The sequence below is a fragment of the Neptuniibacter sp. 2_MG-2023 genome (assembly GCF_030547495.1).
Classification (GTDB): Bacteria; Pseudomonadota; Gammaproteobacteria; order Pseudomonadales; family Balneatricaceae; genus Neptuniibacter.
In genome coordinates this window covers 230,686-275,352 of the sequence record NZ_JAUOQC010000003.1, presented here as the reverse complement: position 1 = coordinate 275,352, position 44,667 = coordinate 230,686, and the positions used below count along the sequence as shown (strand labels likewise).

The 44,667-nt window shown below is 42.4% G+C and carries 36 protein-coding genes (1 of these 36 only partly in view); 31 read left to right on the top strand and 5 right to left on the bottom strand.

Features of this window, described 5'->3' with window-relative positions; all coding sequences use genetic code 11:
• Positions 1-247 precede the first annotated feature (247 nt).
• The 12 genes from Q4486_RS05100 (at position 248) to Q4486_RS05045 (ending at position 11,975) form a co-directional block, all read left to right on the top strand.
• Entirely contained in the window at positions 248-1,165 is a 918-nt protein-coding gene (locus tag Q4486_RS05100; RefSeq protein ID WP_303518582.1) for a sensor domain-containing diguanylate cyclase, read from the top strand.
• Positions 1,166-1,382: 217 nt separating this feature from the next.
• The gene (locus Q4486_RS05095) at positions 1,383-2,279 is read left to right on the top strand and encodes a 1-aminocyclopropane-1-carboxylate deaminase/D-cysteine desulfhydrase (RefSeq protein WP_303518580.1); all 897 of its coding nucleotides are present in this window, start codon (positions 1,383-1,385) and stop codon (positions 2,277-2,279) included.
• A gap of 111 nt (positions 2,280-2,390) precedes the next feature.
• Positions 2,391-3,272, top strand: coding sequence for an NAD(+) kinase (locus Q4486_RS05090; protein ID WP_067866962.1), 882 nt, complete (start codon positions 2,391-2,393; stop codon positions 3,270-3,272).
• Complete coding sequence (locus tag Q4486_RS05085) at positions 3,268-4,254, top strand: metallophosphoesterase (protein ID WP_303417244.1); 987 nt, start codon at positions 3,268-3,270, stop codon at positions 4,252-4,254. Before Q4486_RS05090 ends, Q4486_RS05085 begins: the two co-directional genes overlap by 5 nt.
• Complete coding sequence (locus Q4486_RS05080; protein WP_303518579.1) at positions 4,254-5,123, top strand: rhomboid family intramembrane serine protease; 870 nt, start codon at positions 4,254-4,256, stop codon at positions 5,121-5,123. Before Q4486_RS05085 ends, Q4486_RS05080 begins: the two co-directional genes overlap by 1 nt.
• A gap of 10 nt (positions 5,124-5,133) precedes the next feature.
• Positions 5,134-6,006, top strand: coding sequence for an alpha/beta fold hydrolase (locus Q4486_RS05075; protein WP_303417217.1), 873 nt, complete (start codon positions 5,134-5,136; stop codon positions 6,004-6,006).
• Positions 6,007-6,070: 64 nt separating this feature from the next.
• Positions 6,071-6,343: a YeaC family protein gene (locus Q4486_RS05070; protein ID WP_067867084.1), complete on the top strand. Its 273-nt coding sequence runs from the start codon at positions 6,071-6,073 to the stop codon at positions 6,341-6,343.
• Positions 6,343-7,170, top strand: coding sequence for a DUF2797 domain-containing protein (locus tag Q4486_RS05065; protein ID WP_303518578.1), 828 nt, complete (start codon positions 6,343-6,345; stop codon positions 7,168-7,170). The genes Q4486_RS05070 and Q4486_RS05065 overlap by 1 nt, the downstream gene beginning before the upstream one ends.
• Before the next feature lie 16 nt (positions 7,171-7,186).
• Complete coding sequence (gene pepN / locus Q4486_RS05060) at positions 7,187-9,817, top strand: aminopeptidase N (protein WP_303417212.1); 2,631 nt, start codon at positions 7,187-7,189, stop codon at positions 9,815-9,817.
• Between the two features lie 140 nt (positions 9,818-9,957).
• The gene (locus Q4486_RS05055) at positions 9,958-10,356 is read left to right on the top strand and encodes a hypothetical protein (RefSeq protein WP_303417210.1); all 399 of its coding nucleotides are present in this window, start codon (positions 9,958-9,960) and stop codon (positions 10,354-10,356) included.
• A gap of 77 nt (positions 10,357-10,433) precedes the next feature.
• Entirely contained in the window at positions 10,434-11,030 is a 597-nt protein-coding gene (locus tag Q4486_RS05050) for an HAD family hydrolase (protein ID WP_303417208.1), read from the top strand.
• 393 nt (positions 11,031-11,423) lie between these two features.
• Entirely contained in the window at positions 11,424-11,975 is a 552-nt protein-coding gene (locus Q4486_RS05045) for a hemerythrin domain-containing protein (RefSeq protein WP_303518576.1), read from the top strand.
• Between the two features lie 6 nt (positions 11,976-11,981).
• Here the strand turns inward: Q4486_RS05045 and Q4486_RS05040 are convergent, their stop codons facing one another.
• Both Q4486_RS05040 and Q4486_RS05035 read right to left on the bottom strand, forming a co-directional pair.
• A complete protein-coding gene (locus tag Q4486_RS05040; protein ID WP_303417204.1) occupies positions 11,982-13,118 on the bottom strand; it encodes a sensor domain-containing diguanylate cyclase in 1,137 nt (378 codons plus the stop codon).
• Positions 13,119-13,223: 105 nt separating this feature from the next.
• A complete protein-coding gene (locus Q4486_RS05035) occupies positions 13,224-13,829 on the bottom strand; it encodes a riboflavin synthase subunit alpha (RefSeq protein ID WP_303417202.1) in 606 nt (201 codons plus the stop codon).
• A 115-nt stretch (positions 13,830-13,944) separates the two neighbouring features.
• Between Q4486_RS05035 and Q4486_RS05030 the strand changes: the two genes are divergently transcribed.
• On the top strand, positions 13,945-14,838 hold the full coding sequence (locus Q4486_RS05030; protein WP_303518575.1) for a TIGR01777 family oxidoreductase: 894 nt from the start codon (positions 13,945-13,947) through the stop codon (positions 14,836-14,838).
• A 1-nt stretch (position 14,839) separates the two neighbouring features.
• Here the strand turns inward: Q4486_RS05030 and Q4486_RS05025 are convergent, their stop codons facing one another.
• Positions 14,840-16,513, bottom strand: a complete 1,674-nt coding sequence (locus Q4486_RS05025; RefSeq protein WP_303518573.1) for a BatD family protein — start codon at positions 16,511-16,513, stop codon at positions 14,840-14,842.
• 258 nt (positions 16,514-16,771) lie between these two features.
• Here Q4486_RS05025 and Q4486_RS05020 point away from each other — a divergent pair, with 258 nt between their 5' ends.
• The 3 genes from Q4486_RS05020 (at position 16,772) to Q4486_RS05010 (ending at position 23,092) form a co-directional block, all read left to right on the top strand.
• Positions 16,772-21,610 (top strand): NAD-glutamate dehydrogenase, encoded by a 4,839-nt coding sequence (locus Q4486_RS05020; RefSeq protein WP_303518572.1) that lies wholly within the window; start codon positions 16,772-16,774, stop codon positions 21,608-21,610.
• Between the two features lie 81 nt (positions 21,611-21,691).
• On the top strand, positions 21,692-21,913 hold the full coding sequence (locus tag Q4486_RS05015; protein WP_303417195.1) for a DUF2835 domain-containing protein: 222 nt from the start codon (positions 21,692-21,694) through the stop codon (positions 21,911-21,913).
• Positions 21,914-22,066: 153 nt separating this feature from the next.
• A complete protein-coding gene (locus Q4486_RS05010) occupies positions 22,067-23,092 on the top strand; it encodes a quinone-dependent dihydroorotate dehydrogenase (RefSeq protein WP_303518571.1) in 1,026 nt (341 codons plus the stop codon).
• Between the two features lie 59 nt (positions 23,093-23,151).
• On the opposite strand, the gene rmf is transcribed toward Q4486_RS05010, so the two are convergent.
• A complete protein-coding gene (gene rmf, locus Q4486_RS05005; RefSeq protein ID WP_075109595.1) occupies positions 23,152-23,358 on the bottom strand; it encodes a ribosome modulation factor in 207 nt (68 codons plus the stop codon).
• Between the two features lie 309 nt (positions 23,359-23,667).
• Here rmf and rlmKL point away from each other — a divergent pair, with 309 nt between their 5' ends.
• The 3 genes from rlmKL (at position 23,668) to Q4486_RS04990 (ending at position 28,760) form a co-directional block, all read left to right on the top strand.
• Entirely contained in the window at positions 23,668-25,812 is a 2,145-nt protein-coding gene (gene rlmKL, locus Q4486_RS05000) for a bifunctional 23S rRNA (guanine(2069)-N(7))-methyltransferase RlmK/23S rRNA (guanine(2445)-N(2))-methyltransferase RlmL (protein ID WP_303417189.1), read from the top strand.
• 247 nt (positions 25,813-26,059) lie between these two features.
• Positions 26,060-27,268: an ammonium transporter gene (locus Q4486_RS04995; protein WP_303518569.1), complete on the top strand. Its 1,209-nt coding sequence runs from the start codon at positions 26,060-26,062 to the stop codon at positions 27,266-27,268.
• A gap of 631 nt (positions 27,269-27,899) precedes the next feature.
• Entirely contained in the window at positions 27,900-28,760 is an 861-nt protein-coding gene (locus Q4486_RS04990; RefSeq protein WP_303518568.1) for a LysR substrate-binding domain-containing protein, read from the top strand.
• Between the two features lie 138 nt (positions 28,761-28,898).
• On the opposite strand, the gene gltA is transcribed toward Q4486_RS04990, so the two are convergent.
• A complete protein-coding gene (gltA, locus tag Q4486_RS04985) occupies positions 28,899-30,176 on the bottom strand; it encodes a citrate synthase (protein WP_303417183.1) in 1,278 nt (425 codons plus the stop codon).
• Between the two features lie 431 nt (positions 30,177-30,607).
• On the opposite strand from gltA, the gene sdhC reads away from it, so the two are divergent.
• The 12 genes from sdhC to Q4486_RS04925 all read left to right on the top strand — a co-directional run.
• Entirely contained in the window at positions 30,608-30,985 is a 378-nt protein-coding gene (sdhC, locus tag Q4486_RS04980; RefSeq protein WP_303417181.1) for a succinate dehydrogenase, cytochrome b556 subunit, read from the top strand.
• A complete protein-coding gene (gene sdhD, locus Q4486_RS04975) occupies positions 30,979-31,326 on the top strand; it encodes a succinate dehydrogenase, hydrophobic membrane anchor protein (protein WP_303417179.1) in 348 nt (115 codons plus the stop codon). Before sdhC ends, sdhD begins: the two co-directional genes overlap by 7 nt.
• 3 nt (positions 31,327-31,329) lie before the next feature.
• Complete coding sequence (gene sdhA / locus Q4486_RS04970) at positions 31,330-33,102, top strand: succinate dehydrogenase flavoprotein subunit (protein WP_303417177.1); 1,773 nt, start codon at positions 31,330-31,332, stop codon at positions 33,100-33,102.
• A 12-nt stretch (positions 33,103-33,114) separates the two neighbouring features.
• The gene (locus Q4486_RS04965) at positions 33,115-33,819 is read left to right on the top strand and encodes a succinate dehydrogenase iron-sulfur subunit (protein WP_067867002.1); all 705 of its coding nucleotides are present in this window, start codon (positions 33,115-33,117) and stop codon (positions 33,817-33,819) included.
• 247 nt (positions 33,820-34,066) lie between these two features.
• A complete protein-coding gene (locus tag Q4486_RS04960; RefSeq protein WP_303518567.1) occupies positions 34,067-36,898 on the top strand; it encodes a 2-oxoglutarate dehydrogenase E1 component in 2,832 nt (943 codons plus the stop codon).
• A gap of 58 nt (positions 36,899-36,956) precedes the next feature.
• Positions 36,957-38,168, top strand: a complete 1,212-nt coding sequence (gene odhB, locus Q4486_RS04955; protein ID WP_303518566.1) for a 2-oxoglutarate dehydrogenase complex dihydrolipoyllysine-residue succinyltransferase — start codon at positions 36,957-36,959, stop codon at positions 38,166-38,168.
• A 41-nt stretch (positions 38,169-38,209) separates the two neighbouring features.
• Positions 38,210-39,646, top strand: a complete 1,437-nt coding sequence (gene lpdA, locus Q4486_RS04950; protein WP_303417169.1) for a dihydrolipoyl dehydrogenase — start codon at positions 38,210-38,212, stop codon at positions 39,644-39,646.
• A 147-nt stretch (positions 39,647-39,793) separates the two neighbouring features.
• Positions 39,794-40,960: an ADP-forming succinate--CoA ligase subunit beta gene (gene sucC / locus Q4486_RS04945; RefSeq protein ID WP_303417167.1), complete on the top strand. Its 1,167-nt coding sequence runs from the start codon at positions 39,794-39,796 to the stop codon at positions 40,958-40,960.
• Positions 40,960-41,832 (top strand): succinate--CoA ligase subunit alpha, encoded by an 873-nt coding sequence (gene sucD, locus Q4486_RS04940; RefSeq protein WP_067867012.1) that lies wholly within the window; start codon positions 40,960-40,962, stop codon positions 41,830-41,832. The genes sucC and sucD overlap by 1 nt, the downstream gene beginning before the upstream one ends.
• 135 nt (positions 41,833-41,967) lie before the next feature.
• Positions 41,968-42,600: a hypothetical protein gene (locus Q4486_RS04935; RefSeq protein WP_303417163.1), complete on the top strand. Its 633-nt coding sequence runs from the start codon at positions 41,968-41,970 to the stop codon at positions 42,598-42,600.
• A 140-nt stretch (positions 42,601-42,740) separates the two neighbouring features.
• Positions 42,741-44,204: a diguanylate cyclase gene (locus tag Q4486_RS04930; protein WP_303518565.1), complete on the top strand. Its 1,464-nt coding sequence runs from the start codon at positions 42,741-42,743 to the stop codon at positions 44,202-44,204.
• A 70-nt stretch (positions 44,205-44,274) separates the two neighbouring features.
• On the top strand, positions 44,275-44,667 hold the start of the coding sequence (locus Q4486_RS04925; RefSeq protein WP_303417159.1) for an EAL domain-containing protein. 825 nt of this gene lie beyond the right edge of the window; only the first 393 of its 1,218 coding nucleotides appear in the window; its start codon is at positions 44,275-44,277; the stop codon falls past the right edge of the window.

The window sequence follows — 44,667 nt, the reverse complement described above, 5'->3', positions numbered from 1 at the left end:
GGCGTGTAGCTCAGTTGGGAGAGCGTCGCCCTTACAAGGCGAATGTCGGGAGTTCGAGCCTCTCCACGCCCACCACTTTCTTTTGTTCATGTCATCTCATGTTTTTGTATTTTAAGCATTTAACGTGTATCTTCCTCTTTTTTTTGTAGATTGAATTTTAATCAGGTTTTTACTTGTCGTGAGTAAAAGCAGGAGTGCTTTTTGTGTCTACAGTATTATAAGAATAAAAAAACAAGGATGGGTATCGGTGAAAAATGTGGTTGAAACGGTAGTAGTTTCTTTATGTCCAGACCCTATTATTGGCGTTGATGGCTTGGGGATAGTCCGGATTTTTAATCCGGCTGCGGAGAAACTTTTGGGTTATAGTGCCGAAGATGTTATTGGCTCTTTAAGTATCTCAAGAATTTATCCAAGTTTGAATGATGCCCGAAAAATCAAAAAGCTTATATATTCAGACTCTTATGGTGCGCCAGGCTCCATAGAGGGTTTTGAGGCGGCCTTGGTTTGTAGCGATGGCAGTATAGTACCTATTCGGTTGTCAGCGGTTATCATGGATGAAGTTGAAGGAAGCAGTATTGGCTTTTTCCATGATCTGACAGAACGGTATGACTTTGAGCGGCAACTACAGATTCTTTCTGTTACTGATGAGTTGACTGGTTTATTCAATCAGCGTCATTTTTATGCTGTTATGGCTAAAGAGCTTGATCGTACTAAACGTTATCAGCACCCACTGAGTATTATCTGTTTTGATTTGGATGACTTTAAGGGAATTAATGACTCATTAGGGCATTTGGAGGGCGATCGAGTCCTTCGGACTATAGGTGAACTTCTTAAAGAAACGTTGAGGGAGAATGATATACCGGTTCGATATGGTGGGGATGAGTTTATGGTTCTCTTACCCGGAACAGGTATTCAAGATGCCTCCCAAACGGCAGAGCGAATTAGATCCATTTTTAATACCAAATGCCCTTATAGTATAGAAAAAGGAACGGTTGGTATTGCTAAAGTCTCTATGAGTCTTGGGGTGACAGAAACCAATGGGATGGAGAAACCTGACCAAGTTGTACAGCGGGCTGATTTAGCTATGTATGAGGCAAAAAGTTCAGGTGGGGATCGTACGGTTTTGCTTAAGCAACATATTGGTAATGTTGTTCAAGCGGGGTAGGGTAAGCGTTAGAGTCGTTAATTTATCAGATGATGCTATTGCTCTTCAGCATCATCTGATTGGTTATCATCTTCGTATTCATCGATATTTTGATAAAGTAGTTCTTCTGTATAATCTTCCATTATTATCTCCTCTTTTTTAGTTACTTTACGATTGTTTTATGTCTAATTGATGACAAAAATACTTCAGTTTTATGACTTTGCGTGGTTGTTGTCCTATGTTTGATCAACTCAATGAATTACCTGTTGTTTCATTAAATATGAAGCAAGCTGAGATGCGCGATGTAGGTGTTCATCTATTAAGGTTGGATCAGATAGATCAGCGAGTAAGTGGGAATAAATGGTTTAAGCTGAAATATAATCTTGAGAAAGCTAAAGCTCAGGGAGTCAAAGCCGTACTGAGTTTTGGTGGTGCATATTCAAATCATATTCATGCCTTGGCTTGGGCGGGGCAAGCGTTAGGGATAAAAACCATTGGTATTATTCGAGGGGAGTCGGATTATGCAAGTAATCCTACTTTAACTGATGCTGCGCGTTGGGGAATGGAGCTCCATTTTGTGACACGTGCTGAGTACAAACAACGAAAAGACGCGGATTTTTTACAAGGGTTAAGAGATAGGTTTGGTGATCCCTTTATTGTGCCTGAAGGGGGAAGCAATGCTTTAGCAGTCAAAGGGACGGCAGAGATTGTTAATCAATCCCTAATCCAGAAATATGGCATAGATAATATCGTACTTGCATGCGGGACGGGAGGTACCTTAGCGGGCGTCGCCGCATCCCAGCCTAGTGTTAATGTAGTCGGTATACCGGTATTGAAAGGTGCTAAATTTTTAAAAGATGATATTTCAATGCTTTTAGAATCAGCCGGTTATTCAGATGTTAATAATTGGGTTTTAGATTACAACGGCCATTTTGGCGGTTATGCTAAAACCTCTCCTGAGCTTCTAGCTTTTATTTCTATGATGGACGATGATTATGATCTTCCCTTAGATCAGATTTACACCGGTAAAATGATGCTGCGATTGATAGAGTTAATTGAAGAGGGTTTTTTTACTGAAGGGAGCCAGATTTTAGCATTGCATACAGGGGGGCTTCAGGGGTTAAGATCACTTTAATGTTGTAGAGATGCATAGGCTTTACTATAAAAGCGTATTGAAAAAATCAAGAAAAATGAGTTAGATGAAAATATCTATATTTTGGATGTAACCAGCTGATCCGGAGCAAAAATGGATTACTTTCGTAATATCGGCCTTATTGGTCGTTTAGGTAGCAAATCTGTGATTGATACCTTGAAACATATGATCCGTTTTTTAGGGGATCGTGGTCTTAATTGCATATTAGATGAAAAAATTGCTGAAGTGATGCCAGGGCATGGGCAGCAAACCAGTACTCCTAAAATGATGGGAGAGATTTGTGATTTAGTGATTGTCGTCGGCGGCGATGGAAGTTTGCTGGGAGCCGCACGTTCCTTAGCTCAGTACCATGTTCCAGTTTTAGGTGTAAACCGAGGGAATTTAGGGTTTCTTACTGATATAGCGCCTCATGAGATTGAAGAAAAGGTTGCTGAGGTTTTAGAAGGTAAATATACCGTAGATAGCCGCTTTCTACTTGATGTGATTGTAAAAAGAGATGGCGTGCCTATTGGTGAAGCAACAGCATTAAATGACTGTGTGTTACATCCGGGTAAAGCCGCAAGAATGATTGAGTTTGAACTCTATATTGAAGGTCAATTTGTATATACACAAAAATCGGATGGCCTGATAATTTCTACACCTACAGGGTCAACTGCTTATTCTTTGTCTGGTGGTGGACCCATTATGCATCCTAAGCTTGATGCGCTGGTCCTTGTGCCTATGTTTCCTCATACTTTATCTAGTCGACCTATTGTGGTTAATGGTAATAGTGAGCTAAAGCTGGTTATTAGCCCAAATAATAGTGCTTACCCGACAGTGTCTTGTGATGGTCAAAAAGATATTAGTTGTGCGCCTGGCGATACAGTTACAGTGCATAAAAAACCACATAAGTTGAAGTTACTTCATCCTCTTAACTATGACTTTTATAGTACCTGCCGAGAGAAACTTGGTTGGGGTACTAAGCTCGGAGATTAAAGTGACGAGCGAAGTAAAAGGGTATGATCTCATTGGTGATGTGCATGGCTGCTTTTTAAGTTTAGAGCTGCTGCTGAGTAAACTCGGCTATTCGAAACGTAATGGTGTTTATTCTAATCCTGGGCGCCAAGTTATTTTTTTAGGCGATATTCTTGATCGTGGGCCCCATATTAGGGAATCACTGCACTTAGTTTATGACATGGTTAAAGCGGGTCATGCTCATATAGTTATGGGTAACCATGAATTTAACTACTTAAGTTATGTCACTCGAGGGCGAGAAGGAAGTGGTTTAAGTTATCTACGTGAACATAATCCTCGCCATCACCGCATTGTAGCTGAAACTTTAGAGCAGTTAGCAAACTACCCTGATGAAGAAGAGATGTTTCTACAGTGGATTAGAGAGATGCCGGTCTACTTAGAGTTTGATCGTTTTCGGGTAGTCCATGCGTGCTGGCATCAGAAGCTTATCGACCGTTTTGAAGCCGAATGCCCTAATCATGTTATTGATGATCGTTTTCTCCATCGTTCTTCTAAGCGTGGAACCTTTGAATGGGCGTTAATGGATAGGCTTTTGCGGGGAACTCATTTGCGCCTACCTAATGGTGAGGCGATGGTGAGTAAGGATGGTTTTGAACGCCGATTTTTCAGGACCAAATTTTGGACAGAGGAGCCAGAGTTTTATGGTGATGTTGTTTTTCAACCTGATCCGTTGCCTGAGCATATAGCCAGAATGCCCCTGACAGAGCAAGATTATAATGACCTGTTGTATTATGGCCCTGAAGAGAAGATGCTTTTTATTGGTCATTATTGGCGAGAAGGGACTCCCGCACCAATAACATCAAATATCGCTTGTCTAGATTACAGTGCGGTTAAATATGGGAAATTAGTTGCTTACCGTTTAGATAATGAAAAGGTTATTCAGCCCGATAAGTTTATTTTTGTTGATGTTAGAAAAGAGATTGCGGATGAGCCTAATTTCTAATGATTAAAGTATTTACTGTTCCACTCAATGAAGACCTGACCGAATTCACTCAGTTCCTTTGGCAGTATGAGGTTCCCCATCGGGTTCTTGAGAAAGGTGATTTTCAAGAGTTCTGGGTTGAGCCAAATGTTAACCCTGAGGATATCTTGGCCCTTTATGAGATGTGGAAAAACGGGGGAGAGCTTTCTCAAATGGAGTTTAGGGCTCAACCAACTCCTGCGTTTGAGCTCTCGGCGGCTGTGCAGCCCAGTTTTTTTGTTTTAGCGCAACGGGCTTGGTTTTCAACCTCATTAATTGTGATCAGTATTGTCCTTAGCTTTTTAATTGGTTTTGGGGAAAATTTTGATCTATTAAGACATTTCACTATCACCGAGTTGTTACAAAAGAGTGATGGAATTTATACCAGTGGTCTTATGGGCACTGTTGAGTCAATGGAGTATTGGCGCTTTATTACACCGATTTTTCTGCATTTTAGTGCAGCTCATATCGTCTTCAATGTTCTTTGGATCTGGATTGCAGGCACGCGAATTGAATCTGCACAAGGTCGTTTATCTTTAGTAATGCTTGTGCTTATTTCAGGTGTTGCATCTAACTTGGCTCAATACTGGGTCAGTGGCCCGATGTTTGGCGGCCTGTCTGGTGTTGTTTTCGCCTTTCTTGGTTATTGCTGGTTGTGGGATAGGTTATATTCTCCCAAGCTTCGTTTGCCCCCAGCTTTGATGGGATTTATGGTTTTTTGGTTAGCTTTAGGGTACAGCGGTATTCTGAGTAGCGTTGGTTTTGGTTCTATAGCAAATACAGCTCATCTTGCCGGCCTTGTTACAGGCTTAATTTTTGTGCCTCTTGGTAAACGATTGGCGAAAGCCTGAGGAAAGATAGATGGATGCAACTATGTTATCGCTGGATCTTAAGCAGCGTTATGAGCAGCAGGCTGAAAAGGTTGGTACTCTTGTTCCAAATTTAACCGGAGAGTATGTACAAACACCGTTTGGCCCAGTTTGGGTGATGAAGGCGGGAGCTGATGATGCACCGCCTTTATTGTTGCTTCATGGCTTGCATACGAGCGCACCTTTTTGTATCGAGTTTTTTGCTAAGCTGGCTGAAAAATATCATGTTATTTGTCCTGATATTCCTGGGCAGGCTGGCAAAACGCCAGGTATGGCTCCGATTTCAAGTAATCAGGCTTACGCTATTTGGTTTGAAGGCTTACTTGATAGTTTAAATATAGAGAGCTGTCCTGCGGTTGGGTTATCCTTCGGTGGCGCTGTTTTACTTGATCTTGCCACTCGATCACCCAATAGAATAACGATGGCTTCGCTGGTTGTCCCTGCCGGTTTTTTCCGTCCTATTTGGCGCCCACTAAAAAAACTATTTATGCCGTTTTTGAGTTTTAAATTGAATACGGACCAACTACATTTTGATCAGTTGATGAAACCTTTAATGGGTGATAATTGGCCAGAGCTGGAGTCATATTACTTTGCCGTTTTTCAGGCGGGTATCCCCATGACGCTCTTGCCACCGGGACCGTTTGAAAAACAAGATTTACAAGCATTTCAGGCACCGGTACAGCTTATTGTTGCTACTGATGATCTCTACTTTGCGCCGAGTAAAGTAGAAAAATGTGCTCGCACTGTTGTGCCGAATCTATCTCAAGTTATTGAGATTGAAGATCTACATATGCCGAGTATTAAGAATAGAGAGAGAATTCAAGATCAAGTACTTGAGTTCATGCTGAAAGAAAGCAGGGTGTGATAAACTTTCCCGCTTTCTGATAAACGAGGTTAGTCCTCGTTTTATGTTATCTATGGATGAATTTATGAATTATGAAGAGCTGATTCAGGCGATGACTCCTGATATGCACCAGTCATTAAAACGTGCAGTAGAGTTAGGTAAGTGGCCTGATGGACGTAAATTGACTGCCGAGCAACGAGATATTTGTATGCGCGCAGTGATCGCTTATGATTATGAAAATAAGCCAGTCGATGAGCGAGTCGGATTTATTGATCGCACGAAAAAGGATGGTTCTCAGCATGGGAAAGATCCTTTGCAGCCGGACACTATCAAAATTCTTATAGATGATAAAAACTGATGCAGGAACTTGCGTGCGGCGCATTGCAGAAAATGCGTACAGAACTCTCTGACAAGGTTAGTTACTTTTTGCCTGTAGGTGAGCAAGAAGTTGCGATGAACGAACTTATAGGAAAGCCTATACGTCTTCATTACCAAGGTGCTATCAATTGCACTCATTGTGGGCGGAAAACGAATAAGAGCTTTAGCCAGGGTTATTGTTATCCCTGTTTTAAAAGCTTGCCTCAATGTGATCAATGTATTGTTAAACCGGAACTGTGTCATTTTCATGAAGGCAGCTGCCGTGACGAGAGTTGGGGCGAGCAGTTTTGTTTCCAAGATCACTATGTTTATCTAGCTAACTCCTCGGGCGTTAAAGTAGGGATAACTCGTGGCACACAGATTCCTACACGTTGGATGGATCAAGGGGCGGTGCAGGCCTTACCTATTTTCAAAGTCGCTACTCGCCTTCAGTCTGGTAAGGTTGAACGATTATTAGGTGAGCATGTTGCAGATAAAACTAATTGGCGCAAAATGTTGAAAAACGAAGTAGAAAGCTTAGATTTAACAGAAACAAGAGATCTGTTATTTGAAAAGTGCCAAGCGGGTTTGATCGCATTAGAAAATGAATTTGGTTTACAAGCAATACAACGATTGCCTGAGGCTGAACAGATAGAGATTAATTATCCTGTTTTGAACTATCCGCAAAAGGTTACATCGTTTAATTTTGATAAAACGCCTGACGTTAGCGGAGTGCTACAAGGGATCAAAGGCCAGTATCTAATTTTAGATACCGGTGTTATTAATATGCGTAAATTTACTGCTTATCAGGTAATGATATCTGCCTGATAACTAAGGTGTTGGAATGTCACAGGAACCTAAAGCGATCTATTTAAAGGACTACAAAGTCCCTGCTTATCTTTTCGAATCCACTGATCTGCGTTTTGAACTATTTGAAGATGAAACCTTAGTTCATGCCGTGTTAACTATTAGTAGAAACCCAGCCTGTACCGAGAGCGCTCCCGCTCTAGAGCTTTATGGTCATGAAACAGTGGAGTTAGTGAGCTTATCTATTGATGACGATCTGCTCAGTGATAAGGATTACGTTCGTGAGGGCGAAATGCTTAAGATAGCATCCGTTCCCGATCGCTTCTGTTTAAAGTCGACGACACGTATACACCCTGAATTAAATACCGCATTAGAGGGGTTATATAAGTCTGGTGGTATGTTCTGTACCCAATGTGAGGCGGAAGGCTTTCGCCGTATAACCTTCTTTCCGGATCGTCCAGATGTGATGTCGGTTTTTAGAACGACAGTTGAAGCTGATAAAGCACTCTATCCAGAACTTCTTTCCAATGGTAACCCTGTAGCGCAAGGGTTAGCAGAGAATAATCGTCACTGGGTGACATGGGAAGATCCGTTCCCTAAACCGGCTTACCTTTTTGCTTTAGTTGCAGGGGATCTACAGCATATTGAGGATTGCTTTACGACTATGTCTGGTCGTGAAGTGAAGCTGCGAATCTTTGCTGAAGAGAAGGACCTAGATAAACTCGACTATGCCATGCTTTCGCTAAAAAATGCGATGAAATGGGATGAAGAGGTTTACGGCCGTGAATATGATCTCGATATCTATATGATTGTTGCGGTCGATTTCTTCAATATGGGCGCAATGGAGAACAAAGGCCTCAACATTTTCAATACCTCATGTGTGTTGGCTAATGCGGCCACCACTACAGACGGTGGTTTTCAGCGTGTCGAAGCGGTGGTTGCCCATGAGTACTTCCATAACTGGTCGGGTAACCGTGTTACTTGTCGTGATTGGTTTCAGCTTAGTTTAAAAGAGGGTTTCACTGTATTTCGCGATGCAGAGTTTTCTGCGGATATGAACTCGCGTACCGTTAAACGTGTTGAAGATGTCAGTCTGCTCAGAACTGCTCAGTTTGCTGAAGATGCGGGCCCTATGGCTCACCCAATTCGACCAGAATCTTTTATTGAGATATCTAACTTCTATACCCTAACGATTTATGAAAAAGGGGCTGAAGTGGTGCGTATGGTGCGTACATTATTAGGTGAAGCCCTTTTCCGAAAAGGGTCTGATCTCTATTTTGAACGCCATGATGGGCAAGCGGTTACCACTGAAGACTTTATTCAAGCTATGGAAGATGCGTCAGGAAAAGATCTCTCCCAGTTTAGAGCTTGGTATCATCAAGCGGGTACGCCAGAGCTGCATATTACTGATCAGTATAATTCTGCGACAGGAGAGTATGTACTGAATGTTAAACAGAGCTGCCCACCAAGCCCTGGTCAAGAGAAGAAATCAGCTTTCCATATTCCACTGGCAATGGGGTTATTAGATGAGAGTGGTCAAGAGATTGAGTTACCTAATGGTGAGATGACGCAAATTCTTAATGTAACTGAGTTTGAGCAGTCATTTACCTTTGGTGGTCTAGCCGCTAAACCTGTTCCTTCTCTCTTACGTGGGTTCTCGGCACCGGTGAAACTCTTCTATCCATATCAGCGTGATGAGCTAATGTTTTTAATGGCTCATGACACTGATGGTTTCTGCCGTTGGGATGCGGCGCAAAAGCTTGCTGTTGATATTATGCAGGCGCTTATCGCTGACTATCATCCAGATAAAACTATGCAGCTGGATGATCGTTTAGTCTCCGCATTCCGCAGTGTTCTCGATGCTGAAGGGTTAGATAAAGCGATGGTTAGTAAAGTGTTGACCTTACCATCTGAAGCTTACCTTTCTGAGCTGGCTGATTGTGTTGATGTGGATGCGATTTATGCTGTTCGTAAGTTTGTTCGCTATTCCATAGCTGAGCAGCTAGAAGATAAGCTACGCTCGGTATACCGAGAGAATGATCTTGATATTGCCTACAGTCCTGATGCGGATTCTGTCGCGCGTCGAAGTCTTAAAAACCTATGTCTCTCTTATTTAATGAGCCTAGAAACTGAAGAAAGCCTTCAGTTGGCAAAAGCTCAGTATGAAAAAGCAGATAATATGACAGATATGCAAGTGGCCTTAGTTTTGGTTGCCCATTCATCTTTTAGGGATGCAGGGCATGCATTGCTGGTTGATTTCTATGAGCGCTGGAAGTCGGAAAGCTTAGTGGTTAACTTATGGTTATCGATTCAAGCATCGGACCCTCATCAAGGTGCTTTAGCTCGTGTGCTTGAACTAATGGAGCATCCGGCTTTTGATCGTAAGAATCCGAATAAACTTCGTTCTGTTATTTCTGTTTTTTGTGCTCAGAATAGCCTTCATTTTCATGCGTTGGATGGTAGCGGTTATCGCTTTTTGGCTGAACGTATCATTGAGCTTAATAGCCAAAACCCTCAAATAGCGGCTAGGATGCTAACCCCACTAACACGTTGGAAAAAATTCTCTGTTGCTAGACAAGAGCTAATGAAGGCTGAGTTGGAGCGAATTAGAGATAGTGGCGACCTATCAAAAGATGTTTTTGAAGTTGTTAGTAAAAGTTTAGTGTAAAAATTTGTATATTCTCCGTCAGCTGGGGGGACGTATGGTTTTCCCTCGGCTATACTCGCTGAGGAGTGTATGCCAAATTTTATATTTAGATTTGGTTTTAAATGAAAATAATAAAATATACGTATGACTAAGGATGCAATATGTCACAGTTATTGTCTGCGGAAGATAAGTTCGATATTCAACAAAACTTCAGACGCTATATGCGATTAAAAGATAGTCACGAATTGGCTAATGATGCTTATAAAACGGCTAAAGCCAATCGGATATGGATAGCAGGTATTATCTTACTATTATTTGCTTTGTCATCGGAGTTCTTTTTGGGAGCTGCGGCAGGGCTCTTTGGCGTTTATTTCTATAATTTAGTCATCAGTTGGCTTGATGTTAATTCGAGTGATGAGAGTATAGAAGAGCTGGATCGTTGGTTCGCAACAAAGCGCTTAAAGTTTGAAGGGCGGATCTTATATTTTAATAATGATGAGTTATTGGAAAACCCGCTTGATCCTTTTAATGAAGCTAGCTTTTCAACTGCTGAAGAATAGTCTTCTATAAAATATTTTATGATTAAGTGCCGAAATGTTTATGCCTTTCGGCATTTTTATGTGAGCATGAATTTAAAATGGTTAGTCTAACGCATAAGCGTTATTGGATTTTTGATCTTGATGGCACGTTAACTAAGCCTGTGCATGACTTTGCACATATTCGCAATGAATTAGGCTTGGCACCGAATACCGATATTCTTTCTGCTATAGCCCTCCAACCTGAAGAGAAAAGGCGCACAATGTTGGCGCATTTAGATGAGCTTGAGCGTTATTATGCTGCACAAGCACAACCAGCGGAGGGCGCAGTTGAATTATTAACTAAGCTTGATAAAAAAGATTGTTGTTTAGGTATTTTGACCCGTAATGCTCATGAGTTTGCTCTTCTCTCTTTGCAGGCCATTGGTGCCGCAGATTTTTTTGCTACCCAAGATATTTTAGGGCGAGATGAAGCGAAACCTAAACCTTCGCCGGAAGGTATAAATATTCTTTTAAATCAGTGGGTTGGAGATAATAAGAAGGCGGTAATGGTAGGGGATTTTCATTTTGATCTTCTTTCTGGACGTGCGGCTTCTGTAACAACGGTTCATGTTGATATGGCCAATCGCCATTGGCCTGAAGAGACGGATATTCGAGTAAATAGTTTATTTGAGCTACTCTCTCAATTTGATGAATAAATTGGCCCGCCGTTTGCTTTAAGCTAAGTGAGGAAAGCGTTTGCTTTTACTCTTGGCCTAAGCATTAGTGATCTTTATCAGATTATTTTTAATGCAACTTTTGAGACCAAAGTGTTTTTCACTTTGGTCTTTTTTTTATCTGGCCGAATCGAGACTAGCGTTTTATCTCCCATATCACCGATTTTATTTTGGTCGTCTGTAGCTAAATAGATGTTGCGCTGCAATATTTTTATATCTAACGCTTTCTAAATTGATCTTTATCAAGCGCACTTGCTTATTTTCTCTATATTTTATTTAAGGGATCGGCTTTTGTGTATTCGTAGATGATCAAGTTGTATGTCCATTTCAGTTCCCTGAGTTGCTTACTACCACGTTCTGTGAGGAGAGGTACTTATGACAATACTTACTGAATTACATCAAGACCATGTGAATCTTAATAAGTTGCTCGTTATATTAGGGCTTAAGATAGACAAGCTTCGAGGGGGGGACTCCCCCAATTTTAATTTGATGGCAGATGTTATCAATTATATCGCTTCTTATGCTGATGGTTATCATCACCCGAGAGAAGATAAGCTCTATGACTACTTCTCCGGGCGCTCTGAAGCACTAGACAGGCATTTGATACATTGTGCTGTAGAGCATCAGAAACTCAAAGCGTCCAGTATTCAGCTTATAGAGGCTATTGATGGGGTTCTCCATGATGCTGTTATGCCTATGACTGAGTTTGTTAATCTCTTAGATGAATTTGTGGTTTTACAGACGGCCCATCTGGATTCGGAAGAGGGGCATTTGTTCCCACTTATTGAGGATGTAGCTTCTGAGGAGGATTGGGCAGTTATTGATGGGTTATTACCACAAGAAAGTGACCCACTATTTGGAGAGAATAAAGCAACAGAGTATATAGATATTTATCGTGAACTTATTGTGGATATGAATAAGGCTTAGCCGTATCTAGCCTTTATCTGTGTTCACCTGAGGTGGTTCAAGGTTTGGGAAGGGCATAAATGAAACTTGGTTTCGGCCACCGTCTTTTGAACTATAAACAGCTTTGTCTGCGGCTTGGATCAGTTGATAGGCAATATCGTCTAGTTTTACCGATGGGTTTTTCTCAGGATGACATAAAGATACGCCTATAGATGTTGTCATCCTGAAAGGCCTAGATAGTTCGTCACGAAAAATTAGATTGGCTAATTTCTTTCTAAGCGTTTCAGCTATGCTTAAAGCGCGGTCTTTGTCGCAGTTCGGCAATAATATGGCAAATTCTTCACCACCATATCGAGCAACAGTATCCGTTTTACGTAGCTGCTTATTGAGAAATAGGCCTACTGTGCGCAGTACTCTATCGCCTGTTTGGTGTCCGTAAGTATCATTCACCGTTTTAAAGTGGTCTAGATCAATAAATAAACAAGCTAAAGAGTGTGCCGACCGGCTAGCTCGAGATAATTCACGAACAATCTCTTCTTCAAATGAACGGCGATTATGAACTTTCGTCAGCATATCAATACTGCTGAGTCGGTGGAGGTTCTCTTGGTTAATGCAGTTTTCTATACATACGGATACCACAGAGGCTAAGTGCTGAATATAATCATATCTCACATGCTCCGTGTATCGGCTAGCGTCGCAGCTCCCTAAGTGAAGGCTACCTATTAAGCAGTTGTGTCTAACTAAAGGTAATAAAGCGCAAGATTCTACTGGGCTATCTGCGACAGGGAAGGCTTCAGCTTTTAGAGAGGGGCTTGGTGCCCCTACAATCATCCCTTGATTAGGGTAAATCGATTTTAACAGCCGTTGGCTTTGGACAAACCTTAGGGTGTTGCCTGTAGCAGGAGGTACATATTCATTCAGTAAACTACGTGCCGCATGTTCAGGGTCAAATAAGATCAGATTGACACTGCTTAGTCGGAAGAGCGCTTTAAAATCAACCAAGATAAGATCTAATAATTCAGACAAGCGTCCACAAGAAAGTAAGCGAAGCTCCACTTCAAAAAAACTATTCAGAACCGACTCATTTTGTTCTGCTTTACTGATCATCAGTCGCAGGGTACGTTTGAGTTCCTGATTCTCTTTTTCTAATGGATCCAGCCCCATCTTATTTCCTTTTAAGACATGTGCATAATGTATCGGCCAACTCTAAGATCTATGCAGTTTTTTTTACTAATTTAGTGCGATTAAAATGTTATTAATCAATGTGCGTTAACGGTTGCCTAAATATTGTTCTACAGTGTCCACAACCGCTTGGGTATGGGCATCAATTTCCATATTAACTTTATCCCCTTTTTCAAGATTACCAAAGGTAGTTATTGATAAAGTTTCAGGGATAAGAAATACATTAAACTGATCCTCTAAAACTTCGCCGATGGTCAGGCTGCACCCGTTAAGCGCAACAAAGCCCTTTGGAAATATATACTTTCGCCACTCGGGAGTAATGTTAAACCAAAGAATCCAGTTATTTTCTGGCTTTTCAATACGATTTATTGAAACCTGTTGATGGATATGCCCAGATAATAAGTGTCCACCTATTTCGTCACCAAACTTTGCAGCTCTTTCAAAATTAACCAAATCCCCTAGGTTTATTTCGCTAAGGTTTGTGACGCGTAAGGTTTCCATAATGAGATCAAAACTGACAATATTTTCTTTAAACGAAGTGACCGTAAGGCAGGTGCCATTGAGTGCAATACTTGCGCCTAATTGGATATCTTTGCAATGTTGTGGGGGGAGTTCTACCTTTAGATGTATAAAGTCTGCTTTTTTCTCGAGGGCGCGGATGACCCCTTTGCCTTGCACTATGCCTGTAAACATTTGAGTACTCTTAAAAATTAACTCATAAGACTGCTAATCTAAACAATGCTTAGCATCGTATCAATATTGTAGGCTGAGTGCAGCGCTTATTATTGCAGGATTAAAAGGAGCTCCCATGAAAATATTGATTACCGGAGGTACAGGCTTTATCGGCCAGCACTTCATCCGTAGACGCTTGGCTGTGAATGATGAAATTTACTGTTTAACTCGAGATCAAGAGAGAGCACAGCATCTATTTAAAGGGACGGTTGAGGTAATTAGCGCTTTGTCAGAGTTGGAGGGAATATCCCTTGATGCGGTGATCAATCTAGCGGGAGAGCCTATCTTAGATAAGCGTTGGTCTACAGAGCGTAAAGAGCTGCTTTATAGCAGTCGAGTAGAGCTAACAAATGATCTTGTTAAGTGGTTGGCTCAACTATCAGTTAAGCCCAAGGTGCTAATAAGTGGGTCGGCTATTGGGTATTACGGCAGTCAGTTAGATGAAGAGTTAGGCGAGGCAAGCCCGTGTCGTTCAGGCTTTACTCATCACCTTTGTTTGGCGTGGGAGAACGCAGCATTGCAAGCTGAGCGCTTAGGTATCCGAGTGTGCTTGTTACGTACAGGCATAGTTTTAGGGGAGGGTGGTGCATTAGCTAAAATGGAAATGCCATTTAAATTGGGTTTAGGTGGTGCTATAGGTGATGGAAAGCAATGGATGTCATGGATACATATTGATGATCAGATTGAAATTATTGAGATGTTGTTAACGCATGAGCAATTTTCTGGAGCGTTTAATTTAACAGCCCCTGAGACGGTAACAAATAAAGAGTTTAGCTCTACTTTAGGCCATGTTTTGCACCGCCCTACGGTTCTGCCTATGCCTGTATGTATTCTGAAGCTTATTTTAGGAGAAGGTGCTGAGTTGTTAGCTGAAGGACAGCGTGTAGTGCCGAAAAATCTTTTAGATAGCGGTTATAAATTTAACTATCCTAAATTGGAGCAGGCATTAGCATCTATTTATCGTAATTGAGTTAAGGGTTTTGATAGCTCAGATGGTTGTCTCCAGCTTGCATATCGAGTCTTTTTTGCTGTCGTTTCCGGAGTTTGTCTATAGCGTCAAGTAGTAGGTCCCCTCGCCATAACTCAGGACTTTCACTATATAAATGTTGCTCTAAATCCACTATAAGAAAGTTGAGAGTTTGGTTCTTGGCGTTCTCGCAGACCTGTTCTAGCGAGAGTAGTAGTGGATCGTTCCAAAAGCTTTGTGCCCATTCAATTAACCGTAATTGCGTTATAGCTGGATTGTTCTGATTACAGGCCATAGATAAGGCTTGAAAGGTATTTCTTTCTGCTATTTCAGTCGCAACCTGTTTGCGCATTGTCTGTTCTTGGGCGAGTTGTTCTTCGTTTTCTTTAGAGATGTTTTGTAATAGTCGCAGTTTATTAAAAGAGTAAATCCAGCCTAATACTGACACTATACTGATAGCGGTAAGCAACCAGATAAGTAGCTCAGAAGTATCTTTAGGTCGATCCCCTTTATTATCACTAGAATCACTACTTTGTAGCTTATTTGATACTTTAGGCTTTGCTTGAAGACTTGTAGCAATCACTTTTGATGCTAGGCTTGCTGTTTGGCCTTGATCAGTTTGAGTATTCCACCAAGGAATGTCGATTGCAGGTAGTGTTACCTCACCCGCTTCTAAGGGGGTAATGATGAGCTCTTCTGTACGTTGACTGATTACCCCACGCTCTGTCATCTGTTCTTCTAATACGACATTGAGTAATTTTATATCGGCTAACTCATTTTGGAGTACAGATAATGAAGGTAGAGCCGATGCAGGTAAACCTTCCGCTTCCATGGATATGATCCGAGTGAAGCTATCACCTACCGCAATATGATTAAGGTCGGGCAAGTTGTCTTCAATATGAACACTCTCTGCTGGAAGCCAAAGAGTGTTGCTACTGCTATAAGTGGGAGGTAGTACAGAAATAATTTGAGGAGGGCTGTTCAGTTCTAACAGATTACCGTTTGTTAATGTTGCGCTTAAAAATAAAGGGGAGATTTCAATGTTTCCCTCTTCTCTAGGAAATATAGCGTAATTATTTTCAGTTACGGTGTAGCGTTGGCCACTCACAACAGTGGAGTACTTTTTCTGTTCTTCCAATGGTTTGATTAAAGCATCGATAGATTCAGGTTGGCTCAAGTTCATATTGTCAGGAAGAGGCGATAGGTGAAATATCTGAGCACTGAGAATCACTTGACCATTGATATAAGTTTCATCTTTATCAAGTTTAACGTCCAAATAAATTGGCCGTAATGCACCCTCGCTAGGATGAGGGTTTTGCTCAGCAGGTAACACGAATAGAGAAACTTCAGGGCTAATTTCGGTTCCGACTTTTATGGGTGGGATTATCTTCTCTCCATCCCCAATAGGACGTAGTGAAAGGATCCAACGGTTTTTTGTGATGACGGTATTTGTACTATGGCTAGAAAGGGTGACCTTTTTTGTACTTAAAACCACATAATCTTTTTGTAATGCACGTAGGTCTGGACGGTCTTGATTCGTTTGATCGGTTTCTATTGTTAGCGTTAGTTTTTCACCTTGATAAATGGTGGACTGATCTAGTTTAACGGTAACTGCTGCGTGTATAGAAAATGATACAAAAAATAAGACGCTTAACAGCTTGGTTGGATGAATTAGCAACACAAAGTCCTTTGGTTAATACTTCAAAGGTGCAGATCTAAAACCTTAACACGTTATTAATAAATCCCATGTTTTTTGATTATGAGTAATGTTAGTGGTCATAGCAATGATTCTTGAAGGAGAAATATTCTTTTTTGCGTTTGTTTAACGGTTATTGGCTGCTTAATGAGTATATTAGAAGATGTTTAATAAAAAGCCTGCGCGTATCTTTAGTTCCTATCTATACTATTGATAAACGGGCTTATTTTTGAGTGCATTATGGATAACTATAGAGTAGATGAAAAAGAGAAACTTCTTGCGCTTCTTTGTGAGGAGATAGAACAGAGGTTGATTGCTGAGCAAGCAGGGGATTTGATCGAATTTGCCAAGCTTTATTACTCATCAGCCTCGTTAATCGATCTGAATGAATGGAAGTTAGAAGATCTCTATGGATCAACATTAGCCTGCTGGCAATTTATTCAATGTCGTAAAAGGGAGCAAGCTAAAGTCCGAGTTTTTAATCCAGATTATGAACAACATGGTTGGCAATCAACACATACCATCATTGAGGTATTGCAAGAGGATATGCCGTTTGTTGTTGATTCCTTGCGTATGGAGTTGAATCGAAGAAATTTAACCATACATGCTATTCATAATGCTGTGCTCACCATGAAAAGAGATGATAGCGGTGAGTTGATTGATGCATTTGATAAAGATAGTTGTGCTGGCAACGTGCATTCTAAAAACACCCACCGTGAAACATTAGTATCAATCCAAGTGGACCGTCACACGGGAGCTGAAGAGTTAACCTCCTTAGAAAACGATCTTCTGAATGTGCTTGAAGATGTCACTATGGTGGTGGAAGACTTTACTCCGATGTTGGAACAGTGCGACCGCTTGACTGCTCTTTTCTCACAACCAGTGAATGGATTTGAGGAGAGCATTTCTACTGAAGCACATGACTTTATTGTTTGGCTTAAAAGTCATTTCACTTTCTTAGGTTATGATGAGTATCAGCTGGTTTCAAAAGGGGGCAAACAGATACTTGAAGCGGTACCCGGTAGTCAGTTAGGTTTATTGAAGTTTTGTGATGAGCATTGCCGCTCAGCTTTGGTAAATCAAAATTCACGAGATGCAGATGGCTTTGTTTTAATTCCAGATATCCTTTCATTCACAAAATCAAACCATAAATCGACCGTTCATCGTCCGATCTATCCTGATTACATTAGTATTAAACGTTATGACCGGGATGGGGTTTTAGTGGGTGAGAGCCGTTTTCTTGGTCTGTATACATCTAGCGTCTATATCCAAAGCTCGCGTCAAATTCCAATTGTGCGTCGAAAAGTCGAGGCGATTATGGAGAAATCGGGTCTCCATCACCAAGGGCATGATTGGAAAGAGCTATTACAAATTTTAGAAATACACCCGAGGGATGATCTTTTCCAAGTAAATATTGATGACCTTTATCGTATTGTTATTGGTATCTTACAAATTCATGAACGCCGACAGATCCGTCTATTTCTCCGTCGGGATTATTTCGGTCAATTTTATTCATGTTTGATCTATTCTCCAAGGGATATATACAGCACCGAATTTAGGCGGAAAGTTGAAACACTCTTATGCCGAGAACTTGGCTGCGATCAAGCTGATTTTACCACTTACTTCTCTGAATCTATCTTGACGCGAACGCAATTTATTTTGCGTGGTGACGCGATCGCAGAAGGGGTTGATGAAGCAAAACTTGAGGCATTGGTAAGGCAGGCAGGTAGAAGCTGGTCTGAGGATCTGCGTGATGCTTTGGTTGAAACGCTGGGAGAGGAGGGTGGAACAGCCACTTATAATCTCTATGGTGATTCATTCTCTACAAGTTATAGTTCAGATTTTATGCCACGTACTGCGGTGGTAGACCTTCAGCGTATAGCTAAACTTAATAGTGAGAATCCGATACAGCTCAGTTTTTATAAGGCTTTTGAGCGGGGTGATGCCAATCTTAATTTTAAGCTTTTCTGTTTAGGCGCCTCATTGCCTCTTTCTGATGTTATTCCGGTATTGGAAAACTTCGGCCTAAGAGTGCTTGATGAACATCCTTATCAGGTTGAGGGGAAAAACCAACAGATCTGGATTCACGATTTCAGCCTGCAATATATAGGTAATGGAACCGTTTCACCTGACACATTGAAGCACTTCTTTGAAGAGGCCTTTTTACATGTGTGGACAGGAAAAGCCGCCAGTGATGAATTTAACCGCTTAGTCTTAGGTGGCGAAGTTAATTGGCGTGAAGTCTCTATGCTCAGAGCTTACGCTGCTTATATGAAGCAGATTGGCTTTCCTATTAGTCCTGAAGCAATCAGCAGTACCTTAAACTCATACGTTGATATCGCGGCTAAGTTAGTCAAGCTCTTTACCGCTCGTTTCGATCCTGAAAATCGGGGTGATGAGGAGGTATTAGAGCAACAGGTACTGACGAGCTTAGATCAAGTCGTGAGTTTAAATGATGATAGGGTTATTCGAGAATATTTAGCCTTAATTAAGGCTACGTTACGGACAAATTATTATCAGGAAAAAGAGGGAGAATATAAGTGTTATTTCTCTTTTAAGCTGGCCCCAGAGCAAATTCCTGATGTCCCGCTGCCAAAACCAAAATTTGAAATATTTGTTTTTTCACCTCAAGTTGAAGGGGTTCATTTACGGGGTGGAAAGGTCGCTCGCGGCGGATTGCGTTGGTCAGACCGTTTTGAGGATTATCGGACAGAGGTGTTGGGGTTAGTTAAAGCACAACAGGTTAAAAATGCGGTTATCGTACCGGTGGGCGCAAAAGGTGGCTTTGTTGCTAAGCAATTATCTGATGGAATGAGTCGAGATGCGTGGCTGGCTGAAGGTATTAGCTGCTATAAAACATTTATTAGTGGGTTGCTTGATATCACCGATAACTTAATTGATGGTGAAGTTGTACCACCAGAATCGGTGGTTCGCCATGATGAAGATGATACCTATTTAGTGGTTGCTGCAGATAAGGGAACTGCTGCTTTTTCAGATATAGCGAATGAGATAGCGGAAAATTACGGTTTCTGGTTGGGCGATGCCTTCGCATCTGGTGGTAGTTTAGGTTATGACCATAAAAAGATGGGCATAACCGCGCGAGGTGCTTGGGTGTCAGTAGAGCGCCATTTCCGTGAAATGGGTATCAATACTGATAAGCAAAATTTCACAGTGGTTGGTATTGGAGATATGTCAGGGGATGTGTTTGGCAATGGTATGTTATTGTCGAAACATATTCAGCTGGTGGCAGCTTTTAACCATCAGCATATATTTATAGATCCTCAGCCGGATGCCGCTAAAAGCTGGTCAGAGAGGCAGCGGCTTTTCGAACTTCCTCGCTCCTCCTGGTCTGATTATGATTCATCTCTCATATCAAAAGGGGGAGGGATTTTTAGTCGGAGCAGTAAGTCCATAAAACTTACACCTGAGATGCAAGCATTAACGGGGTTAACTAGCGTAGCGGTTCCACCTAATGAATTAATCAGTGCTTTGTTAAAGGCGCCGGTCGATCTGTTATGGAATGGCGGGATTGGTACTTATGTTAAAGCTACAACAGAGAGTGATGGGGATATAGGTGATAAGGCAAACGATGCACTTAGGGTTAATGGTAATGAGCTACGCTGCAAAGTTGTCGGCGAAGGCGGTAACTTAGGTTTAAGCCAACGGGCACGCATGGAATATGCTCTATCAGGAGGACGGGTTAATACAGACTTTATTGATAATGCGGGTGGTGTTGATTGCTCAGACCATGAGGTGAATATAAAAATCCTACTCAACCAGCTTGTTGATAATGGTGATATGACGCGGAAGCAGCGCAACCTGTTATTGGCACAGATGACTGAAGAGATTTCCGAATTAGTATTGCAGAACAACTATCGCCAAGTACAAGCAATCTCTATGGCCGAATCGCGGTCATTAGAAAATATGTCTGAATATCAGCGCTATATATCGAATATGGAAAGTGCGGGAAAGCTTAATCGAGCGCTTGAATTTTTGCCTGACGATGAAGCTCTTAATGAACGCTTTAATATGAAACTTGGATTTACGCGTCCAGAGCTTTCTATACTGATCTCTTACAGTAAAGCGGAGTTGAAGCAAACATTAAGTGTATCCAGCGTGCCTGATGATCCCTATTTATGCCATGAACTTAATAGCGCTTTTCCTGAGCTGTTAGTGGATAAGTTTCCAGAAGAGTTAACATCACACCGTTTAAGGCGTGAGATTATAGGGACTCAGATTGCGAATCATATGATCAATATGATGGGCATCAATTTTGTTGACCGTTTACGCATATCAACCGGCGCCGATGACGCATCAATCGCTCGAGCTTATATTCTTGCTAGAGATGTGTTTGATATAGAACCGCTTTGGCAGCAGATCGAGACGCTAGACCATAAGGTAAGCAATGAAGCTCAAATCAAAATGATGCATGAGTTACAGCATTTAATGAGGAGAGCAACCCGTTGGTTTGTACGTAATCGCCGTTTGGAATTAGATTGCAGTGTTGAGGTTAAACGCTTTAGAAGTGAACTGGTAAAAATATTAAATAAACAAGAAAAAATTCTCTCTGGAGAGCCCTTAAAGCGTTGGGAGAGTTCAAAAGAGTATTATCAAGCGGAGGGTGTGCCTGTTAAGTTGGCCAAAATGGTATCGGGTGCACGTTTTCTATATTCATCGTTGGGGATTATTGAGGCGGCAGAGTTGGCGGAGCTATCTACCGACAAGGTCGCTCAGATGTACTTTGGGTTGGGAGAACGATTGGAATTGGACTGGCTGTCCCAAAAGCTGAATACACTTCGTGTTGATAATTATTGGCAGGCGTTGGCGCGTGAAGCTTTTAGAGATGATCTTGATTGGCAGCAAAGGGCTATTGTCGCGATTGCTATTAAGGGACAGCACTCTGGCTGTTCAGTGCAACATGCAATTGATAAATGGTGTACTGAAAATGAGTGGTTAGTACAGCGTTGGGAAAATGTACTAGTTGAGTTGAAAAGTGCAAAAAAACAAGAGTATGCAATGTATACAGTGGCTTTGAGGGAGCTTTTTGATTTAGCAAAAATATGTCAATACAGTGCATAAAAAGTTGAGCGCAATGATGACAGGGCTATAAGTTATGTTTTATTGTTGCGCTCTTTATTTTGTAGCCTTTGTTAAATAGTTATGAAATCTATACTTGTTGACTTATATATCTCTGCTGATAAATATATTTTGATGTATCAAGGTGTTGCGCAAACTGTTTTTGCGCACGCACTTGATGGTCGCAGCGTACAATTTCCAGCCAAAATACTAAAACCTTTTCTATTGAAAGATGGTGTGAAGGGGCGCTTTCGTATCACTTTTGATGATCAGGGCAAATATAAAGGGATAGAGAAAATTAAGTAGAGCTAGGTCTTTTTCTTCTAACGAAACTATTGTTTTATAACTTTATGTTTTTATTATGAAAAAGCCTAACTTCTCAATTTGATCCGCTTTGCCCTATGTTATTCTGATTACGCCTCGCCTATAATCGTGCAAATTTTGTTATCTGGTATCTGTATGTTGTATTCACTGACTCGATCTTTAATGTTTCAGCTTGATCCCGAACTTTCACACAACGTCGCTTTGCATTCGATGAATCTTGCGTCTGCATTAGGTGTGAATAAGTTACTGGGTGCTGAAAAATTATCTGATCCGGTTCAGGTTATGGGTATTAATTTTCCTAACCGTGTAGGGTTGGCTGCTGGATTAGATAAAAACGGCATTGCTGTTGATGGTATGGCAGCGATGGGTTTTGGTTTTGTAGAGGTTGGTACCGTAACGCCTCGTCCCCAGGATGGAAATCCCAAGCCTCGAATTTTTCGTTTACCTGAACAAGGCGCTATTATTAATCGTATGGGCTTTAATAATGACGGTGTAGATAGATTGTTATCTAACCTAGATAAAAGTCGTTATAAAGGCGTACTAGGCATTAATATAGGTAAAAATAAAGATACGCCTAATGAAGATGCTAATGACGATTACCTTTATTGCTTACGTAAAGTTTATAGTCGAGCAAGTTATATAACCGTCAATGTTTCTTCGCCGAATACTCCAGGGTTACGGACACTGCAATACGGTGAGGCATTAAATAGTTTGTTAGATGCACTTAAATCTGAACAGGCAAAACTAGCGAAATTTCATGATCGTTATGTTCCTATCGCCGTTAAAATTGCACCGGATATGACTGATGAGGAGCTGGTTTTAGTTGCGGCATCCCTAAAGTCTTATGAAATTGATGGGGTAATAGCAACGAATACGACCTTATCCCGTGACGGTGTTGAAGGGCTGTTATACGCCGATGAAACCGGTGGTCTTTCTGGCGCGCCTTTGCGTAACAAATCTACAAAAGTGATCCGAACTCTCGCAAAAGAGCTAGATGGAGCGCTACCTATTATAGGTGTCGGTGGAATTACTGAAGGGTTTGATGCGGCAGAAAAGATAGAAGCGGGTGCAAGCCTAGTTCAAATATACAGTGGGTTTATCTACCGTGGGCCGAAGTTGGTCACTGAATCGGTTCGTGCAATAGAGCAGTTGTCTGCATAAGTTAGTAGATATAATCCCCAATGATGAGGCTCCCTATTAGGGAGCCTTTTTAAATAAGTTTAATGAAATGCTGGGTCGGCTTGTATTGCTGATACTCCATCCATGCCGCTCCAGTGAGCTTCTCGTCCTTGTCGCCAACCACTCATCCAGTGACTTCTAAGGTCTGATGTGTTGACCGGGCAGAGATCCCGAGATTTTCCACTTATGCCGGCTTGAAAGCCTCGATTGAAAAGTGTGTTACTACGATCACGTTTTTGTCTCTTCATGTAGTTGAGCCTCTCTTGATGTTTTAGTTGTGAGAGCAGCGGTTCCTTGAGACATGGTATCCGCTTAAAATCTACCTAGCAGTTAATTAAAATCAGAAGGTAGGCTTCTATTGATAACGGAAAAAGCGTGTGAGCGTGATTGAAAATGCCTATTGAGTAGCTAGAATTAATAGTACAATTTATTACGTGGGTGCAAAAAAACCAGTGCATTCATCAAGTTAGTTAATGAATAAACATTTGTGACTTTCAATGATTTTTTTTCATTGTAATCGCAAGTTGAATGAAATACTTACAGAGTAAATGATTCCTATGAAACTGTTTTTGACATGCCCTAAAGGCCTTGAGTTGCTACTTGAGGAGGAGCTGCACCAACTCGGTGTTGAAGATACCAAGCAAACAGTGGCGGGTGTGCAGTGTCATGGTGATCTTGAAGATGCTTACCGTATATGTCTTTGGTCCCGTTTGGCTAACCGTGTGTTGATGCCTGTTTATCAAGGTGATGCTGAGACGACAGAGGATCTTTATGATGCGGTCCAGCAGGTTGACTGGTTGGATCATATGCGCAGTGAAGGTACCTTATTGATCGATTTTACGGGGCAGACTCGCGCTATTAATAATACCCACTTTGGTGCATTAAAGGTTAAAGATGCCATTGTGGATCAGATTCGTGATTTAACGGGCGCGCGCCCTAGTGTCGATAAGGTTGCTCCAGATCTACGTATTAACGTGCGTATGCACCGTGGCAAAGTGACGGTGGCGATTGATCTTTCAGGTGATAGTTTGCACCGTCGTGCCTATAGGTTGCAGGCGGGACAAGCACCGATGAAGGAGAACTTAGCGGCGGCTGTTTTGCTTCGAAGTGGTTGGCCTGCACGTATCGCTGATTTTGATCTCTTGTTAGACCCCATGTGTGGTTCAGGGACGTTGTTGATTGAAGCAGCAATGATGGCTGCTGATATTGCGCCGGGCTTGCAGCGTAAGCGTTATGGCTTTTCCCGCTGGACGGGTCATCAAAAAGGGATATGGGATGAGTTGGTTGCGGAAGCGAATGGGCGAAAAGCTAAGGGTTTATCTCAATTAGAGATCAGCTTAGTGGGCCGCGATGAGGATAAATCTGTATTAAGATCCGCCAGACAAAATGCGGAACGAGCTGGAGTTGCTGAATTTATCGATTTTGCGGCCTGTCGAGTGGAAGACCTTGAACGCGAACAGTTGCCTCAAGGGGTAGGGTTGTTAGTTACTAATCCGCCTTACGGGGAGCGCTTAGGTGAAACCCAGCAGTTAATGTTTCTCTATCGTCACTTGGGTGACAAGTTAAAAGAACAGTTTGCCGGTTGGACTGCCGCTATTTTCACGTCGAACCCTGATCTGTGTAAAGTGATGGGGATGCGTGCAGATAAACAATATAAGTTGTTTAATGGCGCGTTAGAAAGTCGCCTGTTTGTTTACCCAATCTCCGAGCATCGACCAGAGCAAAGGGTGCGTGAAGAGGAGGAAGTGGTGCCGTTGAGTGATGGTGCTCAAATGTTTGCAAATCGTTTATTAAAAAATAGAAAGCAGTTAGCTAAATGGGTTAAGAAAGAGCAGATAGAATGCTACCGGCTCTATGATGCGGATATGCCGGAATATTCGGTGGCGATCGATATTTATGGTGATGAGGTGCATGTTCAGGAATATGCTGCACCGAAAAAAATTGATCCAGTTAAAACCTTCTCACGATTACAGGAAGTGATGGCTGCGATTCCTGTTGCCTTAGATATCCCTGCCAATAAAGTGATTTTAAAGCAGCGTAAAAAGCAGCAAGGTTCAAATCAATATGAAAAACAGTCAGAGACTCATCGTTTTAAAGAGGTGAATGAGTACGGTTGTCGCTTATTAGTCAACCTACATGATTACCTTGATACGGGACTGTTTCTTGACCACCGCCCAATACGCTACCGTATCCAGCAAGAGTCAGCGGGTAAAGACGTTTTAAATCTGTTTTGTTATACCGGCACTGCTTCAGTGCATGCTGCAAAAGGGGGCGCAAAAACAACGACCAGTATTGATATGTCTGCGACCTATCTGAATTGGGCAAAACGTAATCTTGATCTTAACGGCTTTGATCAGGACGCGAATCAACAGGTACAAGGTGATTGCCTTAAGTGGTTGCGAATGCAGCGTCAGCCTGCTTATGATCTGATTTTTATGGATCCTCCGACGTTTTCAAATTCAAAGCGTATGGAAGGAGTGCTTGATGTACAGCGAGATCATGTGGATATGGTTGATGCTGCAATGCGGTTATTGCGTAAAGAGGGTGTATTGTACTTTTCCAATAATTATAGACGCTTCAAAATAGATCACGAGGCGTTAAGTGATTATGTTGTTGAAGATATAACTTACAGTACTTTAGATCCGGATTTTAAACGAAATCAGCGTATACATAGCTGTTTTAGAATTACTCATAAGCTATAAGCTGTTTTTTAGTGCAGCTTATCCTGTTTGGCATACTTAATGCTTTTAAATGGTGCATAGAAGCGTTGATTAATTGATGGTGAATTAGCTGGATTCCCTGTGAAATAGGGGTTTTTAGCTTCTTTTGTCATAAATTATATTCAATTAAAAGTATAAAAAAATGCTGATTTTGCATTGCATTGGTGCCAACTATTTTTTGGCGCACAAGTGCAGTGCATTTTGCCGAATAAAAAACAGGAGACTGTCAGTGGAAAACGTCAATAGCGCTGTAGAGACGCTAGTCCAAAGTTCGAATACCTTATTTATCTTAATGGGAGCCATCATGGTATTTGCCATGCATGCAGGCTTTGCTTTTTTGGAGGTAGGTACGGTTCGTCATAAAAACCAAGTCAATGCGCTTGTGAAAATTTTGACCGACTTTGGTTTTTCTGCAATGGCTTACTTTTTTGTAGGTTACTGGGTTGCTTATGGTGTTACATTTTTTTCACCTGCGGCGGAATTGGCAAGCAATAATGGTTATGAGTTAGTTAAGTTTTTCTTTTTAATGACATTTGCCGCAGCAATTCCAGCAATTGTTTCTGGTGGTATTGCTGAGCGTGCTAAGTTCTGGCCCTTTCTGTTAGCGTCTTCATTGATCGTAGCCTTTATATACCCTTTCTTTGAGGGGATTATTTGGAATGGTAACTTTGGTTTTCAAGCGTGGTTGGAAGAAAACTTTGGGGCAGGATTTCATGATTTTGCAGGATCGGTTGTAGTGCATGGTATGGGTGGTTGGTTAGCACTTGTTGCTGTGGTGATGCTAGGTATCCGTAATGGGCGTTACAAAGGCGGGCGTTTAGTGGCTTTTCCACCATCCAATATTCCCTTTTTGGCCTTAGGTTCTTGGATCTTATGTATTGGCTGGTTTGGATTTAACGTTATGTCTGCACAAACTATGGATGGTATTTCTGGCTTAGTTGCTGTGAACACGCTGATGGCAATGGTAGGCGGAATTATTACAGCGTTGATTTTTGGTAAAAATGACCCGGGTTTTATTCATAATGGACCGTTGGCCGGTTTGGTTGCTGTGTGTGCAGGGTCTGATGTTATGCATCCTATGGGGTCCTTAGTTGTTGGTGCAGTCGCCGGTGCTATTTTTGTTGTCTTGTTTACGATTCAACAGAATAAATGGAAAATTGATGATGTTTTAGGTGTGTGGCCTCTTCATGGTGTGTGTGGTGCTTGGGGTGGTATTGCTGCAGGTATCTTTGGTTCGGAAATGTTTGGTGGGTTGGGCGGTGTTAGTCTGACCTCTCAATTAATTGGTACGGGCGCTGGTATTATTGTCGCTGTTGTTGGGGGTATTGTTGTCTATGGTGTTGTTAAGTTCTTAGTTGGCCTTCGTTTGACGCAAGAGGAAGAGTATAACGGTGCTGATTTAACTATTCATAAAATTGAATCAACCTGTGAGAGTTAACAATTTTAGTCATAGCCGATGTATCAGTTGTTATTCCTATGCATGGGGTTTTTAGATACAAATAAGCCATATTAAATAGTAAGTTAAAAAAAGCTGAGCTCTGCTCGGCTTTTTTTATGCTTAGCTTTTTGTGATTTTAGCTCTTGTGACAATGTTATATAGGTGTTGCCAAAAATAGATAAAACACTTGCTTCGCTCATGTTTTCCTTTAGTGAAATAGTATTCCATATCGATACAGCCCTTGTTTGTTCTTTTTATCGTTAGGTTGTAGCTCGTATTTATTTCAATTATTGAGGCGACACTGCTTTCTTTCGTTTCGTAAAATTCGTCGGGAATCTCAAGAAATTCTGTTGTTATTGTCCTCTCTTGTCGGGAGGCTGCATCGGCTAGATAGCTCTTTTTGATGTGAATATTTGTGTCGGGCCAATCGTTTTTTGCTCTATTGCTCCTACTTGGTAAGTTGAAAGTGATCTTGTCAGGTTGCGATCTGTGGTCTGGTGACGTCTTTCTTGCGTTTGCGTGCGACATTTTTTATCTCCTGAGTGCTTAAAATTAAGAGTAGTGATATATTTGAATTAGTAAAAACGATTAATATTAATTATTTTGATCGTAAAATCTGATTGGTGTAATGATGGCTCAACCTAATTTAAGTAGTGATATTTTGAGAACCTTAGTTGCTGTTGTAGAGCGAGGTGGATTTATTAAAGCTGCTGACTATTTGCATAAGACTCAGTCCACTGTAAGTCAGCAAATGAAGCGCTTAGAGCAAGAGGTGGGTGTCAATGTATTTAGGACAAGCGGAAGAAAACGCCTGCTTACGAGTGAGGGGGAGATGTTGCTATCTTATGCGAAACGGATGTTGGCACTTCAGGATGATGCTATAGCTTCTCTTCAGGAGAGTGGTGCTAAAGGAGAAATTAAGGTTGGCGTGTCACAAGGTGTCGCTGAAACTATGCTTCCTGAGCTCTTAGCTAGTTTTGCTAGAGCTAACCCCGGCGTTAGATTGTATGTAGAGACCGGTTATAGTCCCGATTTGAATGCGGGCTATGAGCGAGGTGATTATGACTTGGTTTTGACGCTTTCATTAGATGCAAATATAGGGAAAGGGGAGCTTCTTGCTGTGGAGCCTCTGGCTTGGATGGGGGCTGAGGGGTGGGAGTGGTCTAGTGCTCGAGAGCTGCCCTTGGCGACCTATACTGATTATTGTCAATTTCGTAAAGCGAGCATTGCTGCTTTAAATAGCGCAGGGTTGCCTTGGCGTGTGGTTTATACTACATCGAGTTATCAGGGATTGATGGCCGCAGTAAAGAGTGGTTTGGCCGTCAGTGTTAGGCCTAAAAGTGCAGTTGGAGATGGAGTTGAGTTGGTGGGGGATAGATTGGATTTGCCGTCGCTGCCTAACGTATACAGCTGGTTGCGATATAGGCCCTCTTTAGAGGCTGGTTGCTCTTTGGCAGCCGCCTTTAAGGCGTCAATATTAAAGATGCAATAAGTATTTTATTTGATTAAGAGTTTGAAAAGGCTTTTGAAGAATCAATCGTTTTATAAAAAAAGAACCCTGCAGCTTGGCAGGGTTCTTGATCTAAAAGTGTCATTACTTACACTTTTATTATTTGGCTAAATTTAATGCTTAGCCTGGGTATTTACGCTGTACTGGGCCCGTGTATAGCTGACGTGGGCGACCAATCTTGTTCGGGCTGCTGTGGAATTCACTCCAGTGAGAGATCCAGCCGATTGTACGAGACAATGCGAAGATAACAGTGAACATGTTAGTTGGAATGCCAATCGCTTTTAAGATGATGCCCGAGTAGAAGTCCACGTTTGGATATAGTTTACGTTCTACAAAGTATTCATCTTCTAGTGCGATCTGCTCTAGACGTTTAGCGATACGTAGTAGAGGATCGTTTTCTATGCCTAGCTCCGCAAGTACTTCGTCACATGCTTTCTTCATAACTTTAGCGCGAGGGTCAAAGTTACGATAAACGCGGTGTCCAAAGCCCATTAGGCGGAAGGGATCGTTAGGATCTTTAGCTTTACTAACAAACTCTTCGATATTGGATTCATCGCCAATCTCTTCAAGCATTGTTAGCACAGCTTCGTTTGCACCGCCGTGAGCGGGCCCCCAAAGTGCTGCTATACCTGATGCAATACATGCGAATGGGTTAGCGCCGGATGAGCCTGCAAGACGAACAGTAGACGTAGAGGCGTTTTGCTCATGGTCTGCATGAAGTACGAAGATGCGATCCATTGCTTTCTCAAGTACTGGGTTTACCTGGTACTCTTCACATGGTGTGCCAAACATCATTTGCAGGAAGTTGCCTGCATAGCTCAGGTCGTTACGTGGGTACATAAACGGCTGGCCATTTGAATATTTGAAACACATAGCTGCGATGGTTGGCATTTTTGCGATTAAGCGGTATGCGCAAACTTCGCGGTGATGCTCATTATCTATATCAAGAGAGTCGTGGTAGAACGAAGATAGTGCGCCTACTACGCCGCACATGATTGCCATTGGGTGAGCATCGCGTCGGAAACCATTGTAGAAATGGTTAAGTTGCTCGTGAACCATTGTATGGCTCTTAACCGTTTTGACAAATGTCTCTTTTTGTTCAGCTGTTGGTAGTTCACCATTTAGAAGCAGGAAGCACACTTCCATGTAGTCAGATTTTTCTGCTAATTCATCAATTGGGTAGCCGCCGTGCAGAAGCACGCCTTTTCCACCATCAATAAATGTAATACTGGAGTCGCAAGCTGCGGTAGATACAAAACCAGGATCGTAGGTAAACAGGCCTTTACCGGTCAGTGGACGGACATCAATTACATCAGGACCTAAAGTGCCAGAGTAAACAGGCAATTCAATCGTTCCTTCCATGCCATCGACCGTCAAATGTGCTTTCTTATCAGCCATTAAAAGGCTCCTATCATTATGTTTTAGTTCTATTCTGATTTACTGCCAATCAGATCTAAGAGTCTTGGCCCGATAAATTGGACTCACACAATATAGAGTGTGAAAAAAGTTTGTCAATCAGATCAAACGGGATAATTATCGCAATGCAGCAAATTCTTAGCGTTTTTAACAGGAAACGAGTTATGACTGAATTAGCATTTGGTTGTACGACTTTTTATATGTCTGTTTTTGCTAGACCAAAGGCGAAGATGGCGGTGTTTGCGTTGTAATTTATAGGTGAAATGCTTATACTCTCGCCCCGAAGTTTGTCTCTACATTGTACTTCTAGTGGAGTTGATATGTAGGTTTAAGCTTGAGGAGCGAGGTACTTATCTTCAACACTTCCGAGCAACCGAGCCCTGCAAAGGGGCCGCAAAGTGTGAACAAGAGCCGTGAATAAGAAAAGACCTGTAAACTTAGATCTTCGAACAATCAAACAGCCGCTTCCGGCGATTACTTCTATTCTGCATCGAGCAACAGGTGTGGCGCTATTTTTTGGTGCCGTATTTGCGCTATATGCGTTGGGGTTATCTCTGGAGTCTGAAGCTGGCTTCAATGAAGCAATTGATATGTTTGAAAATGGCTTCATTGCGAAGCTTATTGCGTGGGGAAGCGTATCAGCTTTGCTGTATCACTTCTTCGCGGGCATAAAACACCTGGTAATGGACTTTGGCTACTGTGAAGAATTAGACAGTGGTTTATTGGCAGCAAAAGTGACCTTAGGTCTTGCTGCAGCAGCAGTCCTCATTTCGGGAGTATGGATATGGTAACTAGTATTACTAGCTTTGGTCGTAGCGGCCTTTATGATTGGATGATGCAGCGTGTAACCGCTGTGATTCTTGCGTGCTACACCGTTTTTATGATTGGTTATCTAGCGTTTGGCGCTGAATTGACTTACGACATGTGGACGGAGCTTTTTCAGTGTACAGCGATGCGTATCTTTACCCTGCTGACGCTGTTGTCCTTTGCTGCACATGTTTGGATCGGAATGTGGTCAGTGTCTACTGATTATATCAAGCCGACCGGTATGCGTTTTGTGTTTCAGTCTGCTACTGGCCTGCTGACGTTTATTTACGTCGCGTGGGGCATTCAGATTTTGTGGGGTATTTAAACTATGTCTAAACTACGTACGCTTACTTTCGACGCAATTGTTGTCGGTGGCGGTGGTGCAGGCATGCGTGCTGCACTTCAGCTTGCACAGAGCGGTTTGAACACTGCTTGTGTAACAAAAGTATTCCCAACGCGTTCTCATACTGTGTCTGCACAGGGTGGTATTACTTGTGCTATCGCAAGTAACGATCCAAATGATGATTGGCGTTGGCATATGTACGATACTGTCAAAGGTTCTGATTATATCGGTGACCAAGATGCTATCGAGTACATGTGTTCTGTTGGCCCTCAGGCGGTATTTGAGTTAGACCATATGGGTCTGCCATTTTCACGTACTGAAACAGGTCGTATTTATCAGCGTCCGTTTGGTGGCCAATCCAAAAATTTTGGTGAAGGTGGTCAGGCTGCGCGAACTTGTGCTGCAGCAGACCGTACCGGTCATGCACTGCTTCATGCTCTTTATCAGGGCAATATGAAAGCAGGTACTACTTTCTTGAATGAGTGGTATGCAGTAGATCTTGTTAAAAATGATGATGGCGCGGTTGTAGGCTGTATTGCTATCTGCATTGAAACAGGTGAGACCGTTTACATTAAGGCTAAGGCTACCGTCCTAGCGACGGGTGGTGCTGGCCGTATCTACTCTTCTACTACTAATGCTCTTATCAATACCGGTGACGGTATGGGTATGTCTTTGCGTGCAGGTATTCCGGCGCAGGATATGGAGATGTGGCAGTTCCACCCAACCGGTATCGCAGGCGCAGGTGTGCTTGTAACAGAAGGTTGTCGTGGTGAAGGTGGGTACTTGATCAATAAAGATGGCGAGCGTTTCATGGAGCGTTATGCGCCAAACGCTAAAGATTTAGCGGGTCGTGATGTTGTTGCGCGCTCCATGATTCTAGAAATTCTAGAAGGTCGTGGTTGTGGCGAAGATGGCGATCACGTTTACCTTAAGATGGACCATTTGGGTGAAGAAGTACTTCATTCTCGTCTACCGGGTATCTGTGAGCTATCTAAAACGTTTGCGGCGACTGATCCTGTGGTTGCGCCAATTCCTGTTGTGCCAACGTGTCACTACCAGATGGGTGGTATAGCTACAAATATCGGTGGTCAGGCTATTGCTCCTGATGCTGATGGTAATGATCATATTATTGATGGTCTTTATGCTTGTGGTGAAGTTGCATGTGTATCTGTACATGGTGCAAACCGTCTAGGTGGTAACTCACTTCTTGACTTGGTTGTCTTTGGTCGTGCTGCAGGTATGCAGATCGAGCAGCAGATGCGCGATGGTTATGAAGTTAAAAATGCTACTGAAGAAAACATCGAAGCAGCGATGGCTCGTCTAAATCGTCTGAATAACTCAACAGGCGGTGAGCGTGTTGCTGATGTTCGTAAGGAACTACAGAGTACTATGCAATTGTACTTTGGCGTATTCCGCGACGGTGAAAGCATGCAGAAAGGTCTTAAGCTACTTGAAGAGATTCGAGAGAAGATCAATAACTTGCATCTTGAAGATAAGAGTCAGGCATTTAATACGGCACGTATTGAAGCACTTGAATTGGAAAATCTATTTGAGGTTGCTGAAGCCACCGCTATTGCTGCAGAGATCCGTAAAGAATCTCGTGGTGCGCATGCGCGTAATGACTATACTGAACGTGATGATGAGAACTGGTTGTGCCACTCGGTTTACTTCCCGGGTGAGAAAGAAGTTCGTAAGCGTGCAGTAAACTTCGCGCCTAAGACAATGGAACCATTCCCACCTAAAATTCGTACTTACTAAGGAGCTTCTATCATGTTGGTTAGTGTATATCGCTACAATCCTGAGACAGATGATGCTCCTTACATGCAGGATATCCATATCGATATTCCTGGTGGTAAGGACATCATGGTTCTTGATCTTTTGCAGTTGTTGAAAGATAAAGATCCATCAATGGCTTATCGTCGCTCATGCCGTGAAGGTGTGTGTGGTTCTGATGGTATGAACATGAATGGCGTTAATGGCCTTGCATGTATCACGCCGTTGTCTGCTGTTGTTAAAGATGACAAGTTGGTGTTGCGCCCACTTCCAGGTCTTCCGGTTATCCGTGACTTGGTTGTTGATATGGGTCAGTTCTACAAAGCATATGAGAAGATCAAGCCTTTCTTGATCAACGATACACCACCGCCAGCGATCGAGCGTTTACAGTCGCCTGAAGATCGTGCTGAGCTGGATGGCTTGTATGAATGTATTCTTTGTGCCTGCTGTTCTACTGCTTGCCCATCTTTTTGGTGGAATCCAGATAAATTCATTGGTCCATCTGGTTTGCTTCAGGCATACCGCTTCTTGGCTGATAGCCGAGATACTGCGACCCGTGAACGTTTGGCTGACTTGGATGATCCGTTCAGCGTATTCCGCTGCCACGGTATCATGAACTGCGTTGCGGTTTGTCCTAAAGGGCTTAACCCGACTAAGGCAATCGGAAAAATTCGGAACATGTTGCTCTCTCAGGCGACTTAAGTCTAAGAAAACGGTGCCATTGGGCACCGTTTTTTTTTGTTCAGACAAAAAAATAATATTTTTGTAAAAAAATTACTATATTCGCATAAAGAATTATTAAAGGTTGAGCATAAAAGCTTTACTATAGCACTCCCGAGACAGTAATTACTGTTTGATCGGGTGAATGAAGGTAACTCAAAGAGGGGCGATATCTCGTCGGATGATCCCGACAGAATCGACAGAGCCTCCAGAGCCAGGGTGATCAAGAATGCAAGAAAGCATCATGGATCTCATGTGGAAGAATGCACATCTATATGGTGGCAATCTTTCCTACGTTGAAGAACTGTATGAAACATACCTAATGGACCCTAATGGGGTTCCTCAGGAGTGGAGAGAAGAGTTTGATCGTTTACCTAAGGTGGGCGATAACCTGACGCAGGATGTACCCCATTCCGCTATTAGGGAACATTTTCTTTACTTATCAAAAAATCAGAAGCGAGCAGCACCTGTTTCTGCGAGTTCAGTTAGTTCTGAACACGAGAAAAAGCAGGTTCGTGTGTTGCGAATGATTAACGCATACCGTGTGCGAGGGCATCAGATTGCGAACATCGATCCGTTAGGGATGATGCAGCGTGAAGATGTACCCGATTTGGATCTGCGTTTTCATGAGCTTTCAGAAGCAGATTACGACACAACTTTCCAGCTGGGATCTCTGTTCTTCGGACCAGAAGAGGCGCCCCTGAAAAATATTGTTGCGGATCTGAAGAAAACTTACTGTTCAACAGTAGGTGCTGAGTATATGCATATTGTTGATACTCAGGAAAAACGTTGGTTGCAGTCTCGGATAGAACCTGTACGTTCCCATCCAGAAGCGCCGATCGAAAAGAAAAAAATGATTCTTGAGCGCTTAACGGCTGCTGAAGGTCTAGAAAAGTATTTAGGTTCACGCTATGCCGGGGCTAAGCGCTTCGGTCTTGAAGGTGGTGAATCAATGATCGTTGCCTTAAACACGTTAATACAACGTGCAGGTAAGCAGGGCGCGAAAGAGGTTGTTATTGGGATGGCTCACCGTGGCCGCCTTAATACCTTGGTGAATATTTTTGGTAAGAGCCCCTCTGAACTTTTTGACGAATTTGAAGGTAAGAAAACCTTAGATACATCAGGTGATGTAAAGTATCACCAAGGTTTTTCCTCAAATGTTGAGACTGGTGGAGGGGAGGTGCACATTGCGATGGCCTTTAACCCATCCCATCTAGAGATCTCTGCACCTGTTGTCGAAGGGTCTGTACGCGCACGTCAAGATCGTCGTGAAGATACTGTAGGTAACACTGTTGTACCCGTAAACATCCATGGTGACCAAGCATTCTGTGGTCAAGGTGTTGTTATGGAGACATTCCAAATGTCTCAAACCCGTGCTTATAAAACGGGTGGTACAATTCATATCGTTGTCAATAACCAAGTTGGTTTTACAACATCGAAACAAGAAGATTCTCGTTCTACTGAGTATTCTACTGATGTAGCGAAGATGATTCAGGCACCGATTTTCCATGTTAATGGTGATGATCCTGAAGCCGTTCGTTTTGTAACTCAGTTAGCGGTTGATTACCGTAACGAATTTAAGAAAGACGTTGTTATCGATCTTTTCTGCTACCGTCGTCGTGGTCATAACGAAGCGGATGAGCCATCTGGTACTCAGCCGTTGATGTATGCACAGATTAAAAAGCAGACACCAACGCGTGAGCTTTATGCTCAAAAGCTTATTTCTGAAGGTGTTATTACACCTGAAGAAAGCAAAGAGATGGAAAAAGAGTATCGTAAGCTACTGGAAAATGGTGAGCATACGGTTAAGTCTCTTATCCATGAGCCTAATACTGAGTTGTTTGTGGATTGGAAGCCTTACCTTGGTCATGAGTGGTCTTTTGACTGTGAAACTAAGGTGGATTATAAGTTGCTACAGGAACTAGGTGATAAGATTTGTGCCATTCCTGAAGGCTTTGTGGTTCAACGTCAAGTTCAGAAAATTATAGATGACCGTAAGCGCATGGCACATGGCGCTATGGAGCTAAACTGGGGTATGGCTGAATCGTTAGCTTATGCAACTATTTTAGCTGAAGGTCATCCGGTTCGTCTTACTGGTCAAGATGTTGGGCGTGGTACATTCTCCCATCGACATGCTGTACTACATGACCAGAAAACGGCGGATATCTTCCTGCCTTTGCAAAATCTTTCAGAAGAGCAACCGTCATTAACTCTGCATGATTCGTTCTTGTCTGAGGAAGCTGTGCTTGCGTTTGAATATGGTTACTCAACGACTATGCCAAATGCATTAGTTATTTGGGAAGCTCAGTTTGGTGATTTTGCCAATGGCGCACAGGTTGTAATTGACCAGTTTATTACATCAGGTGAGCATAAGTGGCAGCGCTTGTGTGGTTTGACAATGCTTCTTCCTCATGGCTTTGAAGGCCAAGGGCCTGAGCATTCATCTGCACGTTTAGAGCGTTATCTGCAGCTTTGTGCTGAGCACAATATTCAGGTTTGTACCCCAACGACACCGGCACAGATTTTCCATCTGCTGCGTCGTCAGGTGATACGTCCTCTACGTAAGCCGCTAATTGTTATGTCTCCGAAAAGTTTGCTTAGACATAAACAGGCTACATCTACACTTGAAGAGCTTTCCGAAGGTAGTTTCTTGCCGGTTATCGGTGAAACAGACCAGCTTGATCCGAAGAAGGTTAAGCGTTTGGTTCTTTGTGGAGGTAAGGTTTATTACGATCTTTATAACCGTCGTGCGGAACTTGAAAAAGACGATGTAGCAATTGTTCGTATCGAGCAGCTATATCCATTCCCTGAAGATGCGTTAAAAGAGGCGATGGCTCCTTATAAAAATCTTGAGACTGCTGTTTGGTGTCAGGAAGAGCCAATGAACCAAGGTGCATGGTACTCAATGCAGCATCATATGCGCCACGTTCTGAATATGCATGATAGTAAATTGCACCTGGAAGGCGTTGCCCGTCCAGCGTCTGCGGCACCAGCAGTTGGATATCTCTCTGTCCATGCTGAGCAGCAGGAAGCATTAGTAAATGAAGCTATTAACGGTTGATCAGGCGATTAACCATAATTTTTAATCGCCTGACGGTGATAACGATAAAGGAAAAAATATGTCCATCGAAATCAAAGCGCCGACGTTCCCTGAATCAGTAGCAGACGGCACAATTGCAACTTGGCACAAACAACCTGGTGAAGCGTGTTCTGCTGATGATCTGATTGTAGATATCGAAACTGATAAAGTTGTTTTAGAAGTTGTAGCACCACAAGATGGTGTGATCGCTGACATCCTAAAAGGTGAAGGTGAGACCGTTTTAAGTGATGAAGTTATCGCTCATTTCACGGCGGGTGCTGCGGGTAGCGCTGCTCCTGCTGCTACTGAAGCAGTAGCGGAATCTACGGGTGATGCAGATAAAGTAGGGCCTGCAGCGCGTAAGTTGATTGAAGAGAACGGTTTAGATGCTTCTGCTATCCCAGGTACTGGGAAAAATGGCGGTATCACTAAAGAAGACGTTCAAAACTTTATGAAAAATGGTGCTCCTGCACCAGCCCCAGCAGCTGCCGCGCCTGCTCCAGCGGCCGCAGCTCCAGCAGCACCAAGTGTGAATGTTGCTGTAGGTGAGCGTGTAGAGAAGCGAGTTCCAATGACGCGTCTACGTGCGACTATTGCTAAGCGTCTTGTAGAAGCTCAGCAAAGTGCGGCTATGTTAACAACTTATAATGAAGTTAACATGAAGCCTGTAATGGAACTTCGTAAGCAATATAAAGACCTGTTCGAGAAAACGCATAACGGTACGCGTTTAGGGTTCATGTCTTTCTTTGTAAAAGCTGCGACTGAAGCGCTTAAGAAATTCCCAGCGGTTAATGCCTCTATTGATGGCAATGATATGGTTTATCACGGATATCAAGATATTGGTGTTGCTGTATCAACTGAACGCGGTTTAATGGTTCCGGTTCTACGTGATACTGATGCGATGAGCTTAGCTGATGTAGAAGGGACTATTGCTGATTTTGGTAAGCGTGGCCGTGATGGTAAGTTAGGTATGGATGACATGCAGGGCGGTACATTCACTATTACTAATGGTGGTGTATTTGGTTCTTTGATGTCTACACCTATCTTAAATCCACCACAAACGGCAATTTTGGGTATGCATAAGATCCAAGAGCGTCCAATGGCGGTGAATGGGCAGGTGGAAATCTTACCAATGATGTACCTAGCTCTGTCATATGATCACCGTATGATTGATGGTAAGGAAGCTGTACAATTCCTAGTGACTATTAAAGATCTCCTGGAAGATCCTGCACGTATGCTCCTGGAAGTCTAAAGTCAGTCCTTAACAAGTATAGAGTGAAGATAGGGTAAAACATGTCTGATAAATTTGACGTTATTGTTATAGGTGCAGGTCCTGGCGGTTACGTAGCTGCTATTCGTGCAGCTCAGCTTGGTTTAAAAACTGCTTGTGTTGAAAAGTGGATAGATGAAAAAGGTGCTGCAGTTTTAGGCGGAACATGCCTGAACGTTGGTTGTATCCCTTCAAAAGCTTTACTAGAGTCTACGCACCAGTTCCATAATGCTCAGCATGCTGATGTTCATGGGATTATGACTAGCGATGTAACCATGGATGTTAAGAAAATGGTTGCGCGTAAGGACTCCATCGTTAAAAACTTAACGGGTGGTATTGCCGGTCTGTTTAAAGCGAACGGTGTTACTGTTCTTCAGGGTATGGGTAAGCTACAGGGCAATAAGCAGGTTGAAGTAACGGCTGCCGATGGTTCTACTAGCACTTATGCTGCTGACAATGTGATTTTGGCATCAGGTTCTGTTCCTGTTGAGATCCCTCCTGCTCCATTAACAGAAGGTTTGATTCTTGATAACGAAGGCGCACTAAATATCGATGAAACACCTAAACGTTTAGGTGTTATTGGTGCCGGTGTTATCGGTCTTGAAATGGGTTCTGTTTGGGCGCGTTTAGGTACCGAAGTTACTGTACTTGAAGCAATGGATGATTTTCTGGCTCTGACAGATAAAGACGTTGCTAAAGAAGCGGCTAAACTTTTCAAGAAACAGAATCTAGATATTAAGCTAGGTGCCCGTTGTACAGGTACTGAGATCATCGATGGCAAAGAAGTGAAAGTTAAGTTCGCTGATGCCGAAGGTGATAAAGAGATTGTCGTTGATAAGCTGATTGTTGCTGTTGGCCGTAAGCCTCAGACACAAGGTCTATTAGCGGATGACTCTGGCGTGAACTTAGATGAGCGTGGTTTCATCTTTGTGAACGAACAGTGTGAAACGGGTGTTCCAGGTGTTTATGCTATTGGTGACTCTGTGCGTGGGCCTATGTTGGCGCATAAAGCATCAGAAGAGGGCATCATGGTTGCAGATATTATTGCCGGCCACCATGCCCAGCTTAATTATGATGTTATTCCTAATATTATCTACACACACCCTGAATTGGCGTGGGTAGGTAAAACCGAGCAGGAACTTAAAGCTGAAGGCGTAAAAGTGAAAGTGGGTAAATTCCCATTTGCCGCCTCTGGCCGTGCAATGGCTGCTAACGAAACTGAAGGTTTTGTTAAAATTATTGCATGTGAAGAGACTGATCGTATTTTGGGCGTTCATATGGTTGGCGCTATTGCGTCCGAATTGATCGGCCAAGCGGCAATTGCTATGGAATTCTGCTCTAGTGCAGAAGATCTGCAATTGACTGTCTTTGCTCACCCAACAGTGAGTGAAGCCATTCATGAAGCAGCCTTAGCGGTTGATGGTCACGCCATTCATATGGCGAACCGCAAAAAACGCTAATAACTTAGTGTTTTGACTCGGCTAGCTGCAACGGCGCAGCTAGCTGTTTAGCAATACTTGTTGTTGAACCCAACAGGGCTGTTACGAAAGCGTATTTAGACTTTCGATACAGAAAAATCATATAGTGACAACACAACGGATTAGAGCATGAATCTTCATGAGTACCAGGGCAAACAGCTGTTTGCCGAATATGGTCTGCCGGTTTCTAAAGGAATCGCGGTAGATACTCCGGAAGCTGCTGCGGCAGCGGCTGAGAAAATTGGCGGTGATAAGTGGGTTGTTAAAACGCAGGTTCACGCAGGTGGCCGCGGTAAGGCTGGCGGCGTAAAGTTGGTTGATTCTCCTGCTGAAGCAGCTGAATTCGCAGCTAACTGGCTTGGTAAAAACCTTGTAACTTATCAGACTGACGCTAATGGTCAGCCGGTAGCAAAAATTTTGGTTGAAGACTGTACTGATATCGCTAATGAGCTTTATCTTGGCGCAGTAGTTGATCGTTCTTCTCGTCGTATTATTTTCATGGCATCTACTGAAGGTGGCGTTGAAATTGAGAAGGTTGCTGAAGAAACTCCTGAGAAAATCCTGAAAGCTGAAATTGATCCTTTGACGGGTGCTCAGCCATATCAGGGTCGTGAACTAGCATTTAAATTGGGCCTACAAGGTGACCAGATTAAACAGTTCGTTCATATTTTCCTTGGTCTAGCAAAAATGTTCGAAGAGAAAGATCTTGCATTACTGGAGATCAACCCTCTTGTTATTACTGATGCAGGTAACCTGCACTGCCTAGACGCTAAAGTAGCGATTGATGGTAATGCTGTATACCGTCATAAAGACCTTCAGGCGATGCATGATCCATCTCAAGAAGATGAGCGTGAAGCGCATGCTGCTGAGTGGGATCTGAACTACGTTGCTCTAGATGGCACTATTGGCTGCATGGTTAACGGTGCAGGCCTAGCAATGGGTACGATGGATATCGTTGCATTGCACGGAGGCTTCCCAGCTAACTTCCTTGATGTTGGCGGCGGTGCGACTAAAGAACGTGTTACTGAAGCGTTCAAATTAATCCTAGCTGATGACAAAGTTAAAACAGTATTAGTTAACATCTTTGGTGGTATCGTACGTTGCGATCTAATTGCTGAAGGTATTATTGGTGCAGTTAAAGAAGTTGGGGTAAACGTACCGGTTGTTGTACGTCTGGAAGGTAACAATGCTGAACTAGGTTCTAAGCTATTAGCTGAATCTGGTCTTGATATCATCGCAGCTACTAGCTTGACTGACGCAGCACAGCAGGCAGTAAACGCAGCGGAGGGTAAATAATGTCCGTTTTGATTAATAAAGACACCAAAGTAATCTGTCAGGGTTTCACTGGTGGTCAGGGTACCTTCCACTCTGAACAAGCAATTGCCTATGGCACTAAAATGGTTGGCGGTGTTACACCAGGTAAAGGTGGTTCTACTCACCTAGGTCTACCTGTATTTAACACGGTTGCTGAAGCTGTTGCTGAAACAGGCGCAGAAGCGTCTGTTATCTATGTTCCTGCTCCTTTTTGTAAGGATTCTATCCTTGAAGCAGCGAATAGTGGAATTAAGCTGATCGTTTGTATCACTGAGCATATTCCTGTTATGGATATGCTTCAGTGTAAAGTTAAATGTGACGAGCTAGGCGTGCGCCTAATCGGCCCTAACTGCCCAGGTGTTATTACGCCAGGCGAATGTAAAATTGGTATTATGCCAGGTCACATTCACTTACCGGGTAAAGTTGGTATCGTTTCTCGTTCAGGTACGTTGACTTACGAAGCTGTGAAGCAGACTACAGATGCTGGCTTTGGCCAGTCTACCTGTGTAGGTATTGGTGGTGACCCAATTCCAGGTTCTAACTTCATCGATATTTTGGAAATGTTCCAGAATGATCCACAGACTGAAGCGATTGTTATGATCGGTGAAATCGGTGGTACAGCTGAAGAAGAAGCGGCTGCTTATATCAAAGCAAATGTAACTAAGCCTGTTGTATCTTACATTGCTGGTGTTACTGCACCTGCAGGTAAGCGTATGGGTCATGCCGGTGCGATTATCTCTGGCGGTAAAGGTACTGCTGATGAGAAGTTTGCAGCCCTTGAAGATGCAGGTGTTAAGACTGTACGTTCTTTGGCTCAAATCGGTGATGCTTTGAAAGAACTTACAGGCTGGTAAGCTACCTCCTGTTAAGAAAAAGGCAGCTTCGGCTGCCTTTTTTTGTTTTAGTTTCTTGCTGTTTAGTTTGACGACTGGATAATTCAGCAACTATTGTGATGTTAACCGTAATTTGACGATTGTTGATTAATTCTTATGAATAAAACTATTGTATTAGGTGGTGTAGCTGCGGCGGCTGTTCTTGTTGCTGCGGGGGTTGGTTTTTATTGTTATATGCTTAAAACTGAGTTGTCAGAGTACAAAAAGCTTGGTGATCTGGCGTCTATGCAGCAATTCAGTCAAGAGAACTATGATTTAACAAAAGAAAATAAAACATTACAGGGTTCGATTGATAAGATCCAAAAGGGGTTTCTTAACTATCGAAAAAACGAGTTACTTGAGGCAGAACGTCGTACAGAAAGACGTGTTGAAACGGCTATTGCTTCTTTTACGCCTATTTCAGGACCTTATGTGTTCACGGCTATCGCTGCGTTAGAGCAGCGAGAATTATGTGCGCATACTCAGCAGTTGGTTCAGTTAGAAGCTGAACTTTTTGAAACTTCAGATCCTGCTGTTGTGATGCAGCAGGATAAAGTTTGCTCTGTTCGTTTAGAGCGAAAATTAATTCCTTTGTTTAAATATCAAATGCTTAGGGTTCGGGCTGGGATGACTGGATCACTGGAGCATTTAAGAATTGATGCAGAAAAGAAATTTGTTAGTGCGCGAGAGCTATTATCTAAGTGGCAAATCCCAGTCGAAAAAGAGTTAGATTCCTACACTAAATTTTAACTGTTTGTATCTTCAGGAGTCTAAGGAGGAAGATTATTTATAGTCTTATACTGAGAGTTTGATTTCTTTGGTCTGTTTATTGCTTTAATTCGTAATCGAGCTGTTTTGAAAAAAATAGTGATATCAAAAGGACTGATCTTATGGCGCATGCAGCTTTGAGCAGACCCTATAAAGGGAAAAGCGTTATAACTATTGTTATATGCTTCTTTTTGGTGCTTGACTGCACTGCTTTGGGCATAAATTTCTTCATTACTCAGCAAGTTGAAGATGATGCATTAGCCATAAATATAGCTGGCAGACAGAGGATGTTGTCGCAGCGAATGACGAAAGTTTTGCTTTTAATGTCTGATGATCAGATGAGTTCAGTTACCTATAAAAAAGAGTTGGAGTATGTCTATAAATTATTCCTCTCTACATTGGTTGTTTTTGAAGAGGGTGGCGATGCTGTTGGCGGTTTAGGTAATAGTAAAAAATTTCCAGGTTTGTCAGACCCTATTGCTCTGCAGTTTGTGTCTGAAACCCGTGGGTTGATTGAAGCCTTAGGTTTGCATATAGAAAGGCTGCTTGAGAATCCTGAAGATCAAGTCGCTTTTAATAGCGCATTAGAGATCAGTAAAAACAGTAATTTAAAAATGCTTGGTCTCATGAATGCCTTAACTTTTCGAATTGAGCAGATGGCGGCAGAGAAGACAACAAGCCTGCGCTGGGTTCAGGCATTTGCTTTTGTGTTAGCGTTATTGAATTTTGCGATCATTGTTAGGCTCTATAACAAACGCTCGGAAGAGACTGAAATGTTAATGCAAAGCTTCATGCATTTAGTCAATAGTGCTGCAGCTTGTTTGATTGTCTTTAATGAAAAAGGTGAAGTTCAGTTTGCCAATGCTATGAGCTTAGAAAAGTTTGGTTATTCAAAAAAGGACTTTTTGAAGCTGACCGAGACTAAGCTTTTTAGAGTCGAGAATGATGAAACCTTTGCTGTAACTGCAACGGGTGAGGCTATAAAAATTGAATTATTAAAACGTAGCTTTGTCTTAAATGGAAAGCAGTTTTTGATAACGACGATCAATGATATTAGCCACCATATGGAGGTTCAGGAGCATTTATCTTATCTTGCCAGTCATGATCTTCTTACGGGGCTTGGTAATAGACGAGGCTTGTTAGATAGATTGGAACTCGAGGTGGCTCGAGCTGAGCGATATGAAGGTAAGTTAGGGATTTTCTTTATTGATCTTGATAAGTTTAAGCCAGTAAATGACCTGTTTGGGCATGGGGTTGGTGATATTCTTTTAAAGAAATTTTCTAATCGATTAAAAAATGCTGTTAGGAAATCAGATTTTGTTGCTCGTTATGGTGGGGATGAATTTGTAGTTTTAATGATAGATGTAAAAGATGATGAGGCTTTTGAAAGTTGTCGTAAGGCGATAGGCGATGTTTTTCAAAGACCTTTTGATTGGGAGGGAGAAGAGATCTTTTTGGATTGTAGTGTGGGTGTATCAACTTATCCTGCAGATTCTAAAGATAGTTACGATCTTCTATTGCTTGCTGATCAACGTATGTATGAATCTAAAAAAAATAAACGCAAAGGTAGTTCAGTATCTTCGTGAATTTAAATTATTGATTTGGAATTAAGTATTCCAAATTGGTTTAGAGTTAAGTAAGGGTAGAGTTTTATATATGAGCGTTACAGTTTTTCCTTATTTTCAGCCCATTATTGAAACGGCTACAGGACGTATAGCCGGTTATGAAGCTTTAGCGCGTATGAAGGATTCAGCGGGTAATGTGGTTTCAGCCGGCGGGCTCTTTTCGGATCACACTATTGATGTTAAAGAACGTATTGTGTTGGATCGAGATGTTCGATTAAAAGCGTTAAAGCAACTTGAAGCGCTTCCCGACGATACCTTTTTGAGCATTAATATTTCTCCTGAGTGGTTACAGTATTTAGAGTCATTAGAGAATTTACCGACTCTTGAAATGATTAAATCACTTGCAGCAGATAGTTCCAAAGTTGTTATAGAGATTACAGAGTTAGATGGTGATCTTGATGTGATTGAGCGTTTAGTGGATCGC

Coding starts and splice junctions, on each gene's coding strand:
- Q4486_RS05070 (WP_067867084.1), top strand. CDS start 6,071: ATGAATTATGAAGAGCTGATTCAGGCGATGACTCCTGATATGCACCAG.
- Q4486_RS05080 (WP_303518579.1), top strand. CDS start 4,254: ATGATTAAAGTATTTACTGTTCCACTCAATGAAGACCTGACCGAATTC.
- sucC (WP_303417167.1), top strand. CDS start 39,794: ATGAATCTTCATGAGTACCAGGGCAAACAGCTGTTTGCCGAATATGGT.
- sucD (WP_067867012.1), top strand. CDS start 40,960: ATGTCCGTTTTGATTAATAAAGACACCAAAGTAATCTGTCAGGGTTTC.
- Q4486_RS04935 (WP_303417163.1), top strand. CDS start 41,968: ATGAATAAAACTATTGTATTAGGTGGTGTAGCTGCGGCGGCTGTTCTT.
- Q4486_RS05020 (WP_303518572.1), top strand. CDS start 16,772: ATGGATAACTATAGAGTAGATGAAAAAGAGAAACTTCTTGCGCTTCTT.
- Q4486_RS05095 (WP_303518580.1), top strand. CDS start 1,383: ATGTTTGATCAACTCAATGAATTACCTGTTGTTTCATTAAATATGAAG.
- Q4486_RS05075 (WP_303417217.1), top strand. CDS start 5,134: ATGGATGCAACTATGTTATCGCTGGATCTTAAGCAGCGTTATGAGCAG.
- Q4486_RS04990 (WP_303518568.1), top strand. CDS start 27,900: ATGGCTCAACCTAATTTAAGTAGTGATATTTTGAGAACCTTAGTTGCT.
- Q4486_RS04965 (WP_067867002.1), top strand. CDS start 33,115: ATGTTGGTTAGTGTATATCGCTACAATCCTGAGACAGATGATGCTCCT.
- lpdA (WP_303417169.1), top strand. CDS start 38,210: ATGTCTGATAAATTTGACGTTATTGTTATAGGTGCAGGTCCTGGCGGT.
- sdhD (WP_303417179.1), top strand. CDS start 30,979: ATGGTAACTAGTATTACTAGCTTTGGTCGTAGCGGCCTTTATGATTGG.
- Q4486_RS05010 (WP_303518571.1), top strand. CDS start 22,067: ATGTTGTATTCACTGACTCGATCTTTAATGTTTCAGCTTGATCCCGAA.
- Q4486_RS05055 (WP_303417210.1), top strand. CDS start 9,958: ATGTCACAGTTATTGTCTGCGGAAGATAAGTTCGATATTCAACAAAAC.
- odhB (WP_303518566.1), top strand. CDS start 36,957: ATGTCCATCGAAATCAAAGCGCCGACGTTCCCTGAATCAGTAGCAGAC.
- gltA (WP_303417183.1), bottom strand. CDS start 30,176: ATGGCTGATAAGAAAGCACATTTGACGGTCGATGGCATGGAAGGAACG.
- pepN (WP_303417212.1), top strand. CDS start 7,187: ATGTCACAGGAACCTAAAGCGATCTATTTAAAGGACTACAAAGTCCCT.
- Q4486_RS05050 (WP_303417208.1), top strand. CDS start 10,434: ATGGTTAGTCTAACGCATAAGCGTTATTGGATTTTTGATCTTGATGGC.
- sdhA (WP_303417177.1), top strand. CDS start 31,330: ATGTCTAAACTACGTACGCTTACTTTCGACGCAATTGTTGTCGGTGGC.
- Q4486_RS04960 (WP_303518567.1), top strand. CDS start 34,067: ATGCAAGAAAGCATCATGGATCTCATGTGGAAGAATGCACATCTATAT.
- Q4486_RS05015 (WP_303417195.1), top strand. CDS start 21,692: ATGAAATCTATACTTGTTGACTTATATATCTCTGCTGATAAATATATT.
- Q4486_RS05090 (WP_067866962.1), top strand. CDS start 2,391: ATGGATTACTTTCGTAATATCGGCCTTATTGGTCGTTTAGGTAGCAAA.
- Q4486_RS05045 (WP_303518576.1), top strand. CDS start 11,424: ATGACAATACTTACTGAATTACATCAAGACCATGTGAATCTTAATAAG.
- Q4486_RS05065 (WP_303518578.1), top strand. CDS start 6,343: ATGCAGGAACTTGCGTGCGGCGCATTGCAGAAAATGCGTACAGAACTC.
- Q4486_RS05030 (WP_303518575.1), top strand. CDS start 13,945: ATGAAAATATTGATTACCGGAGGTACAGGCTTTATCGGCCAGCACTTC.
- Q4486_RS05035 (WP_303417202.1), bottom strand. CDS start 13,829: ATGTTTACAGGCATAGTGCAAGGCAAAGGGGTCATCCGCGCCCTCGAG.
- Q4486_RS05040 (WP_303417204.1), bottom strand. CDS start 13,118: ATGGGGCTGGATCCATTAGAAAAAGAGAATCAGGAACTCAAACGTACC.
- rmf (WP_075109595.1), bottom strand. CDS start 23,358: ATGAAGAGACAAAAACGTGATCGTAGTAACACACTTTTCAATCGAGGC.
- rlmKL (WP_303417189.1), top strand. CDS start 23,668: ATGAAACTGTTTTTGACATGCCCTAAAGGCCTTGAGTTGCTACTTGAG.
- Q4486_RS04930 (WP_303518565.1), top strand. CDS start 42,741: ATGGCGCATGCAGCTTTGAGCAGACCCTATAAAGGGAAAAGCGTTATA.